Annotated in this window: 40 protein-coding genes (1 of these 40 running past the window's edge); 14 read left to right on the top strand and 26 right to left on the bottom strand. The window is 69.8% G+C overall.

Annotated elements, in window-relative coordinates; translation table 11 throughout:
- Positions 1 to 554: 554 nt before the first annotated feature.
- Positions 555 to 1,010: a hypothetical protein gene (locus tag ACZ7SW_RS27645; protein ID WP_470233273.1), complete on the bottom strand. Its 456-nt coding sequence runs from the start codon at positions 1,008 to 1,010 to the stop codon at positions 555 to 557.
- An 86-nt stretch (positions 1,011 to 1,096) separates the two neighbouring features.
- Here ACZ7SW_RS27645 and ACZ7SW_RS27640 point away from each other — a divergent pair, with 86 nt between their 5' ends.
- Positions 1,097 to 1,834, top strand: coding sequence for a TetR family transcriptional regulator (locus ACZ7SW_RS27640; RefSeq protein WP_470233272.1), 738 nt, complete (start codon positions 1,097 to 1,099; stop codon positions 1,832 to 1,834).
- 154 nt (positions 1,835 to 1,988) lie between these two features.
- On the opposite strand, the gene ACZ7SW_RS27635 is transcribed toward ACZ7SW_RS27640, so the two are convergent.
- The gene (locus ACZ7SW_RS27635; RefSeq protein WP_470233271.1) at positions 1,989 to 2,828 is read right to left on the bottom strand and encodes an alpha/beta fold hydrolase; all 840 of its coding nucleotides are present in this window, start codon (positions 2,826 to 2,828) and stop codon (positions 1,989 to 1,991) included.
- Positions 2,829 to 2,911: 83 nt separating this feature from the next.
- Here ACZ7SW_RS27635 and ACZ7SW_RS27630 point away from each other — a divergent pair, with 83 nt between their 5' ends.
- Positions 2,912 to 3,640: a TetR/AcrR family transcriptional regulator C-terminal domain-containing protein gene (locus ACZ7SW_RS27630; RefSeq protein ID WP_470233270.1), complete on the top strand. Its 729-nt coding sequence runs from the start codon at positions 2,912 to 2,914 to the stop codon at positions 3,638 to 3,640.
- A 10-nt stretch (positions 3,641 to 3,650) separates the two neighbouring features.
- On the opposite strand, the gene ACZ7SW_RS27625 is transcribed toward ACZ7SW_RS27630, so the two are convergent.
- The gene (locus ACZ7SW_RS27625; RefSeq protein ID WP_470233269.1) at positions 3,651 to 4,544 is read right to left on the bottom strand and encodes an NAD(P)H-binding protein; all 894 of its coding nucleotides are present in this window, start codon (positions 4,542 to 4,544) and stop codon (positions 3,651 to 3,653) included.
- A 79-nt stretch (positions 4,545 to 4,623) separates the two neighbouring features.
- Between ACZ7SW_RS27625 and ACZ7SW_RS27620 the strand changes: the two genes are divergently transcribed.
- Together ACZ7SW_RS27620 and ACZ7SW_RS27615 are read left to right on the top strand one after the other, a co-directional pair.
- The gene (locus ACZ7SW_RS27620) at positions 4,624 to 5,259 is read left to right on the top strand and encodes a TetR/AcrR family transcriptional regulator (protein WP_470233268.1); all 636 of its coding nucleotides are present in this window, start codon (positions 4,624 to 4,626) and stop codon (positions 5,257 to 5,259) included.
- Positions 5,256 to 6,383: a mandelate racemase/muconate lactonizing enzyme family protein gene (locus tag ACZ7SW_RS27615; RefSeq protein WP_470233267.1), complete on the top strand. Its 1,128-nt coding sequence runs from the start codon at positions 5,256 to 5,258 to the stop codon at positions 6,381 to 6,383. Before ACZ7SW_RS27620 ends, ACZ7SW_RS27615 begins: the two co-directional genes overlap by 4 nt.
- A 40-nt stretch (positions 6,384 to 6,423) precedes the next feature.
- Here the strand turns inward: ACZ7SW_RS27615 and ACZ7SW_RS27610 are convergent, their stop codons facing one another.
- From ACZ7SW_RS27610 to ACZ7SW_RS27600, 3 genes are all read right to left on the bottom strand, one after another.
- Complete coding sequence (locus ACZ7SW_RS27610; RefSeq protein ID WP_470233266.1) at positions 6,424 to 7,650, bottom strand: glycoside hydrolase family 64 protein; 1,227 nt, start codon at positions 7,648 to 7,650, stop codon at positions 6,424 to 6,426.
- Positions 7,651 to 7,784: 134 nt separating this feature from the next.
- Positions 7,785 to 8,303, bottom strand: a complete 519-nt coding sequence (locus ACZ7SW_RS27605) for a lytic polysaccharide monooxygenase auxiliary activity family 9 protein (RefSeq protein ID WP_470233265.1) — start codon at positions 8,301 to 8,303, stop codon at positions 7,785 to 7,787.
- 565 nt (positions 8,304 to 8,868) lie between these two features.
- A complete protein-coding gene (locus ACZ7SW_RS27600) occupies positions 8,869 to 9,933 on the bottom strand; it encodes an aldo/keto reductase (RefSeq protein ID WP_470233264.1) in 1,065 nt (354 codons plus the stop codon).
- Between the two features lie 119 nt (positions 9,934 to 10,052).
- Here ACZ7SW_RS27600 and ACZ7SW_RS27595 point away from each other — a divergent pair, with 119 nt between their 5' ends.
- On the top strand, positions 10,053 to 10,883 hold the full coding sequence (locus ACZ7SW_RS27595) for a helix-turn-helix transcriptional regulator (protein ID WP_470233263.1): 831 nt from the start codon (positions 10,053 to 10,055) through the stop codon (positions 10,881 to 10,883).
- A 13-nt stretch (positions 10,884 to 10,896) separates the two neighbouring features.
- Here ACZ7SW_RS27595 and ACZ7SW_RS27590 read toward each other — a convergent pair whose 3' ends face one another.
- On the bottom strand, positions 10,897 to 11,466 hold the full coding sequence (locus tag ACZ7SW_RS27590; RefSeq protein ID WP_470233262.1) for a CGNR zinc finger domain-containing protein: 570 nt from the start codon (positions 11,464 to 11,466) through the stop codon (positions 10,897 to 10,899).
- Positions 11,467 to 11,751: 285 nt separating this feature from the next.
- Between ACZ7SW_RS27590 and ACZ7SW_RS27585 the strand changes: the two genes are divergently transcribed.
- The gene (locus tag ACZ7SW_RS27585) at positions 11,752 to 12,177 is read left to right on the top strand and encodes an Ohr family peroxiredoxin (protein WP_470233261.1); all 426 of its coding nucleotides are present in this window, start codon (positions 11,752 to 11,754) and stop codon (positions 12,175 to 12,177) included.
- Positions 12,178 to 12,231: 54 nt separating this feature from the next.
- Here the strand turns inward: ACZ7SW_RS27585 and ACZ7SW_RS27580 are convergent, their stop codons facing one another.
- The gene (locus ACZ7SW_RS27580; protein ID WP_470233260.1) at positions 12,232 to 13,164 is read right to left on the bottom strand and encodes a LysR family transcriptional regulator; all 933 of its coding nucleotides are present in this window, start codon (positions 13,162 to 13,164) and stop codon (positions 12,232 to 12,234) included.
- Positions 13,165 to 13,248: 84 nt separating this feature from the next.
- On the opposite strand from ACZ7SW_RS27580, the gene ACZ7SW_RS27575 reads away from it, so the two are divergent.
- Both ACZ7SW_RS27575 and ACZ7SW_RS27570 read left to right on the top strand, forming a co-directional pair.
- Complete coding sequence (locus ACZ7SW_RS27575) at positions 13,249 to 14,454, top strand: MFS transporter (RefSeq protein WP_470233259.1); 1,206 nt, start codon at positions 13,249 to 13,251, stop codon at positions 14,452 to 14,454.
- Positions 14,451 to 14,873: a PPOX class F420-dependent oxidoreductase gene (locus ACZ7SW_RS27570; protein ID WP_470233258.1), complete on the top strand. Its 423-nt coding sequence runs from the start codon at positions 14,451 to 14,453 to the stop codon at positions 14,871 to 14,873. The genes ACZ7SW_RS27575 and ACZ7SW_RS27570 overlap by 4 nt, the downstream gene beginning before the upstream one ends.
- Positions 14,874 to 14,876: 3 nt before the next feature.
- Here the strand turns inward: ACZ7SW_RS27570 and ACZ7SW_RS27565 are convergent, their stop codons facing one another.
- The 9 genes from ACZ7SW_RS27565 to hpnC all read right to left on the bottom strand — a co-directional run bounded on the left by ACZ7SW_RS27565 (position 14,877) and on the right by hpnC (position 26,420).
- Entirely contained in the window at positions 14,877 to 16,664 is a 1,788-nt protein-coding gene (locus tag ACZ7SW_RS27565; RefSeq protein ID WP_470233257.1) for a phenylalanine--tRNA ligase subunit beta-related protein, read from the bottom strand.
- 13 nt (positions 16,665 to 16,677) lie between these two features.
- On the bottom strand, positions 16,678 to 17,703 hold the full coding sequence (locus tag ACZ7SW_RS27560) for a tRNA ligase subunit PheS family protein (RefSeq protein ID WP_470233256.1): 1,026 nt from the start codon (positions 17,701 to 17,703) through the stop codon (positions 16,678 to 16,680).
- Positions 17,704 to 17,947: 244 nt separating this feature from the next.
- The gene (gene hpnH, locus ACZ7SW_RS27555) at positions 17,948 to 18,949 is read right to left on the bottom strand and encodes an adenosyl-hopene transferase HpnH (protein WP_470233255.1); all 1,002 of its coding nucleotides are present in this window, start codon (positions 18,947 to 18,949) and stop codon (positions 17,948 to 17,950) included.
- Positions 18,950 to 18,952: 3 nt separating this feature from the next.
- A complete protein-coding gene (ispH, locus tag ACZ7SW_RS27550; protein ID WP_470233254.1) occupies positions 18,953 to 20,416 on the bottom strand; it encodes a 4-hydroxy-3-methylbut-2-enyl diphosphate reductase in 1,464 nt (487 codons plus the stop codon).
- Positions 20,413 to 22,317: a squalene--hopene cyclase gene (gene shc / locus ACZ7SW_RS27545; protein WP_470233253.1), complete on the bottom strand. Its 1,905-nt coding sequence runs from the start codon at positions 22,315 to 22,317 to the stop codon at positions 20,413 to 20,415. Before shc ends, ispH begins: the two co-directional genes overlap by 4 nt.
- Positions 22,317 to 23,357, bottom strand: a complete 1,041-nt coding sequence (locus ACZ7SW_RS27540) for a polyprenyl synthetase family protein (protein WP_470233252.1) — start codon at positions 23,355 to 23,357, stop codon at positions 22,317 to 22,319. The genes shc and ACZ7SW_RS27540 overlap by 1 nt, the downstream gene beginning before the upstream one ends.
- Complete coding sequence (hpnE, locus tag ACZ7SW_RS27535) at positions 23,354 to 24,691, bottom strand: hydroxysqualene dehydroxylase HpnE (RefSeq protein ID WP_470233251.1); 1,338 nt, start codon at positions 24,689 to 24,691, stop codon at positions 23,354 to 23,356. The genes ACZ7SW_RS27540 and hpnE overlap by 4 nt, the downstream gene beginning before the upstream one ends.
- Positions 24,688 to 25,557, bottom strand: a complete 870-nt coding sequence (gene hpnD, locus ACZ7SW_RS27530; RefSeq protein ID WP_470233250.1) for a presqualene diphosphate synthase HpnD — start codon at positions 25,555 to 25,557, stop codon at positions 24,688 to 24,690. The genes hpnE and hpnD overlap by 4 nt, the downstream gene beginning before the upstream one ends.
- On the bottom strand, positions 25,554 to 26,420 hold the full coding sequence (hpnC, locus tag ACZ7SW_RS27525; protein WP_470233249.1) for a squalene synthase HpnC: 867 nt from the start codon (positions 26,418 to 26,420) through the stop codon (positions 25,554 to 25,556). Before hpnC ends, hpnD begins: the two co-directional genes overlap by 4 nt.
- 151 nt (positions 26,421 to 26,571) lie before the next feature.
- Between hpnC and ACZ7SW_RS27520 the strand changes: the two genes are divergently transcribed.
- Positions 26,572 to 27,768: a PucR family transcriptional regulator gene (locus ACZ7SW_RS27520; protein ID WP_470233248.1), complete on the top strand. Its 1,197-nt coding sequence runs from the start codon at positions 26,572 to 26,574 to the stop codon at positions 27,766 to 27,768.
- Positions 27,769 to 27,851: 83 nt separating this feature from the next.
- Here the strand turns inward: ACZ7SW_RS27520 and ACZ7SW_RS27515 are convergent, their stop codons facing one another.
- A complete protein-coding gene (locus tag ACZ7SW_RS27515) occupies positions 27,852 to 28,601 on the bottom strand; it encodes an SDR family NAD(P)-dependent oxidoreductase (RefSeq protein ID WP_470233247.1) in 750 nt (249 codons plus the stop codon).
- Positions 28,601 to 29,266 (bottom strand): VC0807 family protein, encoded by a 666-nt coding sequence (locus tag ACZ7SW_RS27510; protein WP_470233246.1) that lies wholly within the window; start codon positions 29,264 to 29,266, stop codon positions 28,601 to 28,603. Before ACZ7SW_RS27510 ends, ACZ7SW_RS27515 begins: the two co-directional genes overlap by 1 nt.
- A 98-nt stretch (positions 29,267 to 29,364) precedes the next feature.
- Here ACZ7SW_RS27510 and ACZ7SW_RS27505 point away from each other — a divergent pair, with 98 nt between their 5' ends.
- Both ACZ7SW_RS27505 and ACZ7SW_RS27500 read left to right on the top strand, forming a co-directional pair.
- Complete coding sequence (locus ACZ7SW_RS27505) at positions 29,365 to 30,348, top strand: DMT family transporter (protein WP_470233245.1); 984 nt, start codon at positions 29,365 to 29,367, stop codon at positions 30,346 to 30,348.
- Between the two features lie 20 nt (positions 30,349 to 30,368).
- Positions 30,369 to 32,981, top strand: a complete 2,613-nt coding sequence (locus ACZ7SW_RS27500; protein ID WP_470233244.1) for an MGDG synthase family glycosyltransferase — start codon at positions 30,369 to 30,371, stop codon at positions 32,979 to 32,981.
- On the opposite strand, the gene ACZ7SW_RS27495 is transcribed toward ACZ7SW_RS27500, so the two are convergent.
- From ACZ7SW_RS27495 to ACZ7SW_RS27485, 3 genes are all read right to left on the bottom strand, one after another.
- Complete coding sequence (locus tag ACZ7SW_RS27495; RefSeq protein ID WP_470233243.1) at positions 32,982 to 33,728, bottom strand: DUF427 domain-containing protein; 747 nt, start codon at positions 33,726 to 33,728, stop codon at positions 32,982 to 32,984. It abuts the gene before it with no gap.
- Positions 33,729 to 33,730: 2 nt separating this feature from the next.
- Positions 33,731 to 34,228, bottom strand: coding sequence for a peptide-methionine (S)-S-oxide reductase MsrA (gene msrA / locus ACZ7SW_RS27490; protein WP_470233389.1), 498 nt, complete (start codon positions 34,226 to 34,228; stop codon positions 33,731 to 33,733).
- A gap of 79 nt (positions 34,229 to 34,307) precedes the next feature.
- Complete coding sequence (locus ACZ7SW_RS27485; protein ID WP_470233242.1) at positions 34,308 to 35,213, bottom strand: LysR family transcriptional regulator; 906 nt, start codon at positions 35,211 to 35,213, stop codon at positions 34,308 to 34,310.
- Positions 35,214 to 35,320: 107 nt separating this feature from the next.
- Here ACZ7SW_RS27485 and ACZ7SW_RS27480 point away from each other — a divergent pair, with 107 nt between their 5' ends.
- Complete coding sequence (locus tag ACZ7SW_RS27480) at positions 35,321 to 36,544, top strand: MFS transporter (RefSeq protein WP_470233241.1); 1,224 nt, start codon at positions 35,321 to 35,323, stop codon at positions 36,542 to 36,544.
- Between the two features lie 103 nt (positions 36,545 to 36,647).
- Here ACZ7SW_RS27480 and ACZ7SW_RS27475 read toward each other — a convergent pair whose 3' ends face one another.
- Together ACZ7SW_RS27475 and ACZ7SW_RS27470 are read right to left on the bottom strand one after the other, a co-directional pair.
- Positions 36,648 to 37,454 (bottom strand): ABC transporter ATP-binding protein, encoded by an 807-nt coding sequence (locus tag ACZ7SW_RS27475; RefSeq protein ID WP_470233240.1) that lies wholly within the window; start codon positions 37,452 to 37,454, stop codon positions 36,648 to 36,650.
- Positions 37,451 to 38,122, bottom strand: a complete 672-nt coding sequence (locus ACZ7SW_RS27470) for a FadR/GntR family transcriptional regulator (protein WP_470233239.1) — start codon at positions 38,120 to 38,122, stop codon at positions 37,451 to 37,453. Before ACZ7SW_RS27470 ends, ACZ7SW_RS27475 begins: the two co-directional genes overlap by 4 nt.
- 186 nt (positions 38,123 to 38,308) lie before the next feature.
- Here ACZ7SW_RS27470 and ACZ7SW_RS27465 point away from each other — a divergent pair, with 186 nt between their 5' ends.
- The gene (locus ACZ7SW_RS27465) at positions 38,309 to 39,961 is read left to right on the top strand and encodes a choice-of-anchor A family protein (protein ID WP_470233238.1); all 1,653 of its coding nucleotides are present in this window, start codon (positions 38,309 to 38,311) and stop codon (positions 39,959 to 39,961) included.
- A gap of 62 nt (positions 39,962 to 40,023) precedes the next feature.
- Here the strand turns inward: ACZ7SW_RS27465 and ACZ7SW_RS27460 are convergent, their stop codons facing one another.
- Together ACZ7SW_RS27460 and ACZ7SW_RS27455 are read right to left on the bottom strand one after the other, a co-directional pair.
- On the bottom strand, positions 40,024 to 41,226 hold the full coding sequence (locus tag ACZ7SW_RS27460; RefSeq protein ID WP_470233237.1) for an FAD-dependent oxidoreductase: 1,203 nt from the start codon (positions 41,224 to 41,226) through the stop codon (positions 40,024 to 40,026).
- A gap of 95 nt (positions 41,227 to 41,321) precedes the next feature.
- Positions 41,322 to 41,927 carry a TetR/AcrR family transcriptional regulator C-terminal domain-containing protein gene (locus ACZ7SW_RS27455; RefSeq protein ID WP_470233236.1) on the bottom strand — a complete coding sequence of 202 codons (606 nt, stop codon included), beginning with the start codon at positions 41,925 to 41,927 and terminating at the stop codon, positions 41,322 to 41,324.
- Positions 41,928 to 41,986: 59 nt separating this feature from the next.
- On the opposite strand from ACZ7SW_RS27455, the gene ACZ7SW_RS27450 reads away from it, so the two are divergent.
- A protein-coding gene (locus ACZ7SW_RS27450; protein ID WP_470233235.1) for an FAD-dependent monooxygenase crosses the window boundary here: on the top strand, positions 41,987 to 43,287 show its 5' portion. 115 nt of this gene lie beyond the right edge of the window; 1,301 of the gene's 1,416 nt are visible here — the first part of the coding sequence; the start codon lies at positions 41,987 to 41,989; its stop codon lies beyond the right edge, outside the window.

The raw sequence follows: 43,287 nt of genomic DNA, 5'->3' as shown, positions 1-43,287 counted from the left end.
GGGAGGTAGGAGGGGGGGGGTTGGTCGGGATGGGAGAGATGTCTTGACAAGCACCCCCGCGCCGTGTTTTTGGCTTCGTATCGGGGTGCGGGGGTGGTGTGGGTGCATGGTTCGGTGGGTGCGTTGGTGGCGGGTTCGGGGGCGGGCGCGGGGTTTGAGGTGCGGGCGCGGGGTTTTGGGTGTTGGTTGCGTGGGGTTCGCGGCTCATGGTTAGCGGCCCGATGCCGCATTGGGGGCATCGGGCGGTGGGGTGGGCTGTGAAGGGCACCCTGAGGGAATCCGAGTCCGTGAGGGACCCCTTGAGGGAATCTAGGTCCGTGAGGGGGCCCTTGAGGGAATCCAAGTCCGTGAAGGGGTCCCTCACGGCGGCACCGAATTGCTGCTGCGAAAAAGCGCACCCATGCGAAGGTGCGGGTCCGGGAAGGGGAGCCTCGCGGAGCTAGTTCCTGTGGAGTCGCCTCGTGGAAATGGTGTCCGTGGAAGGCGTCACGGGAGTGGTCCGGCGGGCGTGAAAAGACTGCGCAGCGGTCACAGCCTATGCGAGGGACTGCGGATCAGGGGCGCTGGCGCACTCCGGCCAGTACTGCGCTCACGCTCGGCAGCCAGCGGTGCCTCGGGTCCGGCGCGGTCAGCCATTCCGGGCCGGTTCCGGGTGCCTGCTGTCCGATCGGCAGGGGGAGGAGTGCGCCGCTGTCCAGGACGGTTACGTCCGCTGGCAGGGTGCCTCGCAGGAGGAGTTCGCCGTCGGTTTCGGCGAGGATTGCCAGGCGGGGGCCGTGTTGGGTGGGGAGGATCAGGGACGGGCCCTCGCAGCCCAGGGCGGACAGGTGGGCTCGCACCGGGCCTGAGGTGAGTTTCGGCAGGGTGACCGCGCACAAACCGTTTTCCAAGGCCAGGAACAGGCGCGCTCCCTGCCGTCGGACGGACCAGCCGAACACCCCGCCGTAATACGCGTCCGCTGGGTCTGGGCCGGTGTGGTGGTCGGGCCGCAGTTGCTGGTCGAGAGTCATCGTCGACGCCTTCCGCTCGCATGGGGTGCGCGACCATGCTAACGGCACTCAGTGCCACTAGCAACCCGGGCTGCTACCGTTCGGGGATGACGGAGACGCCGCGCACCCGGGTCGGGGCCACGCCGGCCGGGCGGCGGCAGTTGCGTCGGGCGCTGGCGACGGCGGCCGTCGATCTGTTCGCCGCCAACGGGTACGAGGCGACGACCATCGACGACATCGCGGCGGCCGCCGGGGTCGGGCGGCGGACGTTTTTCCGGTACTTCGACAGCAAGGACGACGTCCTCTTCGCCAATCACGACGAGATCGTCGCCGAGATGCAGCAGGTCTTCGAGACCGCCGACCCGGCGCGCGACCCGATCGAGGTGGCCACCGCGGCGGTGTCGCTCGTGCTGGAATCTTATGCTGCGGAACTGGACGTCTCGCTCAAGCGGTTCACCCTCACTCGCACGGTGCCGTCGTTGCGGGACAAGGAAGTCGCGACGGTCGACCGTTATCAGCGTGTCCTCGCCCGCTACCTCCAGGACCGCTTCGCCGCCGCCGGCGACGAGGCTGCGACTCTCCGCGCCGCGGTGGCCGCGGCGGCGATCGCGGCGGCCAACAACCACGTCTTGCGGCGCTGGCTGCGCAGTGGCGGGCGCGACGACATCGAGGCTGCGGCGACGGAGGCGTTCACTCTGGTCGCGGACGCGTTCCGGACCTCCGGCGGGAAGCCGCCGGGCGAGGCGGAGCCGGGCACGGTAGTGGCGGTGCTCAGCACTGCGACGCCGTTGCACGAGGTGGTGACCCGGATCGGGGCCGCGTTGCGCGAGGCCGGGTCCGGATGAGGTGCTTGCCGGGCGGCTAGGGAAGTGCACTGAGTGCCATTGCGGTCCCGGCGAGGGGTGGATGGCAGGTGGGGCCGCAGTGCAGGTCAGGATGTGAAGCAGGTGGGCCGCAGTGCGGGCCGGGGTGTGAAGCAGGTGGGCCGCAGTGCGGGGGTCAGGCTGTGAAGAAAGCGCGCAGGGCTTCGGCGACTCGGCCGGGATCGCCGTCGTCGTCCGGGCCTGAATGTCCCAGGCCGGAGAACGTGATTCGTTGTGCGTGCGGGATCGTGGCGGACAGTTCGTCCAGTGCGGTCCGGAGGAATGCCGGGCTTTTGGTGCCGCCCAGAAACAGAACTCGCGCGCGGAGGTTCGCGTAATCCCGTGCGGTGCCGGCCAATTCCTCGACTAGCTGGACGTCGAAGCGCTGGGTCGGGACTAGTGCCGGGATCGGCACATCAGACCCGCTGTGCTGCAGCCGTGCGCCGACCGCCATCAGCGGCACGAGCGCGAATCGCGGGATCCGGTCGAGCGCCGGTTCGACGGCCAATCCCTTCAATGCCGTGACCAGTGCGGAAGCGAGCCGCCCGCGGGCGACCTCCCGCTCGAAGCGCGGCACCCAATCCAGCGGCACTGAGCCGTTGACCGACAGCGGTGGTTCGTACAGGGCGACCGCGCTGATCTCGGGGATGGAAAGTGCGCTTCGCAAGGTGATCAGTGCCCCTGAGCTGAGACCGAAAACCTGTGCCGCGCCGGTTTTCTCGACCAGCGCGCGCAGGTCTTCTGTTTCCCGCGCGATCCCGTAATCGGCACCGTGCGGTCCGCTGAGCCCTCGGCCGCGCCGGTCCGGCACGCAGACGGTGAATTCGTTCGACAGTGCGTCCGCCAGCTTCATCAGATGCTGCGCAGCCTGCATGCCTCCGTGCATGAGCAGCACCGCCGGACCCTTGCCCAGCTGGCGATATCCGAGGACGGTCCCGTCGGCCGAGACGACCGACCCGGTGCGGTACTCGCTCATCGGTCTTCCCGATTACCCGGGCACAGTGTTCGCATAAAGACCACTCTAGCTAACCACGTACAGCGTTCGCAATAATGCGGGCCATGGTTGACGAAGCGGACGACGTGCGCCCGCCGATCTGGCTGCGGCCGGAACGCGGCGCCCGGGGGCCGCGGCCCGCCCACAGCCGAGCCGGCCTGGCGGCCGCGGCGATCCGGGTCGCGGACGCGGAAAGCCTCGAAGCGGTGTCCCTGCGCCGGGTCGCCGGCGAGATGGGCACCGGCACGACCACGTTGTACCGCTACATCGCCACGAAGGACGAGCTGTTCGACTTGATGGCCGATGCCGCCTTCGGGGAACGCGAGCCACCGTCGCCGACCGGGGACTGGCAGGCGGACCTGCGGACCGTCGCCAGCGAGTACCGCGCCCTGGTGCTGCGGCACCCGTGGCTGGCCGCGTTGCCCGCGACCCGTCCGGTGCTGGGGCCGAACAGCCTGGCCTGGCTGGACGCGGCGTACGCGACGGTGGACGTCCTGGGCTTGTCCGCGGACGAGGTCTTGGCTCAGGTGGGCACGGTGCTCACCTTTGTCCGCGGCCACGTCGTCGACGAGCTGGCCGAACGGGAAACGGCGCGCCGGTCCGGAGTGGACATGCCGACGTGGTTGGCGGTGCAGGCGCAATACGGGGAATCGATCATCGGCAGCGGAAACTATCCGCATCTGAGCCGGATCATGGTCGAAGCGGAAACGCCGCACGCCGACGATCGCTACGAACGGACCTTCCGCCGCGGGCTCGACCACATCCTGACCGGGCTGGCCCGCAGCGGCCGGTAGGCGGACCGGATCAGGCCTTGGCCACCGCGGGCTCGAGGACTTCTTCGCACCACTGCCGGAAAGTCGTCGGAGTCTCCACCGCGTGCTGCGGGGTGCGGACGACGCCCTCGTCCAGATGGTTCAGCTTCGCGGTCGCCATGTCCATCATGGACTGTGCCATCGCATCGGAAGTACCGTTCGCGAGGACCTGCGCGCCCAGTGCGGAGACCGGGATTTGCTGGTACTTGACCGAAATCCCCAGCACGTCGCTGATGATGGCGGCCTGCTGGTCCGGCGACAGGTCTTCCGGGCCGAGGATCGGGACTTCTTCCCTGCCGGTCCACAAAGGATCGAGCAGCAGCCGCGACGCGACCGCGGCGATGTCGCGGGTGCACGCGGTCGGCGCGGCGTAGTCCGGCGGCAAGATGTCGTAGAACGTGCCTTGCTTTTTGAGCACCGCGGTTTGGCGCAGCAGGTTGTCCATAAAGGTCGGATTCGCCAGCGCGCGGAAGGCGACGCCGGTGTCGGCGATGAGGTCGTCCATCGCCAGGGTGGCGGTGACGTGCCCGGCCCGTTCGGCGAAGGCGGTTCCACGGCCGAGTGCGCTGACCGAGACGACCCGGCGGACGCCGTGGGTGTGGATCGCTTCGATCGCGGGGCGGGCGAAGCCGGAGTAGGCCTCGTCGGCGCTGGCGGCTCGCCGGTCGGGCGGGACGAGCCAGAACACCGTGTCCGCACCGTCGAAGGCGCGGGCGAGCACCTCGGGATCGCTGTGCGAACCCTGGTGGACTTCGATTCGTTCACGCAGGTCAGCGGGCAGTTTCGCGGGATCGCGGACGATCGCGCGGACGGGGCGCGAACCGTCGGCGATGTCGGCGAGAACGCGGCTGCCGATGTTCCCGGTGGGGGCGGTGACGACGATCATGCGGGCACTCCAGGACACTGTCGAAGAGGTGGAGGAGGAAGTAAACTCCACCGTACCGTTTACTTTTGGCGGAGGCAAGATGGCGCGTGAAGGCGGTTCGCAGCTGCGGGGTGCGGAGTTGCGCAGGCACATCCTGCTGGCGGCGAAGAACGTGTTCCTCGAGACCGGGTTCGAGCGCGCGTCGATGGACGCGGTCGCGGCCGGCGCGGGAACGTCGAAGCGGTCGCTGTACGCGCACTTCGAGAGCAAGGACAAGCTGTTCCTCGCGGTCCTCGACCTGGTCCGCGAGCTGTATCTCGGCAAGCTGATGACGCCGGACGCCTACGCGGCCGACCCGGTCGAGGCGGTCGCTCTGTTCTGCGGCAGGTTCCAGCAGTTGCTGACCTGGGAGCCGCAGGCGCGGACGTGCCGGCTCTGCATCTCGGCTGCCGAGCGGCTGCCGGACAGCGCGAAGGCGTATTACGACTCGATGTTCGCGGTGATGTACGCGAGGCTCGCCGAGTACCTCGCTGCGCAGTACAAAATGGACACTCCGGACGCGGCGGCGCTCGCGGAGGATCTGGTCGGCCGGACGGTGCTGCCGCGGGTGTTCCGGGTGTTGCTGAAGGCCGAGCCGGCGATCGAGGAAATGCCCAGGGCCGAGGCGGCGGTGGAAAACGTTGAGCTGGAACCGATCCGGCGGATCGTGTCGGCGGCGCTGGGGCCACGCGCATGAAGATCGCCGCGGTCGACGTCTGGGTGGTGAATCTGCCGCTGACGAATCCGTTCACCAGTTCGTTCGAGACCAAGACCGGCGAAACCCGCACGGTGGTGCGGCTGCGCACGGACACCGGCGCCGAGGGCTGGGGCGAGACGATGCGGGGCCGTCCGGTCGCGGAGCTGACCCGGAAACTGGGCGCGGAAATGATCGGGACGAGCCCGTTCGCGCTCGAAGCGTTCCACCGCCGGCAGCACATGGTGCCGTTTTTCCACGGCTATCTGGGTTATGCGGCGCTGGCCGGGCTGGACGTCGCGTGCTGGGACCTGATCGGGCGGGTCACCGGGCAGTCCGTGACCGATCTGCTCGGCGGGGCGGTGCGGACCGAGGTGCCGATCACCGCGTTGATCACGCGCGCGGACGCGCCCGGTGCCGAAGGCTCGGAACTCGAGCAGGGGCTGGCCGAACACGCGGCGAGAGTGGTCGCCGAGGACGGATTCTCGGCGGTGAAACTGAAAGGCACCCGGGACGTTCGCGGCGATGTCCGGATCATGCGGGCGCTGCGCGGCGCGCTGCCGGAGGCAGAGTTGCGGGTCGACCCCAATGCCGCGTGGTCGGTGCCCGATTCGATTCGCGCCGGGATCGCGTTGGAGGAGCTGGACCTGGAGTATCTCGAGGACCCGTGCGGGGGGATCGAGGGGATGAGCCAGGTGCGAGCGAAGGTGCGGATTCCGTTGTGCACCAACATGTGCGTCGTCCGGTTCGAGGAGTTCGCGCCGGCGGTGCGGCTCGGTGCGGTCGACGTGATCCACGGCGACGTCTACAAATGGGGCGGCATCGCGGCGACCAAGGCGCTCGCCGCGCATTGCGAGACGTTCGGGCTCGGGATGAATCTGCACAGCGGCGGCGAACTCGGTATCGCCACTGCCGCGCATCTGGCGGTGGTGGCCAGCACTCCGGTGCTGTCGCGGGCGATCGACAGCATGTATTACCTGCACGCTGACGACATTGTGGCACCACTGCGGCTTTCCGGCGGACGGTTGCAGGTGCCGACCGGGCCGGGGCTTGGCGTGGAAGTAGATGAAGAGAAGCTGGCTTTCTATGCGGCGAAGAACGAGCGGGAAGGCGATCTCACCGGGTGAGGGTGCCGCGGTCCTCGGAGGACCGCGGCACCTTTGCCGCTCAGCGCAAGGCGTTTACCGTGATCGTGAGTGTGTCCGGATCGCCCGCCTGGACTGCGCCACTGAAATCGGGACCGGGGGAGACGTCGTCGTACGGGAACGCGTAGCCCCGGTTGTCCGGGAGTTTGCTGTGCACGATCCGCGCGTAGTGGTTGGTTTCCGGGTTCTGGTAGAACTTCGCGGGGTCTTCGCCGGTCGGCTGTTTCGGATTGTCGCGCAGGGTGGTGCGGTTCAACGCCGCCGCTAGCCGGGGGATGATCGCCTTGCGGGCGTCGCTGTCGCCTTGTTTGATGGCGAACGGGCCGCTGTCGCAGCTCCACACGTCCGGCGTCGCGGGCTTGTCGAAGCGTTCGCCGTTGTTGAAGGCGAGCACGCCGTCCGCGCCGACCTGGCCGGTGAACGCGCCGAGACCGGGGACCTGGGTGTCGACGGTGAGCGTCTCGCTGGCGTATTTCTTCCACACCTCGTCGATGTAGCCGTCGAGATAGCCGCCGAATTGGTCGGCGCGGTAATGCGCGGACAGGGCGCGCAGCGGTTTGCCGTCGCCTCCGGTCTCGATGAGCGTGCCCCATTTGCCGCCCTGGGCGTTGAGCGCGTCGCAGATCGGGTCGAGGGAGCGGGCCGGGAGCCCGGGCACGGTCTGCTCGCCGGAGCCGGTCGTGGTCAGGTGCAGGCCGATCGGGATCGCGACGAAGTCGACGTAGCTGATGTTGGCGAACAGCACGTCGTTGTTGAAGGTGAATTCGCAGAACGACCAGTTCCGGCCGTAATTCGGGTCGTCGGCGGCGAGGAAACTCGGATGCACGAGCGCCGGGCCCTGATTGACGAAAAAGTCCAGTTTGCCGTCCAGGACGACATAGATCCGGGCCGCGTACATTTTCGGGACGGTGACCTGGGAAAGCGATTTCAGCGGGATCGCGCAGTCCTCGCCGAGCGGGGTGTGGTCGCTGCCCGGGGAGGGCGGGTAATAAGGCGTGCCATCGGCTTTCAGGATGACGAGCCGGTTGTCCAGCGTCGTGCCGGTGATATACGCGTACGCCTGGCCGGCGCCGGATTGGTCGTTGAACGCGACCTTCGCGGTGTCGGGGGTGGTCGCGGAGGCGAACGCGGCGTTCCAGAGTGGAAATGTCGCGGCTGCCGCGGATGCGCCGAGGAATGCCCGCCGGGAAATCAAGGAAAACCGCCTCCTGGAGTCGTGCCCTTTTCCGGTGACCGGCACGCTAGTCACGGCCGGGAGACGGGGTCAACGAATGCGGGGGATATTGGCCGGTTTTGTCATTCCCGGAAAAAGCCGAGGACGCGCACTGAGGCACGGGCCGCCGCCACGGCCCGCGCCTCAGTGTCTGTTGTGGACCGTCCGGGTCAGCTGACCTGCAGGTCGATGCAGGCGTAGAAGGCGTTCGCGGTGTCCGCGATGTTCCAGACGGCGAGCACCGTCTGCCTTCCGGTGTGCCCCTTGAGGTTCACGTTGTGGGTGACTGTCGCCGGGGGCTGCTGGCCGCCGCCGTCCACCGTGGCGATCTTGTCGTTGCCGATCCAGTACTCGTACGTGGAGGTGCGGTGCCGGGCGGTGAACTTCCAGGTGAAGGCCACCGAGGAACCGACCGGCGAAGCCTTCCATCCCTTGTTGTTGTCGTTCAGTTCGGCGAACTGGGCGTTGCCGCCGCTGCAGCTGTGCAGCCCCTTCGGCCCTTCGACGCTCTGCGGTTCGTACTTGATCTGGCCGCAGGACACGACTCCCTGCGCGCACTGGGCCTGCCGGCTCGCCGGCGCGTTGACGTACCCGTGCGCACTGGCGATGCCTGCCGGGCTGAGCAGCACGAGCACCGGGGCGATCGCCGTGCCGACCGCGGCGGCGACGAGTTTCCGGTTCGCTTTCATGGACAGCTCCTTCGGGGAATGCTCGTTTCCTTGTGCGGGTACGACAAAGCGACGCACCGGCTTTCCGGGAGCCGGCCCGCGGAGGGATCGAGCGAAGGGGTGGGCTTCTTGGTCTAGACCATACGCCCGGGGCGCGGGAAAGGTCAACAGCTGGCAAAGAAAGGCGGAGTGCCGGTTATCCGTCAACGTTGTCAAGCAAGACCACTGTCTCTTGTGGTGCTTGCCGGGCGGGTTTTCCCGGGATTGCGCCGGACGGGTGGCGTGCGCGCGGATCGCGGCCACCCAGCGTGTTCTTGACTGTCTATAATGGACAGTGAGAAACTGCGTGGGCGCACGGAAGGCCGCGGATCGGGGCGGTCCGGTGCAGTGATTCTGCCCGGTCTTCGAAAGCACCGACTTCCGGAGGGTTGAACGAATTCGGCCGGGAATGCTGAAATGGACGGTTGGGCGTTCGCCCGGACTGGGGGTGGTTTCGTATTGTCGGTCGCGGCATTCCGCGCAGCCGGCAATAGCCCGGGGCGGGCAGCCCCTGCCGTCTCTCGCGAGCGATAGGGGCCGCCGCCGGTCAGTGCCGGTCTTCGATCGTCAAGTCGCCCCGGGTCGCCGTGCGGAGGTGGTCGCTGGCGAGCACGTCGTGCGGCATGCCGAGCTGGATCGCGCTGGCCTCGGCGAGGCGGGCCAGCTGGGGCTCGGTGAACTCGACGGTCAACGCCTCCAGATTGTCTTCCAGCTGGTCAGGTGTGCGGGCGCCGATGATCGGCGCGGTCACGGCGGGGTTCAGCAGCGTCCAGGCCAGCCCGGCCTGTGCGGGCGTGCAGCCGATTTCCCCGGCGACGCCGGTCAGGACGTCGGCGATGCCCAGGCTGCGTTCGGTGACCGCGCCGACGGCGAGATTGAAGCTCTTGCGCGTGCTCTCGCCCGGGGAGGGGTCGGCCGGGGTCAGGTCGGCGCGGGTGTACTTGCCGGTCAGGACGCCGCCGGCCAGCGGGGAGAAGGGGACCACGCCCAGCCCCATCTCGCGGGCCATCGGGAGCAGGTCGCGTTCCCCGGTGCGCTCGACGAGGTTGTACTCGACCTGCAGCGCGACCAGCGGCGACCATCCGCGCAGGTCGGCGATGGCCTGCATCCGCGAGATCTGCCAGGCGGGGGCGGTGGACATCGCGACATAAAGGATTTTGCCCTGGCGGACGAGGTCGTCCATGCCGCGCAGGATCTCCTCGACCGGCGTCGTGAAGTCCCAGACGTGCAGGTAGAGCAGGTCGAGGTAGTCCGTGCCGAGCTGCCGAAGGCTGGCCTCCACCGACGCGAAGAGGTTTTTGCGGTGCGGGCCGCCGGAGTTCGGGTCGCCGGGGCGGCGCAGGGTCGTGTACTTCGTCGCCAGGACCAGGCTTTCGCGGTTGCCGCGGGCGAACTCGCCGAGCATGCGCTCGGCGGTGCCGTCGGTGTAGGTCGGCGCGGTGTCGATGAAGTTGCCGCCGCGTTCGACGTAACGGTCGAACAGCCGGCGCGCGCCCTCCTCGGCCACGCCCCAGCCCCATTCGGTGCCGAAGGTCGCCGTGCCGAGCGCCAGCGGCGAGACCCGCAGCCCGGAACGGCCGAGCAGCCGGTAGGTGTCGAGAGTGAGCGGCATGGGTCCTCCTGTGCTTGTGCTCCAGTGCCGCTGACCAGCCTGTTCCCGTCTCGCGCCGGGGGTAAGGGAAGGAATTGCCTGGGAAAGCGAGTCCTACCCTTCGGGTAGAGTCGAGGTCGATGACCCGTGCTGTTGACCGGACCCAGGAACTGGCCGCGTTCCTGCGGACCCGCCGCGAACGCCTCGACCCGGACGAGTTCGTCCTTCCCGCGCGCCGGCAGGCCCGGCGGACGCCCGGCTTGCGCCGCGAAGAGGTCGCCGAACTGGCCGGCGTGAGCATCGACTACATCGTGCGGCTGGAGCAGGCGCGCGGGCTGCGTCCGTCGGCGGAGGTCGTGGAGGCGCTGGCCGGAGCGTTGCGGCTGAGTCCCGGCGAGCGCGCTTATCTCTACGGGTTGGCCCAGCAGCAACCTCGTTCAGCGGACAAGCCCGCTGCCGTCGCGGCGGAACCGCTGGCGCAGCTGATCGCCGATCTTTCCCCGCTGCCGGCCATGCTGCTGAACCACCGCTACGACATCCTCGCGTGGAACCGCGAATTGACGCGCCTGCTGGTGGATTTCGAAACGCTGCCGCCGGCTCAGCGCAACGCGATGTGGCTGTGCTTGCGTCATCCGGAACTGCAGGCGTTCTACATCGACCGGGAAACTGTTGTGCGACAAGGCATCGCGCACCTGCGGGCAGCCTGGGCTACGCATCCCGACGATGCGGAGCTGAGCGACCTGATCGCGGAATTCCTCGCCCAGGACGAGGAATTCGCCCGGTGGTGGGCGGAACGAGACGTCGCGATCAACGGCCGGGGGCTCAAAGTGCTGCGGCATCCCGAGGCCGGAGAGCTGACAGTGCGGTTCGAAGTGCTTGCCCCGCTGGAGAATCCGGACCAGCGCGTGCTGCTCTACCGCGCGGCGGACGACGACAGCCGCGCGGCGCTGACCCGATTGTTCGCCGGCTGAAGGCGGCCCTCGTTCAGGATCGCCGAGAGGGGGTCAACGGCGGATTTCCCCTTTGCCGTGCTCGATAAGCCGCTGCTTTCATCTTGTTCCCGCAGGTAGCCATCGCGCACCATTCCCGCCGGGACCCTCGCGAATGATCCAGGTACACCTGGGTGCACTCCGGCCGTCCGCATTCCTTCAGCAGATCCGCGTCCGGTCCGCCCAGGATCGTCACCGCGGCCCGCGCCACGGTCGACAACGCCTGCGCCGCCGTCGCCCGGACCTGCCGTCCGGCCCGGGTCAGCTGCGGGACCGCGTCCGGCTGCGCGGCCGCCTCGTTGACCACCGTCAACGCCCCCGGGTCGTACTCGTGGCCGACGAGCCGGGCCGCGACCAGCGCGTAGATCGCCTCCCGGACCGCGATCGCCCCGGCCAGGTCCGCGGCCGTGCTCGCCGGGTCGGCGCCGGTCACCCCCGACTCCCGGAACCAGGCGTCCAGGCTGCGCGGCGACCCCAGCATCTCGGCCGGCTCGTCGTTGCGGCGGGCCCGCAGCGTGCCGACGAAGTCCAGTGCCGGGTTCCCGCAGGGGAAGGCGTGCTCCATGCGCACCAGTCTGACAGGTGATGAATCGCGACGCAAGGAACTCCAACCGGTCTAAGTGGTTATGAGTGGCGGGTCACAGAAATACGTAACCGTCTTGACCGGTGATGAATGTGCGTGCGAAGGTTCTCTCGTCGCCGAGACCGGAGGACAGCGCCCCGGTCGCCTACCGAAAGGCCAAGTCCGATGGACCCGATCACCCAGGCGTTCCGCGAAATTCTCGGCGCGCTGGCGGCGCTGACCGGCACCGCCCTCAGCGGCTTCTGAAAACCCTTGGAAAGGAAAGTCATGTCTGAAACCACCTACACCGCCGTCGTCACCACCACCGGCGAAGGACGCAACGGCGGACGCGCGGTTTCGTCCGACGGTGCGCTCGACCTGAAGTTCGCCATCCCGAAGGAACTGGGCGGCAACGGCGGGGCGACGAACCCGGAGCAGTTGCTGGCGGCTGGCTGGTCGTCGTGTTTCATGGGCGCGGTCCGGATCGCTGCCGCGCAGCGGAAGGTGAAGCTGGCGGACCTGGCGGTGGTCGCGGATGTGACGCTGCGTCACGACGAGGCGAACTTCTGGCTCAGCGCCGCCCTGCACCTGGAGCTGACTGGGGTCGATCAGGAGACTGCCGACGCGCTGGCCGCGGCTGCGCACCAGACGTGCCCGTATTCGAAGGCTCTCGGCGGGAGCATCGAGGTCACGGTGGACGCGACGGTGGCCTGATCGGGCCGGACGGTCGAGGGTGCGAAGGAACGCCCTCGACCTGGTGGTTCCGGATCAAGGCCGGGCTGTCGGGGCCTGCTGTGCCAGCTCGCGGGCCACTTCGACAGCGACCTCGATCGCGCGCGCCGCGAGCGGGGACTGGTCGCCTCGGCCGGGCGGCCAGTGCAGGTAGATCGCCCGCGCCGGGGCGGGGTCGAGTTCGTGCACCCGCAGATCCGGCCATCCCTCCGGTCCGTGGATCGCGCCGCAGTCGCGGCAGACGACCTGGTGGATCGCCAGCCACGGCAGCACGGCGAGTCCCATTCCGGCGCGCACCATCGACAGCATCGTTTCGCTGCCCGCGGACCGGAACACGATGCGCGGCCGCGCGCCGGCGTCCGCTAGGGACTGTTCCAATCTGGGCTGGTCGCAGGTCGCCGGCCAGGCCACCATCGCCTTGCCGTCCAGCTTTCGCGCGGACACCGGACCGGACGGCAGGTCGCCGGGAGGCGCGACTACGAGGTAGGGGTCTTCCAGCAGCAGGACGTGTTCCGTGTCGTCGCTGAGCAGTCCGTCGTAGAACAACAGGTCGAGTTCTCCGAGCTGGGGCTCGTCCGGTTCCGAAAGCCTGATTTCGCAGCGGGGGTGCTCCTTCCGGAGCAGGCGCAACACGGTGGGCAGGATGGCGTGGGAGACGCTTTGCAGGGTGCCGACGTCGATCCTGCCTTCACCGGCCTTGAACCGGTCTACCGCCTGACCCAGCGCAGCGGCTTTCGCCAGCACCTCTCGGCCGTTTTCGAGGACTACGGCGCCCAGGGGCGTGATCCGCACCGGGCGCGGACCGCCCGGGCGGTCGAACACCGCGCCGCCGACGGCGCGTTCCAGGGCCGCGATGTGCTGGCTCACGCTCGACTGCGTGTAGCCCAGCCGGTTCGCCGCCCGGGAGAACGTTCCCTCCTCGGCGATCGCGACCATCGTCGTCAGCTGCCGCAGGTCTAGGTCGGCCATGGCCTCAATGTATCGCAAAGTACGATGGATATGATCGTAAACAATCGCTTTTATTAATCTCTCGGCGCTCTTAGCGTCGATGCCATGACAGTCACAGCGATTCCCGCCGAGAGAACCACCGCGCGCGGGCTGCCGTCCCTCGCGTGGGCTCTCGGTGCGTGCCATCTCGTCGCTCGGGGCGGCTCGTTCGTACAGCCGATGCTGGTGCTGTACCTGACGCAGGAACAGCGGATGACCCCGACGGCGGCGGGTGCCGTGGTGGCGGCGGTGGGCCTCGGCGACTTCGGGTCGCAGCTGCTCGGAGGCTGGCTCGGGGACCGGATCGGGCGGCGGAAGACGATGCTCCTCGGGTTCCTCGGGACGGCGATCGCGTTGGCCGCCTTGGGATCCGCCGGGGCGACGCCGGTCATCTGGGCCACCGCGGCCGGCTACGGCCTTGCTGCCGGGCTCTTCCGCCCGGCGGGATCGGCGGCGGTGGCGGACCTGCCGCCGGAACAACGGGTGCGGGCGTACAGTCTTCTTTACTGGGCGGCGAATCTCGGATACGCCGTCGCCGCAACGGTTTCCGGGGTGCTGGCGAGCCGCGGATACGGCCTGTTGTTCTGGTTGAACGCAGTCGCGATGCTGGCCGCGGCGTTGATCGTGGCGGCCGCGGTGCCAGAGACGCGTTCCGCCGGGAGCCGCCGGAAGCGCGCGTTGCTGCCAGCGTTGCTCGCCGATCGTCTGATGATCACCATGACGCTGATCCATGTCGGCTGCTTCACGTTGCTCATGCAGGCGTTCGCGACCTTGCCGTTGCTGATGACCGCGCAGCGGCTCAGCTCCGCCACCTACGGTGCCGTGCTCGCGCTCAACGGGTTCGCCATCGTCGTCCTTCAACCGGTGGCCGTCGCCGTCCTGGCGAAACGCGACCGTGGGACGGTGCTCGCCGCCTCGATGTTGCTGGTGGGGCTTGGCGGCGGTCTGGCCGCCGTGACAGCGAGCATTGCCGGTTATGCCCTTGCGGTCCTCATTCTCAGCCTCGGGCAGATCGGGTTGGCGGTTCAGTTCGGCGCGACGTTCGCTGCCCTTGCACCGCCCGATCTGCGCAGCGGGTATCTGGGTGTCGCGTCGAGCGCGTGGAGCCTCGGTGCGGTACTCGGCCCGATGATCGGCACGGCGTTGCTGGCGCAAGCTGGCCGGACTTGGCTGGGCGTGGTGGCTTTCGCTGCCGGTCTCCTGCTTTTCCTTGCCCAGCAAGCCGTTGCTGGAAGCCTTCGTCAGTCAACCGAGAAAGGAACAGTCCGATGACAACCATGACCGAGAGCGAATGGCGCGCTTTCCTCGCCGAGGGAACCAGGCTCGCCCACCTCGCCGTCACCCGCGCCGACGGACGGCCCCATGTCACCCCGATCTGCTTCGTCCTCGACGGCGACGAACTCGCCTTCGCCTTGTCGCCGGGGAGCGTCAAAGGCAAAAGCCTGGCGCGGGACGGGCTCGTCGCGGTCTGTGTCAGTGACGAGAGACAGCCCTACAGTTTCGTGACGATAGAAGGACAAGCACGGATCTCCGCCGAGCCGGACGAGATCAAGCGTGTCGCGGTGGGGATCGCTGACCGGTACTACCCCGATCAGTCCGCAGCGGACCTCGCCGAATCATTCGTCCACAGTGGATTCACCTCGGTGCGGATCAGGATCGCGAACGTCATCGCCCGATCTGGTCTCGGCTGACTCTCACCGCAGCCGCGCCCCCGCCCGCTCGAGTGCAGCCAGCACTGTGGAGCGGGCTGTGGCGATTTCGGCCGCGGTCAGCGTCGCGGACCGCGGGCGGAGGGTGACCCGCAAGGTGAGCGACCGGTGGTCCGCTGGAATCCGAGAACCCCGGTACTCGCCGACGTAGGCCACCCGCTGCACCAGATCGTGGGCCTGGGCAGCGGTATCGGCGACCAGCGACCACAGCACGGTGTCGGCGGCGAGGACGGACAGGTCGAAGTCCGACTCCGGCAGGTCGCCGACTGGGACGTAGCGGTTCTCGCGAGACGGGTGCGTGCGCAGTGCGTCGAGGTCCAGTTCGACGCACGCGATCGCGCCCCGGTCGATACCTGCCGCCCGGAGCACCGACGGCCGGACCAGCCCCAGTGCGCCGCCTGGGTGGATTGCCAGTCGCGCGGCGGGATCTGTCCAGGTCAGGTCGGTTGTGCCGGACAGCTCCAGCGAGGTGAGATGGCAGTACCGGCGGATCAGCTCGGCCAGGCCTTTGGCTCGGCGGAACAGGCCGGCCCCGTCCGGTCCGGCGAGCAGGATTCCGGCGGAGGTCCGCTCGGTCGCGGCGAAGACGGCGCCGACTTCGAAGATGCTGAACTCGTCGTGATAGCGCAGGTTGGCGGCCGCGGCTTCGAGCAGGTTCGGGACCAGCGACGGGCGCAGCCGGGCGCGGTCCGGGGCCGGCGGCTGGCCGATCGTCAGCTCGCCGTCGAGACCGCACGCGGTGAGCAGGTGGGCGGCCGACCAGGGGTAGGTCAGCACTTCCGTCGCGCCGCCGCGTGCGGCCAGTACTTCCCGGATCTGGCGGCTCAACGGGAGCCGGTTCGGTCGCGAGGTCAGCTCCACGACTGGGGATCGGGCGGGCAGTGCGTCGTAGCCGTGGATCCGGGCCAGCTCCTCGACGACGTCTACCGGCAGCGAGAGGTCGCCGGTGGAGCGCCATGACGGGGCGACGACCCGCAGCTGGTCCCCGGTGATCTCGGCGGTGCAGCCGAGGGCGCGGAGGATGCGGAGGATCTCGTCCGGGGGCAGCCGGATGCCGATCCGGCGTTCGATCTCGGCCAGGCTCACCTCGATTTCGGCGCCTGCGGTGGCGGCGAGGACAACGTCTTCCTCGCCGAGTGCCACGGCTGACGGGTCGGTTTCGGCCAGGAGGTGGAGGAACAGGTCGGCGGCTTGGTCGGCGCGTTGAGTGTCCAGGCCTTTCTCTTGTCGTATTGAAGCTTCGGTACGGGCACTGCGGCGGGCTCGGCTCGGGACCAGTGTCGGGATCTCCAGCACGGTTGAGCCGTCGGAAATGCGGACGTCACTCGGCTGTCCGACGGCGAACATCACGTAGGCGCTCAGGTCGGCGCACAGGTTCCGGCTTGGTTCGCCGATTCGCCGGAGCCGGTCGCGGATCAAAGGCGGAGTCGGCACGGAAGTGTCTACTGTGCACTGGACCGCCAGAATCCGCCGATGCCAGGCAGGGTCTGCCAAGCTGACGAGTCCGGTAGTGCTCGGCGGGCGGGCGAATCGGGGGAGCGGAGTCAGCGGGAGTCCATAAAGGACGGAAAGTTCGCGCGCGATTCCGTAGTGTCCCCACAGATCGGGGCGGTTGGTGAGCGATTTGTTGTCGATCTCGAAGACGACGTCGCCCTCGACGAGGTCGTAACCCTCGACTTCGACGGTCTTCAAGGTCAAATCGTGCGCGAGCTGGTCCGGCGAACAGCCGGGCAGGGGCACGTAGTCGGTCAGCCAGTCCCGGGAAATCTTCACGACGGCAGGCCTTTCAGGCGAATTGGGAGAGGAAACGGAGGTCGGCGCTGTGCATCAGCCGGACGTCGTCGATGCCGTAGCGCATCATCGCCAGCCGGTCCAGGCCGACGTTCAGGTAGCAGCCGGACCACCGCGCCGGGTCGAGCCCGGCGGCGCGCAGCACGTGCGGGTGGGGGCTGCCGCCGGGCATCAGTTCGAGCCAGCCGGTCCGTCCGCAGGTGCGGCAGCCGCGTCCCGCGCACACGCGGCAGATCATGTCGATCTCGAAACCCGGCTCTACGAAAGGGAAGTATCCGGCTCGCATCCGCGTCCGCACCGGTTCGCCGAACACCGTGCCGAGAACGGTGTCGACGAGGAACCGGGCGGTGGCGAGCGGGACGACCTCGTCCACCACCAGCACCTCGTACTGGAAGAACGCCCGTTCGTGCCGGGCGTCGGTGCTTTCGTTGCGGTAAACGCGGCCTGGGTAAGCGATCCGGACCGGCGGTTCGTGCGTGCTCAGGTACCGGGTGCTCGCGCCGGTCAGGTGCGGGCGCAGGCAACGGCCGTCGGTCAGCCAGTAGGTGTCCATGCTCATCCGCGCGGGGTGGTCGGCGGGGAAGTTCAGCCGGTCGAATTCCACTTCCGCGGAACTGATTTCCTGGCCTTCGACGATCTCGAAGTTGAGCGCGCGGAAGGCGTCGTCGAGGTCGTATCTCAGCTGGGTGACCGGATGCAGCCCGGCGGTCGGCGGCGGGAGGCCCGGAAGGGTGGGGTCGAGCGGATGCTCCACCGCGGGTTCGGCGGTCCGCCGCTCCTCGAGCGCAGCGGCAATGCGTTGGTGCGCCTCGGAAAGCGCGAGGCCGAGCTGCTTGCGGGAGGCCGGGTCGTACTGCCCGAGTTCGCGGCGCACGGCGGCGAGCGGGCTGGATTTGCCGAGCGCGGTCCGGCGTATCCCGGTGATGGCGGCCGGGGTGCTGGCTTGGGCGAGATCGGCGAGTGCGGCCTCGGTCAGCTCGGTGATCCGGCGCAGCGTCGAGGCTGGGTGAAAGGTGTCCACGGGAAGGGTTCCTCACTTCGGAGCGTGAAGTTCTGGACTTCACCCCCGGGCAGTGAGGGGAGACGCGGACGTCAGCGGGCGGAACCCGGCGCGCACGCGCAGCCCCCGGGCACTCCCCGGGGGCGAAGAAATCGCTGCGTACGCATGCGCCTATCTTGACACGCTCTGCTCGCGCCGCGCAAACCCCTTGCGCGGGACGTGAGGGAAACCCCGCGGGACTCAGAGTCCCCTCACGACCCGCGGGTCAGTGTCCGACGGCGGCCCGGACGGACTCCTTGAGCGAGCCGAGCGTGGCGATCACCGCGGTGGGTTCGTAGCCGCAGTGCGCCATGCAGTTCGCGCAGCGCGGGTCCTTGCCGCGGCCGAAGTTCTCCCATTCGGTGGTTTCGATGAGTTCCCGGTACGTCTTCGCGTGGCCGTCGTCCAGCAGGTAGCACGGGCGCTGCCAGCCGAGCAAGGAATACGACGGGATGCCCCACGGTGTGCATTCCAGGTCGCGCTTGCCCTCGAGGAAATCGAGGAACACCGGCGAATGGTTGAGCCGCCAGCGTTTCCGGTTGCCGCCGCCGAAGGCCTTGGCGAACAGTTCCCGGGTCTGCTGCACGCCGAGCCAGTGGTCCTGGTCCGGGGCCTTTTCGTACGCGTATCCCGGCGAGATCTGCATGTTGTCGACGCCGAGGTCGTTGAGGTAGTCGAGCACGTCGATGACGTCCTGCGGGGTGTCCCCGGTGAAGAACGTCGTGTTCGTCATCACCCGGAAGCCCTTTTCCTTGGCGAGCTTGATCGCGTCGACCGCCGCCTGGAAACCGCCTTCCTTGCGCACCGACGCGTCGTGCCGTTCTTCGAGGCCGTCGATGTGCACCATCCACGCGAAATTGCGGTGCGGCTTGAACTTGTGGATGTGCTTGGGCAGCAGCAGCGCGTTGGTGCACAGGAAAATGATCTTGCCGCGGTCGAGCAGCTGCCGGGTGATCTCGTCGATCTGCGGGTGCATCAGCGGTTCACCGCCCGCGATCGACACCATCGGCGCGCCGCTCTCCTCGATCGCCCCGACCGCCTGCTCCACCGGCATCCGCTGTTTCAGCAGGGTGTGCGGCTGCGCGATCTTGCCGCACCCGCCGCATTTGAGATTGCACGCGAACAGCGGTTCCAGCTCGACCAGGAGCGGGAACTTCTCCTTGCGCAGCAGCTTCTGCTTCATCAGATAACCGCCCAGTCGAAGAGACTGGCGCAACGGCATGGCCATCGCTCAGAGCACCTCCCGAGGTAGGGTGAACGTCATTTCTTCCTCCGTCAGCGTGTTTTCCGCGACGCTGACCGGTCCCAATCCGCGCAGGGCCTCGACCGTTTCGGCGACGAGATGCGGCGGCGCCGACGCCCCCGCGGTCAGCCCGATCCGCCCGGCTCCGGCGAGCCGGCGCAGGTCGATGTCGGCGCATCCGTCCACGAGGACTGCCGGGGTTCCCTCCCGTTCGGAAACCTCCACCAGCCGGCGAGAGTTGGACGAATTCCCCGAACCCACCACCAGTACCAGGTCCGCTTCGTGCGCGATCGCGCGCAGCGCCTGCTGCCGGTTGGTGGTGGCGTAACAGATGTCGTCCTTGCGCGGTGCGGAAAGACCGGGGAATCGTTCGCGCAGCACGGACGCGATCTCTTCGGCCTCGTCGAGCGCCAGGGTCGTCTGCATGGTGTAGGCGGTCCGCGACGGGTCGCGCGCGGTGACCGTCCGGGCGGCCGCGACATCGCCGACGACCACCACATCGTCGGGTGCTTCTCCGACGGTGCCTTCGACTTCCTCGTGCTCGGCGTGTCCAATGAGGAACACCGTCTCGCCGCGCCCGCTGTAACGGCGGACTTCGTTGTGCACCTTGGTGACCAACGGACACGTCGCGTCCACTACGGACAGTCCGCGATCGGCTGCGGCACGCCGAACCGCCGGGGAGACCCCGTGGGCGGCGAACACGAGCGTCGAGCCTTCGGGAACCTCCTCCACCTCGTCCACGAACACCGCGCCGCGTCCCTGCAGCCGGTGCACGACGCGGGTGTTGTGCACGATCTGCCGACGCACGTATACCGGCGCACCGTGCTTCTCCAGCGCTCGCTCGACGATCTCGATCGCCCGCTCCACTCCGGCACAGAACGATCGCGGGCTAGCCAGCAGGACCGTTCGCGGACCCACCGCCTCGGCCCACGCAGTGAGCGCGGGAGCGGCCCGACGCAGACTCCGCAACCCTGCGAGTCCATTCGCGACCGTAGAAGGATGGAGCAGCGGTGCCCCGACAGTGTCCACAATGGCCCGAACGACCGCGAACGGTTCACCGCTAGCAGCAAGCCACGCAGACTCCATGTCGACCGCCAGCGCGCCGCTTAAAGCCAGTGAAGCCCGTTCGCGCTCTCGCACCACCTGCGAACTGCCGACCACCGGTCCTGGATGGACAGTGAGCCCAAGCCGCCGCAACGCACCCGCCAGAAACGGCGCGGACGGCACCGGCACCACGCCGGAAGGGCCGCGCACCTCAGTGGCGACCACGACATCCCCCGGCCGCACCTCCGGAGCGAGCCCGCCGCCGAGCCCCGCCACGATCCGCGGCCCGGACGGGAGCCGGGCCGCAGCGGCGGCGGCCCGGCGAGGCCCGAGTCCGATGTGGACCGTCCGCGGGCCGCGCAGCACAGCCTGCTCGATCCGCAACGGGGTGCAGACAATAGGTGTCATGACCCGCCCCGTACGTACCGGCCGAGCGCGGACAGCGGAAACACCACGCGGTATAGGTGATAAGACAGGTAAAAGTCGCCCGGGAACCCGGTTCCGGTGTGCTTGTCCTCGTCCCAGCCGCCGTCCGGACGCTGCCGTTCGCGCAGCCATTCGACACCCCGAGCGACCACTTCGGACTCCCGCTCCCCAGCCGCGAGCAGGGCCAGCAACGCCCACGCGGTCTGCGACGGCGTCGAATCACCGCGCCCGGCCCACGCCCGATCGTCGTACGACCGCAGATCCTCGCCCCACCCGCCGTCGTCGTTCTGGTGCTCCGCCAGCCATTTCACCGCACGCCGGATCCGCGGTGAAGTCCCGGGAATCCCGGTGGCTACCAACGCGGGCACGACCGCACCCGTGCCGTACACGTAATTCGCGCCCCATCGCCCGAACCACGAGCCGTCGTCCTCCTGGTTGTCCAGCAGCCATCGCACCCCGCGACGGCATTCGCGCGTGTCGGATTTCCCTTCCGCCGCCAGCATTTCGACCACGTGCGCGGTCACGTCCGCCGACGGCGGGTCGATCACCGCGCCGAAATCGCAGAATGGCAGTTTCGTCGTGAGCACCTGCGTGTTGTCCGCGTCGAACGCGCCCCACCCGCCGTCGCTCGACTGCATTCCCGCCAGCCAAGCCACGCTCCGGTCGACCGCCTCGCGGATCCGCAGGTGGTCCGGCTTGCCCATCCGCCGCAGCGCGAGCACCACCTCGGCGGTGTCGTCGGTGTCCGGGTAGCCGTCGTTGGCGAACTCGAACGCGAACCCGCCCGGCTGCAGCGAAGGCCGCCGCACCGCCCAGTCGCCGGACACCCGGATCTCCTCGCCCAGCATCCAATCGGCCGCACGGACCAGGGTTTCGTCGCCGGGGGAGACACCCGCGTCGAGCAGCGCGGTCATCGCCAGCGCGGTGTCCCACACCGGCGACTGGCACGCCTCGAGCCGCCGCACCCAGCCCTGGTCGGTCTTCTCCCGGATGGTGAACCCGTCCAGCCCGGCGATCCCGGCCTTGAGCGCGGGATGGTCGAGCGGGTAGCCGAGCAGGTGCAGCGCGAGGATCGAGTACACCCACGGCGGCTGGATCCCGCCCCACGAACCGTCGGCCTCCTGCCGCGCCAGGATCCACTCGGCCGCTTGTTTGAGCGCGAGCTTGCGCACCGGGTTGAGCGGCAGTTTCGCGTACGCGTGCAGTGCGGTGTCGAGGTTCTGGAACACGCCGTCCCACGTCCACGGCGCGCGCGTCTTCGGCGGCCGCTTGCCGGTGCGCAGTTCGTCCACGTCGAAGGGCAGCTTCCGCACCGAGCGCAGGGTGCCGACGATGGTCAGCGGCACCACGGTCTGCCGGGCCCAGCAGGCGAAGTCGTAGACGTTGAGCGGGAACCACGACGGCAGGAAGATCAGCTCCGGCGGCAGGCTCGGCAGGTCGTCCCAGGACCACTGGCCGACCATGGCGAGCCAGATCCGGGTGAACACCCGTGTCGCCTCGATCCCGCCGTGCTCGCGGATGTACTCCGCCGCCGAGGCAAGCCACGGCGCGTCCGCCGGATCGCCGGCCAGCCGGAGCGCGACCCACGCCTCGACCGTGGTGGACAGGTCGGCCGGGCCGTCCGGGAAGTTCGCCCAGGTGCCGTCCGCGCGCTGCTGCGAGCGGATCCAGCGCGCGGACTCCTCGGCGATCTGCGGGGTCAGGATGCCGAGGAAGTGCCGGAGCAGCAGGTCTTCGGCGTCCATCGTGACGTTGGTGGCGAGTTCGCCCTTCCACCATCCCGCGCGGTCCTGCTCGCGGCGCAGGAACTCGACCGCTGAGGTGACGGTGTCAGCAGCCGTGCGGGCGGCGGGCGCGGAGGTCCGGGGGAGGATCTGGGTCATCACGCTTCCCTTCCGGCGATGAAACGGGCGATCGAAACGAGGTCGGCGCGCGGGCCGGGCGGGATGGCGGCCAGAGCTTGCTCGGCGGTGGTGACGTGCCGAGCAGCTTCCGCGGTAGCCCATTCGCGGCCGCCCGCGTCGTCCACCAGCGCGGCGATCCGCGCGAGGTCGGTGTCGTCGTCCCCGGCGAGCCATTCGGCGAGCCGGCGGCCGGCCGCGCCGCCGTGCGTGGTCGCGTAGGTGATCGGCAGCGACTTCTTACGCGCTCGCAGGTCGGAGTACACCGATTTCCCGGTGACCGCCGGGTCGCCCCAGATGCCGAGCACGTCGTCGACGAGCTGGAACGCCAGTCCGATCTCCTCGCCGAACACGGCCAGCGCGTCGACCACCTCGGCGGGCGCACCGGCGAGCACCGCCCCGATCGCGGCGCTGGCGGACAGCAGCGCGCCGGTCTTCCCGGCGGCCATCGTCACGCATTCGGCGAGAGCGACGTCGTCGCGCTGCTCGAACGCGACGTCCAGGAACTGGCCGTGGATGAGCCTGCGCGTGGTTTCGGTGAGCAATCGACCAGCCGGGACCGCGTGCGGGGAACCGCTGTCCAGCACCACCTCCTGGGCGAGCGCGAGCATCGCGTCCCCGGTCAGGATCGCGCTCGCCGCGCCCCACAGCGCCCACACCGTCGGCCGGTGCCTGCGCTCGGTGTCGCCGTCCATCAGATCGTCGTGGACGAGCGAGAAGTTGTGCACCAGTTCCACCGCGACCGCTCCCGGCACGCCGGCCTCCACCGGCGCGCCCGCGGCCTGCGCGGACACCACGGCGAGCGCCGAACGCACGGCCTTGCCCCCGTTGCCCCGCACCGGCACGCCGTTCGGGTCGGTCCAGCCGAGGTGGTAGGCGCTGATCGCGCGGCTGGTGTCGTCCAGCCGGTCGACGGCGGCGCGCAACGCGGGCTGCACGACGTCGCGGGCGCTGCCGAGCACCGGCGGCGCCGCGGAGCGGACAGTTGTCGTCTTCGCGGCAGAAAAAACATCGGCGGTCATGCTCCGACTCCCTCCCTCTTACCGTTGTGCTGAAGAAGGGCGGCGGCCGCAGCGGCACCACTGCGCGCGGCGCCCTCCATCGTCGCGGGCCATCCAGTCGCGGTCCACGCGCCCGCCAGGTACAGCCCGGGCAGGGCGGTGCGCGCGGGCGGGCGCAGCGAGGCAGTGCCGGGACCGGGCCGGAACGTCGCGTGCCGCTCGCGGGTGACGAAGAAATCGAGCACCTTCGCGCCGCGCGCTTCGGGCAGCAGCGACAGCAGTTCGGGCAGCAACCGTTCGCGCAGTTTCGCGGTGGGCAGGTCGATTTGCGCGTCCGCGGCGGACAACGACATCGCGAGGTACTGCCCGGAGTCCAAACCGGACTGTCGCGTTCGGTCGAACACCCATTGCACCGGCGTGCGCACGCCCGCGACGAACGGTTCGTCGAGCACTTTGCGGTCGAGCACCACGTGCACGTTCACGATCGGCGAGCTGCCCAGTCCGCCGGACCATCCCGGCGGCAGCCCGATCGCCCCGGCGGGCGCGAGCTGTTCGGTCACCGGCGGGGGAGTGGCGAGGATGACCTGGCTGAACGTTTCCTCGCCGCGGTCGGTGCCGACCTGCCAGCCCTCGCTGACCGCGCGCACCTTCGTGCCGACCCGGACGTCCGCCCCGGCCTCGATCAACCGTTCGTGCGCCGGGTCGCCGTGCAATTCCCGCAACGGCACCAGCGACCATCCGATGTCGGCGGCGGCCGGATCGGTGAGCAGACCCTCCTGGAACACCGTCGCGGCGAGACTGAGCGACGCGTCGTCGGCAGTCGCGTTCAGCGTGGCCACGCCGACCAAATCCCACAACGCCTCGATCGCCGCCGCGCTTTGCCCGTGGCGGCGGAGCCATTCCCCGAAGGACTGGCGATCCGTGCGGTCCGACTTGGGGTCCACCCGGCGCAACGCGAGCGCGGCGAGCGCGAACCGCGCCCGGTCGAGCGGGCGCAGCGGGTCATAGCGCAGCAACGAGGTGGCCAGGTGCAGCGGCGCGGGCAGGTCGTCGCGGCGCAGCCAGGTCGGCTCGGCCGCGCCCGGCAGGCGGATCGGAATCTGCAGCCGCGGCTGCAGAGTCACTCGATCCGCGACGCCGAGCCGGTCGAGCAGCGCGCGATAAGCGGTGCAGCAGCGGAGGAACACGTGCTGTCCATTGTCGACTCGCAGCTCGCCGCGAGTGAACGAATGGGTGAGCCCGCCCAGATACGGTCGCGCCTCGAACAGCGTCACCGGCCGTCCGGCGTCGGCGCAGGCGAGTGCGGCGGCGATGCCCGCGAGCCCGCCGCCGACCACCGCGACCGGGGCGGTCATCGGCCGATCCCGGTCAGCGCCCGGAACGCGACCACCGCCTTTTCCCGGCCGGACAACGAAAGCCGCCGGTCGAACACACGCGCGGGCTGCTCGTCGATCCGGTCCAGCAGGGTGCGGTAGATGCCCGACATCGCCGTGCAGCACGCGGCACTGCGACCGTCCAAAGAGGGCACGAGCCGAAGGCCGCGGGAATACCAATCGCGAGCTCGCGCGGCGCTGTCGTGGATCAGCGCGGTCAGCCCGCCTTCGGGGTCGGCCAGCTTCCCGTCCGGCCCGACCGACAGCTCGACGCCGAACCGGTCGAGGTCCTCTTTGGGCAGATACACCCGGCCGTTGAGCAGGTCCTCGCGGATGTCGCGCAGGATGTTGGTCTGCTGCAAGGCGATTCCCAGCTCGTCGGCGTACACCGGCGCGTTCGGCTCGGGACGGCTGCCGAACACTCCGAGGCACAGCCGCCCGACCGAACCCGCCACGCAACGGCAGTACTCGACCAGCTCCTCGAACCGGACGTACTCGCGGCCGGTCACGTCCATCTCGACGCCGTCGAGCAATTCCTCGAACGCGCCCAGCGGAATCGGGTACCGGCGCGCCGCGTCGGCGACCGCGACGTACACCGGATCGGTGGTCGCGGACAGGTCGCCGAGCGATTTCCGCACCCCGGCGAGCCCTTGCAGCTTCGCCTCGGCGGTCGCCGCGGTGTCGTCGCCGATGTCGTCGATGATCCGGGCCAGCGCGTACACCGCGCACAGTGCCGCGCGTTTGTCCGGCGGCAGCAACCGGATTCCGTAGTAGAAGTTGCGGGCTTGTTCTTTGGTGACCGCCGCGCAGTGCGCGTAGGCCTCGTCCACCGTCGTCGCTGTCGTCATCCGGACCGCCTCCTCGTGCCGACTTGCAGCCACCCCAGCCAACTCAGCAGTCCGGCCCGGCTCGGCCGGACCGGCGCGGACAGCACGTCGCCGCCGCTCGCGTGCAGCGCGTCGACCGTCGCGAGCCCGCCGGCGAGGAAGCCGCTCACCGCGAACCGTCCCCAGCCGGACAGGCGCCCCAGCAAATCCGCGCCGCCGCCCAGGAAGGCGGCGGCGCGGCCGGTTTCCCACCGCATCAGCGCTTTCGTCCGGGGCGACGCGTGAGCGCCGCCCAATTCCTTCTCGGCCACGCCGAACTCGGCGAGATCCTCCTGCGGCAGGTACACCCGCCCGTTGCGGTAGTCCTCGCCGACGTCCTGCCAGTGCTCCACCAGTTGCAGCCCGGTGCAGATCCGGTCGGACAGTTCCCGGGCGGCCGGATCGTCCACTCCGAGCAGGTCGAGCACGATGCGCCCGACCGGGTCGGCGGAAAGCTGGCAGTACGCCAGCAAGTCCGCGAACACCGGATAACGGTGCACCCGCTGGTCTTGGATGTTCGCCTGGACCAGCCGCTGGAACGGTTCCTCGGTCAGCCGTCCGGCGCGGATCGCCGGGAGAAGTCCACGGACAGCGGGATCTTCCGGTTCCCCGTTGCCGAAAGCCGCGGACAGGTCCGCCGAGAAGGTTTCGAGCTGCGCGACCCGGTCGCCCTCGGCCTCGTCCCCCAGATCGTCCACAGTGCGCGCGACGGAATAGACCGCGACCAGGTCGGCGCGCAGCTTTTCCGGCAGCACCCGAAGGGCCACCGGGAAGTTTTCCGCGCGCCGTTTCTCCCGCAGCCCGGATGGCTCCGGAGCGTTACGGACTGCCGAGGTTGATCTCATCCCCGCCAGTGTCGCGCCCCCGGTCGGGCGGCTTCTGCCGCCGGAAGACGAATTTCGCTGGCTTCGACTTGGCACGAGAGGCCAAAGTGGGGACAGGATGTCCCAAGGCGACCCGAGGACCGCAGCCTGCGACGGAAGGACTCCCGGACACATGGGACCAGATCAGGTGACCCGGCTTGACGAACTGGAGAGGGTGGTGACCCGCCGGCTGCCCGCCATGCTCAACGAGGTCCGCGACCAGCTCGCGGACGAGCATCCCGACTACGCGGAGTTCCTTACCGAAGAACTCGCCGACCTCGTCGCCGCCAGCGCGGGATTCGTCCGGCGGCTGATCGCCATGGCGGCCGAGCCCGACGAACGGCTGCCGGAACTGGGGTCCGGCGTCGAGCAGACGGTGTTCGAGGAAATCGGGCGTGCGCAATACCGGCAGGGCAGGCGCGTCACGAGCCTGCTGTCCGCCTATCGGGTGGGCGCGCGCGTGGCGTGGCGGCACGTTTCGGAAGCCGCGCTCGATCTCGACGTGCCCGCCGAACTGTTCGCCTCGCTCGCCACCACCGTGTTCGCTCTGGTGGACCAGCTTTCCGAATCCTCGCTGCGCGGTTATCTGCAGGAGCAATCCGACGCGGTGCGCGCGCGGGAGCGGCTGCGCGACGAACTGACCGCGCTGCTGCTGTCGGACCGCGCGGACAAGGCCGCCGTTCGCGCCGCCGCGCTGCGTGCGGAGTGGCGGTTGCCGAAGCACGCCGCGGTCGTGCTGGTGGAGGACGACAACGAGCTGGGCCGGGAATTGGTGTTCCGGCTCGAAGACAGCTGCCTGCGGCTGCGCCGCCCCGGAGCGGTGGTGGCGATCGTGCCGGACCCAGGCGGCCCCGGCCGGCGCGCGTGGCTGGCTCGCGCGCTGCGCGGGGGCGGAGCGGTGGTCGGCGCGACGGTGCCGCTCGACCGGCTCCCGGCCAGCCTGCGCATCGCCGAGGTGACCGCGCGCTTGCGCCGCGACCACCTGCTCAGCGACGATCCCGTGTTCGCCGACGAGCATCTCGACGCGATCATCGTGCACCGCGACGACCGGCTGCTCGACGTGCTGCGAAGACAAGCCCTTGCCCCGCTTGACGAGCTGAACGAATCCGCGCGGGAACGCCTGTCCACCACGCTCACGTCCTGGCTGCTGCATCTGGGCGACCGCAAAGCGGTGGCGGAGGATCTGCACATCCACCCGCAGACGGTGTCCTACCGGCTCGGCCGCCTGCACGACCTGTTCGGACCGTCGCTCGACGACCCGGCCGTGCGCGCGACGCTGGTGCTGGCGCTGGCCTGGGGGCCGCCCGGCGAGACCGACGAAACCGCCTGATCGGGGAAATTCCCTGATGCGGCAGCACAGTGGACATGCTTGGGTCTCACCAGGAACCCGGGGAGGAGGTTCGCGTGGACCCGTCAGCTTTCGGCACCGAAGCGTGCCGCGAGCGCGCGGTACAGGCCGGGTGCCGCGCCGCGCAGCGCGACGGGGAGGCGCAGCCAGCGCGGCACGTAGTAGTCACCCGGATGCGCGGCGGCGCGCAACACGGCGGCGGCCACGCGTTCGGCGCTCACTGGCCGGGGCGTGCTGCGGGTGTAGGGACGGCCGCGGCGTTCGAAGAATTCCGTGCGCACCACACCGGGAACTACGATTCCGACCGTGATTCCGGTTCCGTGCAACTCGAATCGGAGGCTGTCGGCGAAAGCGTCCACACCGGACTTCGCCGCGGCGTACACCGCCTCTCCGGCAACGCCGGTGCGTCCGGCGATCGACGAGACGAAAACGATCTGCCCGCGGTCGCGTTCGAGCATCGCGGGCAGCAGCGCGCGGGTCAGGTCGAGCGGCGCTGTCAGGTTCACCGCGACCAGATGCCGCAGCTGGTCCCCGGACAGTTCCGGCAGGGGACCGGCCCAGCCGACGCCCGCGTTGTTGACGAGCAGATCCACCGATCCGGTGATCGCCAGCGCGCGTTCGGCGAGCTCCGCCGCGGCGTCGGGGTTAGCGAGGTCGGCGGCGAGCGCGGTGCCGCCGGTTTCCTGGGCGAGAACGGCCAGCCGGTCCTCGTCCCGGCCGTGCAGCAGCACATGGACGCCGGAGCGGGCGAGCTGCCGGGCGGTGGCGGCTCCGATGCCGGACGACGCGCCGGTGACGAGTGCGGTGCGGGCCATCAGGCAGCGGGCAGCGCGGCCGGACGGTGGCCCATGCGCAGCGTGATGCCCGCCGAACGCAGCGAACGGCGGAACCACCACAGCGAACCGGCGATGGCCAGCCCGATGATCGAATACGAGCCCGCGGTGCTCACCATGAGGAAGTTGCCGACGGTTTCGCGCGCGAGCATCAGCAGCGTCACGCCGCCGTTCACCGCGAACACCAGACCCCACAGCACCGACACGCGCTGGAAGAACCTTCGCATTCCGGGATGTCCGGACAGCGTTTCCGGGAATGCGCAGAAATCGCCCGCCAGTCGCGCGAGCAGCGGTTTGTTGAACGGCGCGGAGATCAGGAACAGGCTGGCGACGAGGAAATTCTGTAGAGTCGGCTGCAGGAAGTACAGGAAAGCGCTGCCGGTGGCCAGGCCCAGCACAGTGCGCGCGACCAGCAGAGCCGTGGTCAGCAGCAGCACGGCGGGGATTTTCTTGCGCAGCGCCAGCCGGGCGCCCACCACGGCGACCGACCAGCAGAGCGCGGCGATGACCCCGCTGTCGAAGCTCACCAGGGTCAGCAGGAGATAGAACAGGCCGGCCGGGACCAGCGTCGACTCCAGCAGGTGCCGGCCCCCGCCCACGACGAGGTTGCGGAACGAGGGGAGGTCGATCGTATGGGGGTGTCGCATGCGGGTTCTGCTGCCTCCGGTGCCAACCGGGCGACTCGGCCTCGGACAAGGCTCGAGCATAAGCACGGGGGATGGGGACGGTGTGAGGTGAAGAGTCCGTGACAGTTACGGGGATGTCGCTGGTCGTGGCTGTCCCCGCCGCCGTCGCCGGCGCGGCGTGCATGGGACTCGCGAGCGCAGCGCAGGCCAGGGCGACCAAAGAAGTGGAAACCGGCAAGCCGCTCGATCTGACGCTCTTCAAGCGGCTCGTCGGACGCCCATTGTGGCTCATCGGGATCGCCGCGACCATCCTGGGGCTCGTCCTGCAGCTCGTGGCGCTCGCGTTCGGGCCGTTGCTGCTGGTCCAGCCGCTGCTCGTGACGTCGCTCATGTTCGCCGGGCTCGCGTCCGCGCGGCTGGAGCGCCGCCGTCCGGACCGCACGATGAGTCTCGGCGGATTGCTGTGCGTGGCCGGGCTCGCCGCGTTCCTCGTGGTCGCCCGGCCGAGCGGCAACAGCGAGACGCTCGTCAGCGGCGGCGACCTGCTGCCGCTCGGCATCGCGCTCGCGGTGGTGACGCTGGCCTCGCTTGTTGTTGCCGCGTCAACGAATTCCGGATCTTGGCGGGTCCTCGGGCTGGCGGTCGCCACCGGCGTGCTGTACGGCCTCACCGCCGGGTTGATGAAGGTGGTCGCCGGCCAGTTCCGCGTCGGGATCGACGAACCGTTCCGGCACTGGACGCTGTATCTGGTGTGCGTCGTGGGGCCGCTGGGATTCCTGTTGAGCCAGAACACGTTCCAGCAGGGCCGGTTCCTGACGCCAGCGCTCGCCGTGATCACCGCGCTGGATCCGCTGGTCGGCGTCGCGATCGGGTTGTCGTGGATGGGCGAATCGGCCGACGGGAGGCCGCTCGCGCTGTTCGGAGAGGCGCTGGCCGGGCTGGTGATCGTGGTCGGGATCGCGCTGCTGTCCACGCGCGCGTCGCATTTGTCGGCGGAATCGGAAATGCCGCCCGCCGAAGAGGAGAACGCGCCGGACGAGCCCGGCGAACGGCCTGATTCGGACCCGGACGACGGGTACGGCCTCGCCGGGACCGCTTGCTAGCGAAAAGGGGGGAAGCGCTGGTGCGCGTGCTGATCGTGTCCGCGAACATGGGGCAGGGGCACAACGCCACGGGGCGCGCGCTCGAGGACGCGGTGCGGGAGCGCTGGCCGGACGCGACCGTCGCGTGGCTCAACGCCCTCGAACGGCTCGGTCCCGGTTTCGAGGGGCTTTTCCAGCGGATCTACGTCGCCAATGTGGAAAGCGTGCCGTGGCTTTACGAGTTCTTCTACGGCGCGATCTGGCGGATTCCGTGGTTCGCCGCCGCGTCCCGGTGGTTCACGGCCTCGTGGTGCGGGCGGCGGCTCGCGAAACCGGTCGCCGAATTCGCGCCGGACCTGGTGCTGTCGACGTATCCGATGGGCACCGCCGGCCTGGCCTGGCTGCGCCGCCGGGGAAAGCTCCCGGTGCCGATCGGCGCGTGGGTTTCGGACTTCGCGCCGCATCCGTTCTGGGTTTACGGCGCGGCCGATCTCACCATGGTGATGCACGACGTCGCGGTCGCGCCCGCGCTGCGCTCGTCGCCGTCGGCGCACGTCGGGGTGTCCGCGCCGCCGGTGCGCGCGGTGTTCCGGCCCGGCGACCAGACGGCCGCGCGCCACGAACTGGAACTGCCGCCGGACGCGTTCGTCCCGCTGGTTTCGTGCGGGTCGCTGGGTTTCGGCGAAATCGAGACGACGGTGCGGGAATTGCTGGCGGCGGATCCGTCGGTCGTGCCGATCGCGATCTGCGGGCGCAACGACGCCGTGGCCGCCCGGTTGCGGGCGCTGGGCGAACCGCGGTTGCGCGTGGTCGGGTGGACGGACCAGCCGGAGGTCTACACGCTGGCGGCGGACGTCGTGGTGACGAACGCGGGCGGGGCGACGTCGCTGGAGGCGCTGGCGTGCGGGCGGCCGGTGCTGATGCACCACCCGATCGCCGCGCACGGCAAGGCCAACGCCCGGTTGATGGCCGCGGCCGGGCTCGCCCTGGTGTCCACAAAGGACGGTGAGCTGGCGGAGACGGTGCGGGGCCTGCTGGCCGAACCGGAGCGGCTCAAGGAAATGGCGGAAGCGGTCGCCCGGCATTGCGAGACGGCCACTCCGCTGGGGACGGCGCTGGAATCGCTCGTTTCCGCGCCGCTGAACCCTCCGACGCAACGACTCCGGCCGGAGGACGCGCTGTTCGCGCACGTGGCCACTCCGGAGGTGCCGCAGCAGGTCGGGGCGGTGCTGCTGTTCGACCCCAAGGCGGACGGCACGCCGGTCACCCATGCGGACGCCGAACATCTGCTGGCGGCGACGCCGGGTTTGCGGACGCGGCTGCTGCCAGGCAGCGGGTTGTGGCGGGCGCGGTGGCAGGAGGACACCGGGCGGACGTCGGCGGATGTGCTGACGTCGGCGCGGGTCGGTCCGGACGCGCCGTTGGACGCGGCTTTGACGCGGGAGATGGACGCGTTCTTCTCGGAACCGGTGTCGCCGGAACGACCGGTGCGGGCGCGGCTGGTGACCGGGATCGAGGGGGAGCAGGGGGCGTTGCTGATCGCGCTGCACCATGCGGCCAGCGACGGGATCGCGGTGATCAGTGCGCTGGTGGGGCAGGCTCGGGGGAAGGAACCGCTGGTGCCGGTGGCGGCGCCTCGGCGGAGGGGGAGCCGTCTCCGCGCCGTATGGGGTGCGGTGAATGACGGCTCCGTTGAGGGTGGCGGCGGGGGCGTGGACGGAGCACCCAATGCCACATCGGGGTGCACCAGATCTCGACCCGAGCGGAGCGCGGTGCGGGCGGGACTCGCCCGGCTGGCGGCACCGGTCCGCGAGGTGCTCGCTCGGGTGGCGGGTCCGGGGTGGCACGGACTCGAAGGGCCAGTGGAATCGGCCGAGGGCGCCGCCGAGCCCGCTCACCCGAAACCCAGCCCAGGCGGCAAAACCCGCCACCAAGCCACCGATCTCGCCCGCGGCGTCTGGGCCCTCGCCCGAGCCGGTGCCGCGCCCCGGGTCCAGTGGGACAAGCGCATCGACGACCCTCAGCGGCATTTCGCGCGCGCTCACCTCTCCGCCCCCGAGGTCCGGAAAGCCGCGCGGCGGGCGGCGGTGCCGACGACCAACCTCGTCCTCGCGCTCGTCGCCGAGGCCTTGCACCGCGAACTGGGCGGGACCGCTCCGGAGCGGCTCCGGGTGCTGATTCCGATGTCGGTCCGCGACACCGGGACCTTCCGTCAGCTCGGCAACCACACCGGCGCGGCTTCGGTGGACCTGCCGACCGGCGCGATGTCCCTCTCCGAGCGCGTGCGGGCGACGGACCGGATGCTGTCCGACCAGGTCGGCCGCGGCGCGCCCCGTGCGGGCAACGCGGTCGTGCGCGTCCTCGGGATCCTGCCTCCGGCGCTGCACCGCCGGGCGGCCAAACTCGTCTACCGCGGCACGTGGTTCAGCGTCATCGCCTCGGTGCTTCCCGGCGCGCGGTCGCCGGTGGTGCTCAACGGCGCGCTCGTCCGCACGGTGTACCCGGTCTTGTCGCTGGCCCCCGGCGTTCCGGTGGCGGTCGGCGTCATGACGTGGGCCGACCGGTTCACCGTCTGCATCACGGTGCCTGCCGGGCAAAACGAGCGCGGCGATCGGCTGGCGGCCGCGGTCGTGGAGGCGTTCGGCCGGGTGTAGTCACAGCGAGAAGTGCGTGCGCGGACGGGGGAGAAGTTCGCCGTCTACTTCGATGTCCACCGTCTCGTTGTAGAACGCCACCAATCCGGCGATCGGCTGGACTGCCGCGGCGGGGTAGGCGTACGTCCAGGCGAGGTGCTCGTGCAGGACGTCGCCGACGCGGACGGACCAGTAGCCGGACGTCTCGCCTTTGTACGGACAGGCGGTGACCATGTCCGGTTCGGCGACGAGGTGCGTGAAATCGACTTCGGTGCGGTTGAAGTAATACCGCGTCGGGAGGCCGGTTTCGAACAACAGCACCGGTGACGCCGATTCCGCCAAAGTCACCTCGTTGAGCGCTACTCGGACGTGCCGGGTCGAGCGCAACGCGTCCACCCGCGTGTACGGGTTGCGCGGGTGGACGAAAACCTGTTCGTCCTCTTCGAACCAGGCGTCCAGTGCGTCCCAGGCGAACCGGACGTGTCCGGGCAGGACAGAGTCGTTTACCCAAGCGGCAGCAGGCTTTTCGACCTCGCCGACGTGCAGCGTGTGCCGCCGGGCCGGGCCGTCGATCTCGTCCTCGGGTACGAGCGCGCCGGAGAGAACGTCGTCGACGGGGAAGTAGAACTGCGGATAATAGGGCCATTCCCAGACGTATTTGGCCCGCGTACTGTCCACAATGGTCTTCCCGGCGAGCACTCCGCGCACTCGCCGGGGGACCGGTTCCACGTGTCCGGTTTCGACTGCTGCCGCTGGATAATCGGTCATGGTCAGCCGCGCTTCGGGAGTTTCCAGCCAGGACGCGGGAAGTGGCAGGTGTACCCGTGCGGGTAGCGCTGGAGGTAGTCCTGGTGCTCCGGCTCCGCCTCCCAGAAGTCGCCGGCCGCGGTCACCTCGGTGACGACTTTGCCGGGCCAGAGGCCGGAGGCGTCGACGTCGGCGATGGTGTCTTCGGCGATCTGTTTCTGTTCGTCGGTGGTGTAGAAGATGGCGGAGCGGTAGCTGGCGCCGATGTCGTTGCCTTGGCGGTTTTTGGTGCTGGGGTCGTGGACCTGGAAGAAGAATTCGAGCAGGGCGCGGAAGTCGGTCCGGGCGGGGTCGTAGGTGACTTCGATGGTTTCGGCGTGGGTGCCGTGGTTGCGGTAGGTGGCGTGGGGGATGTCGCCGCCGCTGTAGCCGACGCGGGTGCCGGTCACGCCGGGCTGGTGGCGGAACAGCTCCTCCATGCCCCAGAAACACCCGCCGGCCAGGATCGCTTTTTCCGTCATTTCCTTCTCTCCCATCGCGGATTCCGTGTACAGGATGACGCTGCGGCGCCGGTCGCTATTCCGGTCGGCCGGGGCCTGGTCAGAACTCCGTAATATCTCCCTCCGCCGCGGCCGCGACGAACAGTTCCAGCAGCGTCCGCAGGGCCTGCGACGGCGGGCGCTTCGCGGAGACGACGACAGTGAGCGGCCAGGTCAGCGACGTGCCGGCGAGGGGGATCGACACGACGCCCGGCATGGTCAGCCGGGCGGTGCCGGGCAGGACGGCGACGCCGAGCCCGGCGGCGACGTAGCGCGGGACGGTCCGCAGGTCGGCGACCTCGGCGGCCACCCGGCGCGAAAGCCCGAGTGTGGCGAACTCGCGGTCGACCGCCAACCGGTTCCCGAAGCCGCGCGGGCAGTCGACGAACAGTTCGCCGTCCAGTTCCGGCAGCTTGACCGACTCGCGCTCGGCGAGCGGATGGCTTTCCGGCAGCACGGCGTAGTACCGCACGCTGGCCAGTTGCGTCGCGTCCAGGCCGCCCAGTTCCGCCCGGGAGAGGCCGAGCAGCGCGACGTCGAGCCGGCCGTGGCGGACGTCGTCGGCGAGGCCGGACGACCCGGTGAGGGACACCGTCAGATGCAGGTCGACCAGCGGGTGCCTGCGGTGGAACGCGCCGAGCAGCATTGGCAGATCGAACGCGTTCATGCTGGTCAGCGTGCCGATCCGGAGGCTCCCGCGCAGGCCGGCGGACGCTTGCTGCACCACCTCGCGGGCGCGCTCCACCGATTCCAGCGCCGCTTTCGCCTCGGGCAGGAAGAGCGCGCCCGCGGTGGACAGCGCGACCCGGCGGGTGGACCGGTCGAACAGCGTCGCGCCGAGGTCGGCTTCCAGGGCGCGGATCGTCGCCGAGACCGTGGACTGGGTGGCGAACAGCCGCTGTGCCGCCCGCGTGAAGCTCAGCTCCTCGGCGACCGCGACGAAGAACTCCAGCTGGCGTGTCTCCATCGCCTAATTATCGCTGATCCAGATAACTCTGACCAAGACTTTTCGTTGGACTTGATGAGTGGGGCGGGGGATCGTGGCGGACGTAGGTTCCCGCTTGGAAGGTCGACATGGTCACCACAGTTCCGCCCGCTTTCACCGCCCCGGACGGATGGCGCGTCAGCCACGGTTGGGGGTTCCGGGTGATCGCGTTCGCGTTCGCCGCGTGCCTCGCGTTTTCCACCGTGCCCACCCCGCTGTACGCGCTTTACCAGCAGCGGGACGGGTTTCCGACGTTCCTGGTCACTGTCATCTTCGCGGCGTACGCGGTCGGCGTGATGGCCAGCCTCTACCTCGCCGGGCACGTCAGCGACTGGCTCGGCCGTCGCCGCGTGATCCTCGCTTCGGTGCTCGCCGAGGTGCTGTCCGCGGTCTTGTTCCTGCTCTGGCCGGAGGTCCCGGGCCTGCTGATCGCGCGGTTCGTGTGCGGCGTGGGCATCGGCGCGCTGACCGCCACCGCCACCGCGCACCTGTCGGAACTGCGCGCGGTGACCCGTCCGGACCAGGATCTCGGCCGCTCCGGCCTGATCGCCACCGTGGTGAACATGGGCGGGCTCGGGCTCGGCCCGCTGGTCGGCGGAGTCTTCGCGCAGTACATCGACGGCCCGCTGACCAGCACGTTCGTCGTGTTTCTGATCGTGCTGCTGGTCGCCGCGTTCGCGGTGTGCCTGGTGCCGGAGACCGTTGAACGGCGCGAGGAGCGTCCGGCTTACCGGCCGCAGCGGGTGTCGCTGCCCGCCGGGGCGCGGCCGGCGTTCGTCGGCGCGGCGATCGGGGTGTTCGCCGCGTTCGCGATCACCGGGCTGTTCATGTCGCTCGCGCCGACGCTGCTCGCCGAAGGGCTGCACCAGCACAGCCGGATGCTCGCCGGGGTCACCGCGGGCTCGATGCTGGGCGCGGCGGCGGTGGCGCAGGTGGTCTTCGCATCGATGGCGCCGCGGGCACAGCTGCGGCTCGGGTTCGTGGTGATGCCGGTCGGGTTGGCGGTGCTGTCGGTCGCTGCGCTGCTGCCGTCGCTGGCGTTGTTCCTCGCCGGGTCGGTGCTCGCCGGGAGCGGGATGGGGCTCGGGTTCCGCGCCTCGGTCGGGACGGTGGCGGCGCTGGCCGATCCGATGTCCCGGGGCGAGGTGCTGGCGGGGATCTTCCTGGCGGCTTACGCCGGGCTGGTGGTGCCGGTGCTGCTGGTCGGCATGACGCTGCTGTGGGTGCCGAGCCCGCTCGCGCTGGTCGGGTTCTCGGCCGCGGAGCTGGTTCTGCTGGGGTTCTCCGCGTGGCGAGTGCTGCGGACCGCTTGAGCGGCTTCGACGGTCCGGCCGCCGGAAGCCCGTGAAGGGCCCCTTGCGGGAACCAGATTCCCGCAAGGGGCCCTTCACAGACAGCGGGTGGTGGCGGCTCGGGTCAGGCGACTTCGGTGGACCGGCTGCGGGCGGCGCGGGCGCTCCACCGACCGTCGTGCCGGTCCACGCGGATCGGGTGGCCGAACGCCCGGCTGATGCTCGCCGTGGTCACCGCCTGTTCGATCGGCCCGGACGACACCACCGAACCGTCCGCGATCAGCAGCGCGTGCGTCGTCGTCTCCGGCAGCTCCTCCAGATGATGGGTGACCACGATCGAGGCGAGCCGGGGATGGGTCCGGGTGAGCAGGTCGATCGTTTCGAGCAACTGCTCGCGGGCCGCGACGTCCAGGCCGGTGGACGGTTCGTCGAGCAGCAGCAGCCGGGGATCGCTGATCAGCGCGCGGGCGATCAGGGCGCGGCCGCGTTCGCCCTGGGACAGCGTCGGCCAGCGTTCGGCGGCCTTGCCGTCGAGGCCCAGCAACCCGATGAGCTCGTCGGCCTGCGCGAGTTGCGCGGAGGTGGGCTGCCAGCGGGGCGGCGTGTCGATGCTTCCGGTGACACCGGTCAGCACGACTTCCCGGATGGTGAGCGGCGAACGCAGCGGATGCCGCGGGTCGACGTGCCCGATGCTGCGGCGCAGCGCTTGCAGTTCGACTCGGCCCAGCCGCCCGCCGAGGACGTCGACGGTGCCGGTGGTCGGATGCGTGACCGCGCCGCAGAAACCGAGGATCGTGCTCTTGCCCGCGCCGTTCGGGCCGAGCAGCGCCCAGTGTTCGCCCGCCCGTACGGTCAGGTTCACGCCGTGCAGGATTTCCTTGCCCTGCCTGCGGAACACGACGTCGGTCAGCTGCAGCACGACCTCGCTCACGAAAGCGCCTCCTTCAAGGCAGTCAGGTGCGCCCGGCTCAGTTCCGCGGCGGCGGACGCGTCTTTGTCCGCGATCGCGTCGACGAGCGCCAGATGCGCGGCTTGGTCCTCCTCCGGCGCGGTGATCGGCCTGGCGCGCAGCATGTCCGTCATCGCGCGGTGAACGCGCGGCACGAAACTGTCGAACAATTCGATCAGCACGTCGTTGTGCGCGGCGACGAGCACCGTGCGGTGGAACGCGGTGTCGGTGTCCACCAGGAACTCGACGTCCGGGTCGCCGAGCGCGCGGGCGGCGAGCGCGCGGCGGATCGCGCGCAGGTCGGCCGGCGTCCGCCGGTGCGCGGCGAGGGCGGCGGCTTCCGATTCGATGGCGATGCGCGCCTCGAGCACCGCGCCGATGGTGGCGCGCCGCAGCACCGCGTCCCAATCCTCGGCGACGTCCAGCGCGGTCACGAAAACGCCGGAGCCCTGGCGGGAATCGAGCACGCCTTTGCCCGCCAATTCGCGGATCGCTTCGCGCAGCGTCGAACGGCCGACGCCCAGTTGCGCGGCCAAAGTCGTTTCCCCGGGCAATTTGTGGCCGAGCGGCCATTCGCCGGCGCGAATGCGTCCCAGGAGGACTTCGGCGGCCTGTGCGGCGAGCGGGTGCCGGTGCACGAGAGGGGGCATCGGAGGGCTTTCTGGTCGGGCGGCGCTACGGGAGCGAGGCTACTGCGGGACATTCTTCCGGCGGGGTGTCTAGTGTGGAGCGTCACTAGTCTACTTGTCTGAGGAGTAGGCGATTTTCTGACCCGTTCGGGTGGTTACGGTGTTTCGATTGCCGGATTTCGCCCGCGCCGGGTAAGGATCGGCCGCATGCGTGCCAGGAAAATGGCCGTCGTCGGCGGAGCTCTCGCCGCGGCGGTGTGTGCGGTGGCGTTCGTGGCCGGTCCGGGCGCGAGCGCCGCTCCGTTGCCCGGCGGTCTGGGCCCGTGCGTCGGCGACGCCTGCCCGGGCAAGTACCCGCCGGTCAACAACGGGTCGTTCGCGGGACGGGACAACGGCATCAACGTCTTCGCCGGCGGCGATTTCCGGGTGCGCGAAGCGGCGGCCGAGGCGGAGGGCCGGGTCGTCGTGCTCGGCGGCTTCGACATGGCGAAGCGGCCCGGTGTCTCCTCGATCTACAACGTCGGCGTCGTGGGCGTCGGCTCGCGGGTGCCCCCGCCGGACGGAGGGGACTTCCTGACCACCGGCACGGACGTCACCATCGCGCCGAACCAGCGGCTGCTCGCCGAGGGCGGCGTCGTGCGGTACGGCGGCACCGTCACCGGAACCGTGGTCGGCACGCTGAAGCAGGACCCGAACGCGGCGGACCAGTACAAGCAGCTCCGGCCGCAGCTGCAGGAGGCCAGCACCTGCTACGGCAAGTCCGCGGCGACCGGGACGGCGAAGAACGAGGGCTACCGGACGCTGTTCACCGGCGACGGCAAGTCCGCGCTGCAGGTGTTCAACGTCGATTTCGACCTCACCGGCCCCGGCGGCGGCATGCAGGGCATCGAGTTCGCCGGCATCCCGGCGGGCGCGACCGTCCTGGTCAACCTCGTCGGCGGCAACCGGGTGATCAACACCTACACCGGCGACCTCGCCGACCAGGACCCGATCAACCGCCTGCGCGAGAAGCTGCTGTGGAACTTCCCGGACGCGTCGAAGGTCAAGATCGCCGGGCAGGCGCAGTTCCAGGGCAGCGTGCTGGTCGGCAACCCGTCCAGCGACACGACGGTCACCGCCTCGGGCACGAACGGCCGGTTCTTCACCGCGGGCAACCTGCTGCACACGTCCGACGGCGCGGCGGGCGGGCAGGAGTTCCACGCCTATCCGTTCACCGGGGACCTGCCGGACTGCACGACCCCGACGACGACGCCCACGACGTCGACCAGCACGACGTCGACCAGCACGACCACCTCCGGCACCACCACCTCCAGCACGACGACGTCGACCGAGCCGACGAGTTCGACCAGCACCACCACGTCGAGCACGGAACCGACCAGTTCGACCACGACCAGCACGTCGAGCACGGAGCCGACGTCCAGCACCACGTCGACCTCCTCCACGACGACTGAGCCGACGAGCACCACGTCGTCCAGCGCGACGTCGTCGAGCGCCACCTCGACCACGCCGACCAGTTCGACGACCTCCAGCTCCGCCACGTCGACCGGCCCGTCGGAGACGTCCTCCTCGACCGCGCCGACGTCGTCTTCGTCCAGCGCGACGTCCTCGAGCTCGCAGCCGACGTCCTCGGCCGGCAGCACCAGCCCGACGACGTCCAGTTCGTCCTCGGAGGCCCCGGCCCCGATCACGACCACGAGCGACAACTCCGGCGGGGTGGGGCCCGGAACCGGCCCGTCGGACCAGGGCCCGCTCGCGTCGACCGGCGCGGACATCCGCGGCTACCTGATCGGCGGCGGCGCGTTGCTGTTCATCGGCGGTGCGCTGGTGACGGCAGTGGCGGTGCGCCGCAAGCGCTCCTGACATAGGCCGTGAAGGGCCCTTGAGGGAACCTGATTCCCCCAAGGGCCCTTCACGGCGTTCGCCTATCGGGCGGCGGGCGTGCGGGACGCGCGGTATTCGGCGGCCCGGGCCTCGTAGGCGCGGAGTTCTTCTTCCCGGTCCGGCACGTCGTGCTGGCCGTCGTCCGGTTGGTCGGCGAAGAAACCCCTCAGTGCTTCGTTCGCGTCGGCGGCGAGCTGTCCGGTGCGGGCGAACATCGCGGTTTCGTAGCGGGTCAACGCGGCTTCGACGGTCGGCTCCTCGTGCAGCGCGTGCGCCAATTCCGCGCCGTCCAGCAGTGCCAGGTTCGCACCGTGCCCGCCGAACGGGGCCATCGCGTGCGCGGCGTCCCCGAGCACGGTGATGCCCGGGACGCGCTCCCAGGTCAGGGGAGCGGGCAGCGCGGTGAACGCGCGCGCCACGTAGTCGCCGTCGTTGTCGGTCAGCAGCGGACGCACTGTCTCGCCCCAGTCGCGGAACTCGCGCAGCAGGAACTCCTGTACTGAGGCGCGGTCGGCAAGGTCGACGCCTTCCCGCGTCGCCCAGTCCTCTTCGGCCCGGAAGGCCACGTAACCGCGAATCACTCCGTTGCTGTTGCGCTGCACGATCACTGCCCGGCCAGCGCCGTCGGCGGTGAACAGCTGCCCGTTGCCGACCAAGGCCGCGATACCGGGGTGCCGGGTCTCGACGTCGTCGAACCGGACGTCCAGAAAGGACACTCCGAGGTAGTCCGGCATCACGTCGGTGAGCCGGCGGCGCACCTTCGACCAGGTGCCGTCCGCGCCGATCACGACGTCTGCGTCCACTGTGGATCCATTGGCGAAATTCAAGCGGTGGACGCCGTTTTCGGTCGTCAGATCGGTGAGCTTGTGTCCCCAGTGGACGGTGCCGGGCGCGAGCTGGTCGTACAGCATGGTGCGCAGCTGGCCGCGGTCGATTTCCGGGGCGGCGGTGTCGTCGTCGGCGGGGGTGAACTCCTTCAGCAAGGTGCCGTGGTGGTCGCGTCTGGTCATGGCTTGGCCCTCGACGCGGGCCAGTGCGTGGAAGGCGGGCAGCAGCCCGGCGTCTTCCAGGGCGATCTGCCCGCTGTCGGCGTGCAGATCGAGCGTGCCGCCGGGGTCTCGTGAATCCACGGCGGTGTCGGCGTCGTAGACGGTCGCGGCGATGCCGTGCCGGTGCAGGACGTGCGCGGCGAGCAGCCCGCCCGGGCCGCCGCCGACGATCGCGATGCGCGGTGTCTCTTCCATGGTCTTCCCCTCTCGTGCCGGTGTGGTCTGCACCGAGCATAAGTGAAACCATGCAAAAAGTGCAACCGTACAACTTAGTGAGTCATTGCACGTTGCTACGGCTGTTTCGCCTCCAGTCCGGCGAGCACGATCCCGAGGGCGTATTCGAAGCTGTCCCCGACGGTGCTCCCGGCCGCCTGGCGCTCCCGCATTCCCCGCGCCATCAGCGGGAACGGGATGCTCTCGATGGTCGCGTCCAGATCGTCCGGCCAGGCCTGGTCCTCGACCGCGCGGCCGAGGACGAAGTGGACGAACACCCCGGCGCACCGGGTCGCGTCGGCCAGCGGGAACCCGGCACGGTGCAGCACGTCCACTGCTCGCTCGGCGAATTCGCCCAGCGAGCGGGCGATCCGGAGGTCGGCGCCCAGTGCGATGCGGGCGCCGTCTCGATGGCCGAGGAGGGCGGTGTGCAGGGCGATGCCTGCCTGCTCCAGCCACGGCAGCCATGGGGTGTCCAGCGGGGGAAGGTTGTCCAGGGCCGGGGTGACGAGGGCGTCGGCGAGGTGGTCGAGCAGGGCCCGTTTGCTGCTGAAATGCCAGTACAGCGCGGGTGCCTTGACGTTGAGTTCGGTGGCGAGGCGGCGCACGGTCAGCTTGTCGAGGCCGTCGGCGTCGACAAGGGCGAGTGCGGTCCGGACCGCGGCGGGGATCTCGATCGGCAAAGCGGTTGCCTCCTTAACTAGTTCAGGGCAGTCTAGTCTTTAACAAGTTAAGGAGAGTCATGGACGCAGACGTACTGGTCGTCGGAGCTGGTCCGGTCGGCCTGTTCCTCGCCGCCGAACTCCGGCTCGGCGGCGTCCGGCCGCTGGTGGTGGAGCGGCTCGCGCAGCCCTCGCCGGAGCGGAAGGCGCGCGGCATCGGCGTGCTCGCGACGGAGGCGCTGGCCCGGCGCGGTCTCGGGCCGCAGCTGGCGGCGGCGAACGAGGAGGGGATGCGTGATTTCGCCCGCGACCACGGCAGTTCGCTCGGCCACTTCGCGAACATCCACAAGCTCTTGCCGGACGAGGACCGCCCGCGCACGCACATCTGGCAGCCGGGGCTGGAACGGCTGCTCGCCGGACACGCGGACGCGCTCGGCGTTCCCGTGCGGCGGGCTCATCGGGTGACCGCGATCGAGTCCGATGCAGACGGTGTGACGGCGATTGCCGAGACACCGCAGGGAGAACAGCGGATCACCGCGGCTTACCTGGTGGGTTGCGACGGCGGCCGGGGGAAGGTCCGGAGTCTCGCCGGGTTCGGCTTCCCGGGCACGCCGCCGTTGTTGCGGACGCTCGCGGGCCAGGTCCGGTTCGACGGGCCGGTGCCGCCCGGCGGACGGTACCCCGGCGGGACGTTCATGCACGGCGGAAACATGGCTGGCGTCACCGAATTCGCCCGCGACGGCGAGCCCGACGGTCCGGTCGCTCCGGCGGAGCTGGCGGCAGCGATCCGGCGGGTGACCGGCGAGGACGTCACCGTGACGGAGGTGCGCGATTCCCGCCGGTTCGCCGACCAGGCGCGCCAGGCCGACGACTACCGGCGCGGCCGGGTTCTGCTCGCGGGCGACGCCGCGCACGTGCACTCGCCGAGCGGCGGGCAAGGGCTCAACCTCGGCCTGCTGGACGCGGCGAACCTCGGCTGGAAGCTGGCCGCGGTCGTGCGCGGGGAAATGCCGGATATGTTGCTGGACAGCTACTTCCGCGAACGTGGCCCGGTCGGCGCGGCGGTGTTGCGCAATACGCGGGCGCAGTCGGCGTTGCTCGCGCCGGGGCCGCACGTCGACGCGCTACGGGAGATCGTCGGCGAGCTGATGGATCTGCCGCAGGCGAACCGGTACTTCTCGGACCTGCTGTCCGGGGTGGCGGAGCGGTACGAATTCCCTTACCCCGCTGAGGAACCAGTCGGGCTGCACAGTCCGGAAAGGTCCTTTGTGGACGATGACGGCCGGGGCGCGAAGCTGTCGGAGCACACTCGCACCGGACGGGGTGTGCTGGTGCTCGATCCGGAGAGCCGCGATCTCGCCGCGCTGGCGGCAAAGCGGGT

It is taken from the genome of Amycolatopsis sp. NPDC114484 (assembly GCF_055633755.1).
This window is presented reverse-complemented; position numbering and strand designations above follow the sequence as displayed.

Coding starts and splice junctions, on each gene's coding strand:
- ACZ7SW_RS27645 (WP_470233273.1), bottom strand. CDS start 1,010: ATGACTCTCGACCAGCAACTGCGGCCCGACCACCACACCGGCCCAGAC.
- ACZ7SW_RS27640 (WP_470233272.1), top strand. CDS start 1,097: ATGACGGAGACGCCGCGCACCCGGGTCGGGGCCACGCCGGCCGGGCGG.
- ACZ7SW_RS27635 (WP_470233271.1), bottom strand. CDS start 2,828: ATGAGCGAGTACCGCACCGGGTCGGTCGTCTCGGCCGACGGGACCGTC.
- ACZ7SW_RS27630 (WP_470233270.1), top strand. CDS start 2,912: ATGGTTGACGAAGCGGACGACGTGCGCCCGCCGATCTGGCTGCGGCCG.
- ACZ7SW_RS27625 (WP_470233269.1), bottom strand. CDS start 4,544: ATGATCGTCGTCACCGCCCCCACCGGGAACATCGGCAGCCGCGTTCTC.
- ACZ7SW_RS27620 (WP_470233268.1), top strand. CDS start 4,624: ATGGCGCGTGAAGGCGGTTCGCAGCTGCGGGGTGCGGAGTTGCGCAGG.
- ACZ7SW_RS27615 (WP_470233267.1), top strand. CDS start 5,256: ATGAAGATCGCCGCGGTCGACGTCTGGGTGGTGAATCTGCCGCTGACG.
- ACZ7SW_RS27605 (WP_470233265.1), bottom strand. CDS start 8,303: ATGAAAGCGAACCGGAAACTCGTCGCCGCCGCGGTCGGCACGGCGATC.
- ACZ7SW_RS27600 (WP_470233264.1), bottom strand. CDS start 9,933: ATGCCGCTCACTCTCGACACCTACCGGCTGCTCGGCCGTTCCGGGCTG.
- ACZ7SW_RS27595 (WP_470233263.1), top strand. CDS start 10,053: ATGACCCGTGCTGTTGACCGGACCCAGGAACTGGCCGCGTTCCTGCGG.
- ACZ7SW_RS27590 (WP_470233262.1), bottom strand. CDS start 11,466: ATGGAGCACGCCTTCCCCTGCGGGAACCCGGCACTGGACTTCGTCGGC.
- ACZ7SW_RS27585 (WP_470233261.1), top strand. CDS start 11,752: ATGTCTGAAACCACCTACACCGCCGTCGTCACCACCACCGGCGAAGGA.
- ACZ7SW_RS27580 (WP_470233260.1), bottom strand. CDS start 13,164: ATGGCCGACCTAGACCTGCGGCAGCTGACGACGATGGTCGCGATCGCC.
- ACZ7SW_RS27575 (WP_470233259.1), top strand. CDS start 13,249: ATGACAGTCACAGCGATTCCCGCCGAGAGAACCACCGCGCGCGGGCTG.
- ACZ7SW_RS27570 (WP_470233258.1), top strand. CDS start 14,451: ATGACAACCATGACCGAGAGCGAATGGCGCGCTTTCCTCGCCGAGGGA.
- hpnH (WP_470233255.1), bottom strand. CDS start 18,949: ATGGCCATGCCGTTGCGCCAGTCTCTTCGACTGGGCGGTTATCTGATG.
- ispH (WP_470233254.1), bottom strand. CDS start 20,416: ATGACACCTATTGTCTGCACCCCGTTGCGGATCGAGCAGGCTGTGCTG.
- shc (WP_470233253.1), bottom strand. CDS start 22,317: ATGACCCAGATCCTCCCCCGGACCTCCGCGCCCGCCGCCCGCACGGCT.
- ACZ7SW_RS27540 (WP_470233252.1), bottom strand. CDS start 23,357: ATGACCGCCGATGTTTTTTCTGCCGCGAAGACGACAACTGTCCGCTCC.
- hpnE (WP_470233251.1), bottom strand. CDS start 24,691: ATGACCGCCCCGGTCGCGGTGGTCGGCGGCGGGCTCGCGGGCATCGCC.
- hpnD (WP_470233250.1), bottom strand. CDS start 25,557: ATGACGACAGCGACGACGGTGGACGAGGCCTACGCGCACTGCGCGGCG.
- hpnC (WP_470233249.1), bottom strand. CDS start 26,420: ATGAGATCAACCTCGGCAGTCCGTAACGCTCCGGAGCCATCCGGGCTG.
- ACZ7SW_RS27520 (WP_470233248.1), top strand. CDS start 26,572: ATGGGACCAGATCAGGTGACCCGGCTTGACGAACTGGAGAGGGTGGTG.
- ACZ7SW_RS27515 (WP_470233247.1), bottom strand. CDS start 28,601: ATGGCCCGCACCGCACTCGTCACCGGCGCGTCGTCCGGCATCGGAGCC.
- ACZ7SW_RS27510 (WP_470233246.1), bottom strand. CDS start 29,266: ATGCGACACCCCCATACGATCGACCTCCCCTCGTTCCGCAACCTCGTC.
- ACZ7SW_RS27495 (WP_470233243.1), bottom strand. CDS start 33,728: ATGACCGATTATCCAGCGGCAGCAGTCGAAACCGGACACGTGGAACCG.
- msrA (WP_470233389.1), bottom strand. CDS start 34,228: ATGACGGAAAAAGCGATCCTGGCCGGCGGGTGTTTCTGGGGCATGGAG.
- ACZ7SW_RS27485 (WP_470233242.1), bottom strand. CDS start 35,213: ATGGAGACACGCCAGCTGGAGTTCTTCGTCGCGGTCGCCGAGGAGCTG.
- ACZ7SW_RS27480 (WP_470233241.1), top strand. CDS start 35,321: ATGGTCACCACAGTTCCGCCCGCTTTCACCGCCCCGGACGGATGGCGC.
- ACZ7SW_RS27470 (WP_470233239.1), bottom strand. CDS start 38,122: ATGCCCCCTCTCGTGCACCGGCACCCGCTCGCCGCACAGGCCGCCGAA.
- ACZ7SW_RS27465 (WP_470233238.1), top strand. CDS start 38,309: ATGCGTGCCAGGAAAATGGCCGTCGTCGGCGGAGCTCTCGCCGCGGCG.
- ACZ7SW_RS27460 (WP_470233237.1), bottom strand. CDS start 41,226: ATGGAAGAGACACCGCGCATCGCGATCGTCGGCGGCGGCCCGGGCGGG.